Below are 44,137 nucleotides of genomic sequence, written 5' to 3'. Positions count from 1 at the left end.
ACGCCGGACCAGCTGGCCGTCGCCCTGGAGCGCCCGGTCGATGCCTTCGTCCGCGAGGCGGCGCGCTCCCCCTGGCAGGCGCAGGAGGGCTCGCGCTTCAGCGCCGAGCTGCTGCTCGAGCCCGACAGCCGCCCCTGGCGCCCCTCGCTGGGCACGCCGCTGGCAAGCGAGAGCCGCCAGCGCTTCCTGGCCGACGGCACCCTGGAAGGGCTGACCCCGCTGAGCTCGCGCAGCCTGCTGAGGCTCTCCAGCAGCGGGGCGCCGCCGTCCCACCCGGACCCTGTCGGGTCTCGCTGGCACCGCCTGCTGCCCGACGGCGCCAACCCCCGTACCCGGGCCCTGGCGGAGCGGTTGTGGCGGGAGGGCGACGGCGACCCGGACGCCTATCTGGCGGCGATGATGGCGCGCTTCGGCGAGGCCCCCTATCGCTATACGCTCTCGCCGCCCCGGCTGGTCGGCGAGCACCGCGTCGATGACTTCCTGTTCGACAGCCAGGCCGGCTACTGCACCCACTACGCCTCGGCGGCCGCCGTGATGGCGCGCATGGCAGGCATCCCTGCGCGGGTGGTGGCGGGCTTCCTGGGCGGCGAGCGGCACCCGGATGGCCACTTCACGGTCAGAGACTACGATGCCCACGCCTGGGTGGAGGTGTGGCGCGACGGTGCCTGGCGGCGCCTGGACCCCACCGCGGTTATCGCCCCGGAGCGCATCGAGCAGGGCGCCCAGGCGGTCGATGACGGCGCCGAGGCCTTCCTGGCGGATGCCCGCTTCTCGCCGCTGCGCATGCGCCAGGTGGGCTGGGTGAACAGCCTGCGCCTGGAGTGGGAGCGCCTGGAGTACCGCTGGCAGCGTGGGGTGGTCGGCTACCAGCGCGAGTCGCGCCGCTCGCTGATGGCACGGCTGGCGGGCTGGTGGCATGACGCCTGGGCCCGGCTGGATGCGCTGCTGCCCGGCCGCGGTACCGTGACCACCGCGCTGGGCCTGGTGGTGGTGCTGGTCGTGGCGGCGGGTCTTGTCCTGCTGGCGCGTCGGGGCTGGCACCATCACCGGCGCCAGCGTGACGAGCGATGGCTGGTGGGCAGCCTGCAGGCCTGGCTGGCCCGGCACGGCCTGGGGGCCCTCTCCGGGGAATCTCCCGCCGCCCACCTGCGGCGCATTGCGCCCCGGGCCGGGCCGGCGGGGCGGGCGCTCGAGGAGTGTGCCCAGGACCTCGAGCGGCTGGCCTATGCGCCCCTCGAGGAGGCCGAGCGGCACCAGCGTCGGCGGCGTCTGGCTCAGCGGGTGGCGGAGGTGCGCCGCCGGCTGCCGAGGCGGCGCCGTGGCCCTGGCGGGGCTGGCGCGTGAAGGGCCGGCGTGTCATCGTAGTGGGTCAGAGAGCGAGCCCGAGCCATGTCCATCCATGACCACGAATGCCGCACCCAGAGCGGCGAGCCCTTCAACCTCCGTGCCCTGCGCGGCCAGGTGCTGCTGATCGTCAACGTGGCCAGCCAGTGCGGCTTCACCTCCCAACTGCGTGACCTCGAGCACCTCTACTGCCGCTATCGAGACCGGGGCTTCACCGTGCTGGGTTTTCCCTGCAACCAGTTCGCCCGCCAGTCGCCGGAATCGGCGCTGGACTTCTGTCACTTCGCCGAGCACGAGTACGGGGTCTCCTTCCCGCTGCTGGAGAAGGTCCGGGTCAACGGCCGCGGCGCCCATCCGCTGTTCGTCGAGCTCAAGCGCCAGGCACCGGGTGTGCTGGGGACCGGCATGATCAAGTGGAACTTCACCAAGTTCCTGGTTGGCCGGGATGGCCGGGTCATCCGCCGCTTCTCCCCCCGGGACGGCGAGGTGGCGTTGCGCGAGGCGCTGGAGAAGGCCCTGGACGAGCCCTGAGGGTCAGGGCATCTCGCCGCGTTCGACCAGCACCCGCCCCATCAGCTCGTTCCAGCGGTGCCGGGTCATCATGGTGGTCAGCCCCGAGAACAGCGCCCAGCTCTTGCGCCGCCAGCCGTTGAGCCGCAGGTTGTGGGCCACCAGCTGCTTCATCAGCTTGTAGTCGTCGAACGAGCGCCACTCGCCGGCCACCGACATCTGGTGGCGCGCCATGACCGGGGCAAGCTCCAGGCGGAAGACCCACTCCAGCTCGCGTACGGTCAGGTCGTGGCGCTGGATGACCGCGACCATGCGCGCATAGTCGGTCTCGCGGGGCTCGCGCTCCAGCCACAACGGGGCCAGCGCCAGCCACAGCTCGCCGCGCTCGTCGACCAGCGTCTGTGCATCCATCGCTACCCTCCTGCCACACGCGTTGCTCGGGACAAGCATCCTGCACCAGCTGCGCGGTCGCCTCAAGGGCGGACAGCCGCCGCCGGGGCCGCTAGAATGTCGCCCACTGTCCCTTCGATCCAGCCATCCGGCGCCTTCATTCCCCCATGCGGACGGGAGCGGTTGTCCCGTCCGCCGGACAACAACGAGGTCTGACGTGATCATCAAGCCCAAGGTTCGCGGTTTCATCTGCACCACCACCCACCCCGTCGGCTGCGAGAGGAACGTGCTCGAGCAGATCGAGGCGACCCGTGCCCGCGGTCTCGACAAGTCGAACGGGCCGAAGAAGGTGCTGGTGATCGGCGCCTCCAGCGGCTACGGCCTGGCGGCGCGCATTACCGCCGCCTTCGGCTACGGCGCCGACACCCTGGGCGTGTTCTTCGAGAAACCGGGTACCGAGAAGAAGCCGGGCACCGCGGGCTGGTACAACAGCGCCGCCTTCGACCGGTTCGCCAAGGCCGAGGGGCTCTACAGCAAGTCGATCAACGGCGATGCCTTTTCCCATGAGGCCCGCGAGAAGGCCATCGAGCTGATCCAGCAGGACCTCGGCCAGGTCGATCTGGTGGTCTACTCGCTGGCCTCGCCGGTGCGCAAGCTGCCGGACTCCGGCGAGCTCAAGCGCTCCAGCCTCAAGCCGATCGGCGAGACTTATCGCGCCACCGCCATCGACACCAACAAGGACGCCATCATCGAGGCCGAGGTGGAGCCCGCCACCGAGCAGGAGATCGAGGACACCAGGGCGGTGATGGGTGGCGAGGACTGGGAGCTGTGGATCGAGGCCCTGGACCGCGCCGGCGTGCTGGCGCCGGGCGCCCGCAGCGTGGCCTTCAGCTACATCGGCACCGAGATCACCTGGCCGATCTACTGGCACGGCGCCCTGGGCAAGGCCAAGGAGGACCTGGACCGCGCCGCCGGCGAGATCGACAAGCGCCTCTCGGCCTCCGGTGGCGGCGCCAACGTGGCGGTGCTCAAGTCGGTGGTGACCCAGGCCAGCGCGGCCATCCCCGTGATGCCGCTCTATATCGCCATGGTCTACAGGGTGATGAAGGAGAAGGGCCTGCACGAGGGCACCATCGACCAGCTCAACCGCCTGTTCGGCGAGCAGCTCTACGGTGGCAGCGCCGAGACCGACGAGGCCGGCCGCCTGCGCCTGGACGACTGGGAGCTGCGCGATGACGTCCAGCAGGCCTGCAAGGAGCTCTGGCCGAAGGTGACCACCGAGAACCTCTTCGAGATCACCGACTACGCCGGGTACAAGCACGACTTCCTGAAGCTGTTCGGCTTCGAGCGCGACGACGTGGACTACGACGCCGATGTGAACCCGGTGGCGGACTTCGATGTCGTGAACCTGTAGGAGCCCGCGTTTCCGGCAGCGGCCAGGGGCGCGGGACGCCGGTTCCAGCCAATGGAGGTGTGCCATGGATACCCGGGAGAGCAAGACGCCGGAAGAGGAACTGCAGCATCTCAAGGAGGTCAGCCAGCCCGAGGACTTCGAGCATCCCGAGCCGGATGAGGAGCAGCCCGAGGCGAAAGAGTCTTCCCACGGGCTGCACCGGGTGTTGCCCATCGTCATCGTGGTGCTCGGGATCCTCGCGGCGGCCATGCTGCTGCTGAGCGGCAACGCCCAATAGGCGGGCGGTCGCCGCTGGCCTCTCCTCGCGGCGGGGCTGTGGATCTTCCCGGCCTTGGGTAAGATGGGGGCTTTGCCCAGCCCCGGCACCCACCCAAGGCCAGATCCGCATGCCCGAGCCCCTCGCTTCCCTTCGTCCGACGTCACCGACGCGGCATGTCGGTGTCGTGGTGCTGCCCGGCTTCTCCCTGCTGGCCCAGGCCTGTGCCACGGAGCCCCTGGCGGTGGCCAACCGCCTCGAGGGGCGCACCCTCTATCGGCTCACCACCTTCGCCTGCGCCGCCGGCCCGGTGGCCAGCGCCTCCCTGCAGGCGCTGATGCCCCAGGCGGGCATCAATGAGGTGGATGAGCCCCTGGACCTGCTGCTGGTGTGCGCGCCGGGCCCGCTCTCCGGCAGCGTCCCCGGGTCCCTCATCGAGTGGCTGCAGCGGCTGGCCGGGGCGGGCGTGCTGCTCGGCGGCATCGGCGGTGGCACCGAGGTGCTGGCCCGGGCCGGGGTGCTGGATGGCTACCGGGCGACGCTCCCCTGGCAGCGCTTCGATGCCTTCTCCGAGGCCTTCCCCCGCGTGCGCCTCTCCCGCCAGCTCTTCGAGATCGACCGCGACCGCCTGACCTGCGGCGGTGGCACCGCCGCCATGGACATGATGATGACCCTGGTGGGCAGCCAGCACGGCCCCCGGCTGGCCGAACGCATCTCCGAGCACTTCGTGCTGGAGCGCATCCGCATGGGCGACGAGCCCCAGCAGGTCCCGCTGCGCTCACGGCTCGGCCATGCCCCCGAGAGCCTGGCCGAGGCGGTGGCGCTGATGGAGGCCAATATCGAGGAGCCCCTGACCACCCACGAGCTGGCCGAGCACCTGGGCATCTCCCGTCGCCAGCTCGAGCGACTGTTCAAGAAGTACCTGCAGGCGGTGCCCAGCCGCTACTACCTGGACCTGCGCCTGCAGCAGGCGCGTCGCCTGCTGCGCGAGAGCGACCGCCCCGCCGGCGAGATCGCCCTTCATACCGGCTTCTCCTCGGCGGCGCACTTCTCCACCGCCTACCGCAACCACTTCGGCATCACGCCCCGCGAGGAGCGGCTGGCCTGACCCTCTCATGCCATGGAGGCTCGATGAGCGCGCTGCGGCCCCACCTCTTCCTGCTGCTGGTGGTGACGATCTTTTCCGGCAACATCCTGGTCGGCAAAGCCCTGGCGGGCCTGCCGCCCTTCACCATCTCGCTGGGTCGGGTGGCCATCGCGCTGGTGGTCATGCTGCCGCTCGGCTGGCACCAGGCCCGGCACGGCTGGCCGGTCTTCCGGCGCCATTGGCGGCCGCTGCTGGGGCTGGCGCTCTCCGGGGTGGCCTTCTTCAATGCGCTGATCTACGCGGCGCTGAAGTTCACCTCGGCGACCAACGTCGCCATCCTCGAGAGCCTGATCCCGGTGGCGACCCTGCTGCTCAGCGTGCTGCTGCTCGGCGAGCGCTTCCGCCCCCTGCAGTGGTTCGGCGTGGTGGTCTCCCTGGGCGGGGCAGTGGTGGTCATCACCGCCGGGGAGGGCGCCGAGCTGGTGCCCGGCGGGGTCAACCCGGGGGACCTGATCATGCTGCTGGCGGTGCTGGTCTGGGTGGGCTACTCGCTGCTGGTGAAGGAGCACATGGCGCGCTTCCCGCGCTACGGCGGGCTGCTGGTCATGCTGGTGATCGCCAACCTGGCGCTGGCGCCCATCGCCCTGCTGGAGGGGGCCTGGCAGGTGGTGCCGAACCTCTCCACTGCCGAGCTGGCGGGGCTTGGCTATCTCGGCATCTTCCCCTCGGTGGTGGCGCTGCTGCTCTACAACAGCGCCCTGGCCGACATCGGCCCGACACGGGCCGCGGTCTACCTCAACCTGCTGCCGGTCGTCACCATGCTGGGGGCCTGGTGGTGGCTGGGAGACCAGATCCTCCCGGTGCAGGTGGTCGGCAGCCTGGTGGTGATCGCCGGCGTCTGGTGCACCATCTCGCCGCCCCGGGAGCGGGTCGCGCGTCCCGACTGATCAGGCGGGGCGGGCCACCAGGGCGCGGAACAGCGAGCCCATCATCACCGGCGTGTCCTGGTCGATGACGAAATCGGCCGCCTCCAGCAGCGGCCGGGCCTGGCGGGTGATGTCGGTGGCGATGGCCGAGGTGAAGGCGTTGAGGCCGCGTCGGGCCAGGCCGGCCGGTCGGTCGTCGGCCTGGAACTTGTCCATCACGCAGAGCTGGCCCTCCGGCTTCAGCACCCGCCGGGCCTCGGCGAGCCCCTTCGCGGGGTCGGGCATCACCGCCAGGATCAGGTGCATCACCACCACGTCGAAGTGGTCGTCGGGGTAGTCGAGGCGTTCGGCGTCCATGACCTCGGCCTGGACGTCCCGGCCCAGCCCCTCGGCGCGACGCCCGAGGCGCCTGACCATGGCCGGGGAGAGGTCGGTGGCGTGCAGCTCGACGTCCCGCGGCAGCCAGGGCAGGTCGAGCCCGGTACCGGCGCCGACCAGCAAGACCCGCATGCCGGGTTGCCAGGTCACCTGGCCCAGTGCCGTGCGGCGGGCCCCGCGGAAGGCGCGCCCGGCCACCAGGTCGTAGACCGGGGCATAGAGCCCGTAGCGGATCCGGTTCCAGGCCGTGGTGTTGAACATCTTGGACTCCTCGTCGGGGGGCCGCGGCGTGCGTAGGGTGGCGCGGCGGCTCCCTATTACACAACTCGCCGTCCCATTGCTGAAAGCCCCCCGCGCCGACGCTCCCTATACTCGAGGGATACTTGACCCGAATGATAGTTGATCCGTCATGCCTGGAATGGAGAGCGACATGAGCCAGACCCCGACCCGCGCCGACTTCGACCACTACATGGTGCCCAACTACGCCCCCCAGAAGGCGGTCCCGGTGCGCGGCGAGGGGAGTCGCCTGTGGGACCAGGAGGGCCGCGAGTACATCGACTTCGCCGGCGGCATCGCCGTGAACGGCCTCGGGCACTGCCACCCGGTGCTGGTCGAGGCCCTCACGGCCCAGGCGAACAGGCTCTGGCACCTCTCCAACGTCTACACCAACGAGCCGGCCCTCAAGCTGGCGCGCAGCCTGGTCGAGCGCACCTTCGCCGACAAGGTCTATCTCTGCTCCTCGGGTGGCGAGGCCAACGAAGCGGCCCTCAAGCTGGCGCGGCGCTGGGCCCATGACCACCATGGCGAGCACAAGCACCGCATCGTCTCCTTCTCGCAGTCCTTCCACGGCCGCACCTTCTTCACCGTCAGCGTCGGCGGGCAGCCCAAGTACTCCCAGGGCTTCGGCCCGGTGCCGGGGGGCATCGTCCATGGCCAGTACAATGACCTCGACAGCGTGCGCAACCTGATCGACGACGACACCTGCGCGGTGATGGTCGAGCCGATGCAGGGGGAGGGCGGCATCATCCCCGCCGATCCCGCCTTCCTGCAGGGGCTGCGCGACCTGTGCGACGCCTTCGATGCGCTGCTGATCTTCGACGAGGTGCAGACCGGGGCGGGGCGCACCGGCTCACTCTATGCCTACCAGCAGTACGGCGTGACCCCGGACATCCTGACCAGCGCCAAGTCGCTGGGCGGCGGCTTCCCGGTAGGCGCCATGCTGACCACCGACCGGGTGGCCCCGGCCATGGCCATCGGCACCCACGGCTCCACCTACGGCGGTAACCCGCTGGCCTCGGCCGTGGCCCTGGCCGCCGTGGAATATATCGACACCCCGGAGGTGCTCGAGGGCGTCAAGCGGCGCCATGACCTCTTCCGCGAGCACCTCGAGGCGATCAACCGCCAGCATGGCGTGTTCCGCGAGATCCGCGGCATGGGCCTGCTGATCGGGGCCGAGATGGCGCCGGAGTACGAGGGGCGCGCCAAGGACATCCTGCCGCTGGCCCTCGAGGAGGGACTGATGGCGCTGATCGCCGGCCCCAACGTGTTGCGCATGGCGCCCTCGCTGGTGATCCCCGAGGCCGATATCGCCGAGGGCATGGCGCGTCTCGAGCGGGCGGTGGCGCGCCTGGTGGCGGGGCAGTGAGCCCCGGTTTCGCGATGCGTGATGACTCATCCCCTTCCGGAGACCCTGCCATGCTGGTCATACGCCCCGTCCGCCCGGCGGACCTGCCGGCCCTGGAGCGCCTGGCCGGCAGCGCGACGCCGCGGCTGACCAACTTGCCGGCCCACCGCGACCGCCTGGAGGAGCGCATCGCCCGCTCCCAGCGCGCCTTCGCCGCCGAGGTCGAGGTACCCGGCGACGAGCACTACACCTTCGTGCTCGAGGACCTGGAGCGCGGCGAGGTGGCGGGGACCGCCACCATCCGTGCCCAGGCCGGTGCCCGTGAGGCCTACTACACCTATCGCCAGGAGACGCTGATCCACGCCTCCCAGCAGCTCGACGTGCGTCGCGAGGTGCCGACCCTGGCGCTCTCCCACGAGGTCTCCGAGGCGACCCTGCTCTGCGCCCTGTCGCTGGATGCCCGCTACAAGGGCACCAGCGCCGAGAGCCTGCTGCGCCGGGCGCGGCTGATGTTCATCGCCCAGTACCCGGAGCGCTTCGCCGGGATCCTGGCGATGGCCTTTCCCGGCTACCTGGACGAGCAGGGCGAGTCGCCATTCTGGAACAGCGTGGGTCGCCACTTCTTCGTGCGCGACTACCAGGAGATCAACTACCTGGCCGGGGTGCGCTCGAAGAGCTTCATCGCCGAGGTCATGCCGCAGTTCCCGCTCTACCTGGCGTTGCTCACGCCCCAGGCCCGAGCCGCCATCGGTCGCGAGCACCCCGACCACGAGCCGGCCCTCGCCGAGATGCTGGCCGAGGGCTTCCTGCGCTCGCGCCACGTGGATATCTTCGATGCTGGCCCGGTGATCAAGGGCGAGCGGGAGCGCCTGGCCAGCTTCCGGCGGGCCGCCTGGCACCCGGTGCGCATCCGCCCCGCCCACGCGCTGCCCGATGCCGAGCCGGCCATGGTCGCCAACCAGCGCCTCGGCGACTTCCGCTGCGTGGTGGCGCGCTACGCCCTGTCGCCCACCGGCCAGCTGATGCTGTCGCCGGAGCATGCCGAGCGGCTGGGCGTGGAGGAGGGGCGCGCCGTGCTGGCCGCCCCCCTGGCACTGCCGGGGATGGGCGACGGGAGTCTCGACGCGCACGATCCGGGCTATGACGAGGGAGAGCTGTGATGCGTATGCGACCGATCGCCGAGGGCGACCTGGACGAGCTCCAGGCCCTGGCCCGGGAGACCGGGGTGGGCTTCACCTCGCTACCCGACAACCGCGACTTCCTGGCGTCCCGGATCGCCTCGACGGTGGCCGCCTTCGAGGAGCGCACGCCGCCGGACCAGCGGCTCTACTTCTTCGTGCTCGAAGACGAGGCGAACGGGCGGCTGGCCGGCTGCTGCGCCATCGAGGGCCAGGTGGGGCGCGAGATTCCCTTCTACCACTACCGGCTGGGGACCCTGGCCCACTCCTCGGTGCAGCTCGACCTGCACCGCACCATCGACACCCTCTTTTTGAGCTCCGACCACACCGGCGACGCCGAGGTGGCCTCGCTGTTCCTGCGCCCCGAGTACCGCGGCGCCGACCGACGCCACGAGCGCAACGGCGCGCTGCTGTCGATGATGCGCTGGCTGTTCATGGCCGAGTTCCGCGACCGCTTCCCCGAGAAGGTGCTCGCCGAGATGCGCGGCGTCTTCGATGAGCAGGGCAGGAGCCCCTTCTGGGAGTGCCTGGGCAGCCACTTCTTCCCCCTCGACTTCGACGAGGCGGACAAGCTCACGGGGCTCGGCCAGAAGAGCTTCATCGGCGAGCTGATGCCCAAGTTCCCGATCTACACCCCCTTCCTCAGCGAGGCGGCGCGGGCCTGCATCGGCCAGGTCCACGAGCACACCCGCCCGGCGCTGGCCATGCTCAAGAAGGAGGGCCTGCGCTGGGAGGGCTATATCGACATCTTCGACGGCGGCCCCACCGTGGAGGCCTACATCGACGACGTGCGCGGCGTGCGGCTGTCGCGGCGCTGCCGGGTGGAGGTCAAGGCCGGCACGCTCGAGCACTCGCCGCGGCCGCGCTGGCTGGCCGCCACCACCGGGATGGCCGGCTTCCGCGCCGCCTGGCTGGGACGCGGGCCCGACGCCGAGGGCGTGGTGACGCTCGACGAGGCCGAGGCGCGTCGTCTGGAAGTCGCCTCCGGCGACACCCTGCGCATACTGGACACCGAGGAGGAGGCGTGATGAAGGCAAGACGAGAGCTGCTGGTCGGCGGCACCTGGCAGGCGGGCGAGGGCGAGGCCTTCACCAAGCACGACCCGGTATCCGACGAACGCCTCTGGGAGGGCGGTGCCGCCACCGAGGCCCAGGTGGATGCCGCGGTGACGGCCGCCCGGCATGCCTTCCCGGCCTGGGCGCGGCAGGGCTTCGAGGCGCGCCAGGCGCTGGTGGAGCGCTTCCGGGAGGTACTGGAGCGTCACCGCGAGGAGCTGGCCAAGGCCATCGCCCAGGAGACCGGCAAGCCGCTCTGGGAGGCCCGCACCGAGGTCGGCGCCATGATCGGCAAGGTGGCGATCTCGATCCGCGCCTACCAGGAGCGCACCGGCGAGCGCAGCCGTGACCTGGGGGATGCCACCGCCGTGCTGCGCCATCGCCCGCACGGGGTGATGGCGGTCTATGGCCCCTACAACTTCCCCGGCCACCTGCCCAACGGGCATATCGTGCCGGCGCTGCTGGCCGGCAATACCGTGGTCTTCAAGCCCAGCGAGCAGACCCCGCTGACCGCCGACCTCACCCTGCAGTGCTGGCAGGAGGCGGGGCTGCCCGATGGCGTGATCAACCTGGTGCAGGGCGCGGCCGCCACCGGCCAGGCGCTCTCGGCAAACCCCGGCATCGATGGCCTGCTGTTCACCGGCAGCGCCCGGGTGGGGGGCCTCCTGCATCGCCAGTTAGCCGACCAGCTGGACAAGATCCTGGCCCTGGAGCTCGGCGGCAACAACCCGCTGGTGGTGAAGGACGTCCCCGACCAGGAGGCAGCCGTGCTGACCATCCTTCAGTCGGCCTTCCTCTCCGGTGGCCAGCGCTGCACCTGCGCCCGGCGGCTGATCGTGCCCGAGGGCCAGGTGGGGGACCACCTGCTGGATGCCCTCAGTGATGCCATCTCGCGGCTGCGGGTGGCCGGCCAGTTCAGCGACCCCGCGCCCTTCTATGCCGGCCTGGTGAGCGTGGCGGCCGCCGACGGCCTGCTCAAGGCCCAGGACGACCTGGAGGCGCAGGGGGGCACGGTGCTCGCCCGCATGGCGCGCGTCGAGACCGGCACCAGCCTGCTCAGCCCGGCGCTGATCGACGTCACCGGGCTGGCGGTGCCCGACGAGGAGCACTTCGGCCCGCTGCTCAAGGTGCATCGCTACCGCGACTGGGACGAGGCGCTGCGCCTGGCCAATGACACCCGCTACGGCCTCTCCGCCGGACTGATCGGCGGCGAGCGCCCCGACTGGGACGATTTCCTGCTGCGCATCCGCGCCGGCATCGTCAACTGGAACCGCCAGACCACCGGCGCCTCCGGCGACGCGCCCTTCGGCGGCGTCGGCGAGAGCGGCAACCACCGCCCCAGCGCCTACTATGCGGCCGACTACTGCGCCTACCCGGTCGCCTCCATGGAGAGCGAGGCACTGGTCTTGCCAGAGAACCTGCCGCCGGGAGTGACGCTATGAGCCAGCCGACCCCGGACGTGCGCGAGGTCAACTTTCTTGAGGTCAACTTCGACGGCCTGGTCGGCCCGACCCACAACTATGCCGGCCTCGCCCTGGGCAACGTCGCCTCCATGACCCACGGTGGCCTGGAGGCCAATCCCCGAGAGGCCGCCCTGCAGGGCCTGGGCAAGATGAAGGCGCTGATGGAGGCCGGCTACGCCCAGGGCGTGCTGCCGCCCCAGCAGCGCCCCGACCTGGGGGCGCTTCGCCAGCTCGGCTTCTCCGGCAGCGATGAACGGGTGCTGGCCCGGGCGGCGGGCGAGGCCCCGCAGATCCTGCGCGCGGTCTGCTCGGCCTCGAGCATGTGGACCGCCAATGCCGCCACGGTGACGCCCTCCCCGGATGCGCCGGACGGCCGGGTGCACTTCACCCCGGCCAACCTGCAGTCGAGCTTCCACCGCTATCTGGAGCCCGCCACCACCGCCCGGGTACTGGCGGCGATCTTCCGCGACGAGGAGCGCTTCTCCCACCACCCGGTGCTGCCGGCGACCCCCGCCTTCTCCGACGAGGGCGCAGCCAACCATACCCGACTCGCCGCCGACCACGGCGAGCCCGGGGTGCACCTCTTCGTCTATGGCCGCGCGGCCTTTGGCTGGGGAGCGGAGGAGGGCGTGGCCCCCCGTCGCTACCCGGCGCGCCAGACCCTGGAGGCGAGCCAGGCGATTGCCCGCCAGCATGGGCTCACGGAGAACCGGGTGGTGTTCGCCCAGCAGCACCCCGAGGCCATCGACGCCGGCGTCTTCCACAACGACGTCATCAGCGTGGGCAACGGGCCGGTGCTGCTCTACCACGAGCGGGCCTTCCTCGACGAGCAGGCCACCCTGGACGAGCTGAGGGCCAGGATGGCCACGCCGCTGGTGCCGATACGGGTCCCCGAGGAGGCGGTCAGCCTAGAGGACGCCGTGGCCTCCTACCTCTTCAACTCCCAGCTGCTCTCCAACCCGGACGGCACCATGACGCTGGTGGTGCCCGGGGAGTGCCAGGAGCGCGAGAGCGTCTGGCGCACCATCCAGGATCTCCTGCTGGCCGGCCACAACCCCATCGGCGAGGTCGTGGTCAAGGACGTCAAGCAGAGCATGCGCAACGGCGGAGGCCCCGCCTGCCTGCGCCTGCGGGTGGTGCTCTCGGCGGCCGAGCGCGCGGCCCTCTCCGGGCGGGTGCTGCTGGACGATGCCCTGCACGGCGAGCTCACCGCCTGGGTCGAGCGCCACTACCGCGACCGCCTCGCCCCCAGGGACCTGGCCGACCCGCAGCTGGCCAAGGAGACCCTGGCGGCGCTGGATGAGCTGACGGGGATCCTGGCCATCGGCGCGGTCTATCCCTTCCAGCGAGGATGAGCCCCGCGGCAGGTGACGGCGGCGCAGGCCAGGAGGAGGCCGACATGGACGGGGAGCCGCAGGCGATCAGGGCGTCATCGTCGCCGAGGGCCGCCTATCGCCAGGCGGTCGAGCAGGCGGGCTTCGCCTCGGACGAGGCCCAGTGGCAGGCGGTCGGCCATCTCGAGGCGTGCTTTCACGCCCTGCAGCAGGCGGAGCGCGCCAACACGGCTGCGGCCATCCCGGGGGTCTACCTCTGGGGCCCGGTCGGGCGTGGCAAGACCTGGCTGATGGATGACTTCCATCGACACCTCCGGGTGCCCGCGCGTCGCCTGCATTTCCACCACTTCATGCACTGGGTGCACCGGCGCCAGTTCCAGTTGAGCGGCACCGCCGATCCCTTGACGGCCCTGGCCAGGGAGCTGGGCGACGAGATTCGGGTGCTGTGCCTGGACGAGCTGTTCGTCGGCGACATCGCCGATGCGATGCTCCTCGGGCGCCTGTTGAGCGCCCTGTTCGATCATGGGGTGACGCTGGTCTGCACCTCGAACCAGGCCCCCGACGAGCTCTATGCCGATGGCTTCAACCGCGAGCGCTTCCTGCCCGCCATCGCGGCCATCGAGCGTCACATGCAGGTGGTCGAGCTCGACGGCGGCGAGGACCACCGGCTGCATACCGGCCAGGCCCATCCCCGTTACCGGGTCGCCCGCTCGGGGGAGCCGAGCGGGCTGGGCGAGGTGTTCGAACGACTGCGCCAGGCGGAGCCTGTCTCCGACGCCCCCGTGGAACTCGGGCACCGTGCGATTCCGGTGGTGCGTCGCAGCGAGAGCGTGCTGTGGTGCCGCTATGCCGACCTCTGCGAGCAGCCCCTCGCCGCGCTGGACTTCATCGCCCTGGGGGATCGCTTCACGCATGTCCTGCTGAGCGACGTGCCTCGCCTGGGCGGCGGACAGCAGGCAGGCCGCATCGCCCGGGGCACCGAGGACGGGGTGGCACGCGTCGAGGCGGGCGAGCGGGACTTTCCCGAGCTGACCCGGCATGACGACGGCGTGCGTCGCTTCATCGCCCTGGTCGACGAGTGCTATGACCGGCGCATTCCCCTCTACCTGGAGGCTGAGGTGGCGCTGGGTGAGCTCTATACCCACGGCTACCTCGCCTTCCCGTTCCGGCGGGTCGTGAGTCGCCTGCAGGAGATGCAGCTGGAACGCTTCGGTCGCGAGCGTCAGGAGGAGGGAAGGCATGGCGGAGCGCGTTGAGATCGTGCGACTGAGCGCCGACTCGCCGCACCTGGAACGGGTCGCGGCCTGGCAGCATGCCGAGTGGTCGCACCTGAGCCCCGGCGAGACGCAGGCCTCGCGCCTTGCTGCCCTGCGCGGGGAGTGCGGCCGGGCCGGCGTGCCCTCGGTGTTCGTGGCGATCGCGGCGGGCCGGCCGGTGGGGACCGCCAGCCTGGTGGCCCATGACCTGGACCCGCGCCCCGACCTCGCGCCCTGGCTGGCCTCGGTCTATGTGCGGCCCGAATGGCGCGGGCGGGGCATCGCCTCGTCGCTGGTCCGTCGCGTGGAGGCGGAAGCCTCGGCGAACGACATCGAGCGGCTCTATCTCTTCACCCCGGACCGGCAGGCGCTCTATCGCCGCCTCGGCTGGGCGGACCACGAGACCCTTCGCCACCACGGCGAGACCGTGACCCTCATGACCCGACGGCTGATCCCGCCGCCCGCCTGAACCGCGGCATCATTGCAGCGGGAAGGGGGCCGGATGCGCTATGCTGCCGGCCAGCAGACAAGGGAGAGGCGAAGTGACGGGCGTGGTCTACTGGCTGGACATGGCGGGGGTGATCGTCTTTGCCCTCTCGGGCGTGATACTGGCCTGCCGCTCGCGGATGGACCCCTTCGGCATGCTGGTGCTGGCGGCGGTGACCGGGATCGGTGGTGGCACCCTGCGAGACCTGGTGCTGGGCGTGCGCCCAGTGTTCTGGGTGACGGACCCGACCTACCTCTGGGTGATACTCGCTACCGTGGGCCTATCGATCCTCGGCTTCCATTACATCCATCGTCTCTCGCGGGGCTTCCTGCCGGTGGCGGACGCCTTCGGCCTGGCACTCTTCACGGTGATCGGGGCCCACAAGGCCCTGATGCTGGAGGCACCCGGCGTGGTGGCGGTACTGATGGGGCTGCTGACCGGGGTGGCCGGCGGCATGGTCCGTGACGTGCTGGCGCGTCGGGTTCCCATGGTGCTCAGGCAGGAGGTCTACGCTACCGCCTCGATTGCCGGTGGCGTGGTCTTCGTGGCCCTGGAGGCCATCGCCGTGCCGCTGGCCGTCTCCATCGCCACGGGGCTGGTAGTCACCCTGGGGCTGAGGCTCTCGGCGATCCATTGGCACCTCTCCCTGCCGGTGTTCGCCTGGGTGGTGGTGCAGCCGCCACCGATGCCACAAGCCCCTGAGGGTGACGTGAAGGAGGCGCAGATGCCCCCCGGGCGGCCCAAGGCCAGGGTCAAGCTGATCCCGCCGGGGCGTGCCAGACGAGGGAGGAAGCCGAAATGAGCATGACCCTGATGGGAAGGGGCCGCACGCCTGCCGTGCTTGCGACCTGGCTGATGGTGGTGCTCCTGTCGCTGACCGGCTGTGCCGTCCCGCAGCGGGGCCTCGAGCAACAGGCGCAGGGGCTGGACCAGGCGGCAGTGGCCGCGGCGATACGCGAGCGCTACGAGGCGGCACTGCCCGACCTGCCCCAGAGCAAGCAGCGCCACTATGCCCAGCGGCTCTACCGGATCACCGGAGACGCCCGTTACCTGCCCCTCAACCGCGACTACGGCCGGCGCCTGGTGGGCCGGATTCGCGAGGAGATCGAGGCGCTGGACACGCCGGGCCATGCGGAGCGACGGGCCCGGGAGAAGGTGGCGGCCTATCCGGTGGACAGCGAGAAGCAGCGTCGTCGCAAGCGGATGCTCGCCGAGTGGGGGGAGATCGCCTATGCCAAGAGCCTGGCCTTCGACCTGACCCAGGCGAAGTACCATGGCCTGCTGAACGAGGTCGACCTTCCCGGCTATCACCGGGCGCTGGACTACCTGGCAAGCGTCGACTTCCGTACCTTCCTGCTCGACCCCGACGTGAGAGCGATCTATGCCGCCCAGGTGGCCAACCTGGCGTATTACCTGGAGGACCTGGGCGTCACCGACCTTCGCGAGGAGGTCATCACGGCCTTCCGCCACCAGTATCCGCCGCGCCGCGACCCGAGGCTCTCCTCGGCCGAGTACCGCAACAAGATCTACGGCATGACCCACTTCGTGATTGCCGCCAGCGACTACTACCAGCAGCCGGTGTCGGCCGAGGAGTTCCGCTGGGTGCTGGACGAGTTCGCCGCCAGTGTGGAGCGCATTCTCGCGGATACCAAGGAGGACATCTATACGGAGGTGGGCATCAGCTTTCTGCTGGCCGGGGAGGAGGATCATCCGGCCGTAGCGCGCCTTCAGGATGCACTGCTCGAGGCCTATGACCCCGAGGCGAGGATGGTGCCGTCAGAGCAGGGAGGCACCGACCTGGCCTATGGGGAGCACCGCAACGTGCTGGCCATCATGCTGCTGGACTGGCCGGATAGGCTCTATCCGGGGCCGATCCTTTCCCCGCCTCAGGAGCAGGAGACCCTGGCTTCATGCACCGGCAGCTCTTCCAGTTGCGGGGCTAGCTCCCGCTGGATATGCAGATAGAGTGGCATCAGTGCTTTCTGCATTCCCTGTTCCGCCTTCTGCCGGTCGATATAGTAGGCACTACGTCGGCCGTGAAAATCGATGGTTTCTCCCACCTTGGTGAAGTGGAATCCCGACATGGCAAGCAGCCGGGGAAGCCTGGGTTCCATCATGGCAAAAACCTGAATTTTTCCCGATAGCCTTCCCAGGGCATAGCCGGCGAGGAATAACCCGCTTACCAGCAAGGGGAAGATCCGCCTTTCCTCATTCGTGAAGACGGTGGGGTTTCCCGATACTCCGGGGACGTCACTGTCCCTGATTTTCGACCGGAATAACCGGTTGACGGCCAGTCGAGAAATTTCGTAGTAGCTGTCCGGCGGAAGCTTGTCCGGATGGAGCGTTGGATGTGTCAGGCTCTGATAGCCATATGACTGAAGGGGCAGCTGGTTTAATGGAGGTGGGCTCGAGGGGGCAGGGATAACGAGCCTGACACACCCGGCCACGAGGCCGGTCCTGCGGTGCTCTACCATACAGTGGATGGAGTTCTGATCATGGATGTCATACTCGAGCTTCTTGAATGGGTCGCTGGGCTTTTCATATCCGAGCTCTTCGCAGTAGATGTCATATCTCAGTCGATAGACCCTTTCCTTGTCCTGCGCGCTTCTGGCCAGCTTGAATCTGAATTCGTCCATGAATTGGTCGAGAAGCTGCGAGGACTCGTCGCTGTCCTTGGTAGAGCTGGAGAAAGGCTTCATTTGATATTCCTTTCGTGAAAATTGCAGTAGGGCCTATTCATAAGGTGCTCGCGGCTAGGTATGCCCGGCTATCCCGAATGCCCCTGCCAGTGTGATCGGTTTGCCGAGGAAAAACCCTTGGCCATAGGTGATGCCATATGACTTGAGCATCGGCAGCAGCGCTTCCTGATCGACAAACTCGGCGATGGCCTGCTTGCCGAAGCCGGCAGCAATATCGGCAATGGCCTGGACGATGACGCGACTCTCGGGGCTGATCGGAAGGCTGCGGATGAAAGAGCCGTCGATCTTGATGTAATCCACCGGCAGTTGGCCCAGGTAATGGAAGCTGCTGAAGCCTACGCCGAAGTCGTCCAGGGCGGTGCGGCATCCGAGGTCGCGGACCGCCTGCAGCACGCCACGTGCAGTGGAGAAGTCGGTGACGGCGGCGGTCTCGGTCACCTCCAGGATGAGATGGTGGGGGTCGGCACCGCTGGCGGCCAGTTCGTCGGCCAGGTACTGCTTCAGGCCTTCATCGTGCAGGGACTGGCCGGACAGGTTGACCGCCAGGCTGATGCCTTGCTCCTGCAGGCGACTGAGCAGTCGCAGGCTGTGGCGCAGCACCCAGCGGTCGACCTGCACGATCTGACCGCTGCGCTCGGCTACCGGGATGAAGTAGGAGGGAGAGACCAGGCTGCCATCGGCATCACGCATGCGCAGCAACACTTCGTAGTGCTTCACGTCGCGATCCTCCAGCCGCATGATCGGCTGCACCATCAGCTCGAAGCTGTCCTCCTCCAGGGCGCTGCGCACGCGCTCGACCCAGTAGACCCGCTCCTGCAGCTCATCCTTGGCGTTCTCGGTCCTGGAGAGCAGGTGCCAGTGCTGGATGCCACTCTCCTTGGCCTTGTACATCGCCACGTCGGCACTGGCCATCAGATCGGCCGGCGTCGCGCCGTGGACCGGGAACAGTGCTATGCCGATGCTTGCGGTGACCCGGTGGCGCCGCCCTGCCGCCGTGAACCCCAGGCTGTCGAGCAACTGGTCGATATACTGGGCAACCTGGACCGCCTGGTCCTCGTCGGCATGTTCCAGCAGCAACGAGAACTCATCGCCTCCCAGGCGGGCGATGACGCCACGATGTCCCAGGTTCAGCAGGAGGGTCTCGGCCACCTCGCGCAGCAGTCGGTCACCGACATGGTGGCCGCTGAGCTCGTTGACCTCCTTGAACTGGTCCAGGTCCAGCAGCAGCACGGCGCCGCGCGACTCACGCCACAATGCCTTCTGCAGGGCATCCTGGAAGAAGCGCCGGTTGTAGAGTTCGGTCAGGGGATCACGCTCGGCCAGCCAGGTCAGACGGGCCTCCGCGGCCTTGCGCTCGGTGATGTCGAGCCCCACCGAGATTCGCGACATGCTGCCGTCCGTGCCGGACGGCAGCGGTGCATGGTACCAGGCGATGGTATGAATGCGCTGGTCCGGGGTTTGCAGGGTCCGCTCCTCCTGCTGGGGCGTGTCGAAGGCGCCGACCAGGGAAGGGCTGCCCGCCTCGAACACATCCACGAAGTGACGGCCCAGCAGGGAGGGCTCGTCCAGGTCCAGCATCGAGCGAGTGTAGTCGTTGATGAGGCTGATCCGCCCCCTGCTGTCCTGGGCGATGATGAAGACCCGAGCGGTATCGAGCAGGCTGTTCACGAAGTCCCTTTCCTGGGCCAGCTCCTCGACCCGCTCCGCCAGCTGGTCACCGCGTTCCTGAACCTCCTGTTCCAGCATCTCGAGTTGTTGCGAGAGCTCCAGCGTGGTGCCTTCCAGCACGTCGATCTCGTCCGGCAGGCGGTGGCGGACGGCGGGGATCTGTGCCCGCACATCGTCGAACCCCCCGCTGGCCAAGGTCGGCAGCAGGCCGGCGATCCGGCGCAGGCGCGCCATGGGGCGCAGCAGGATCAGCAGCAGCACCAGTTCCGCGGCGATCCAGCCCGCCAGGCCAACCCCCAGCAGGATGCGAGTGTCCTCGTTGATGGCCCTGATCTGGGTCGAGATGTCGGAGACCAGCAGGAAGTAGCCGGTGCTGCGTCGGTCCGCATCCTCGTCCATGCGGACCGCGCTGAGCTCCAGGTACTGCCCCTGGTGCTGAAGCTGCAGGGGGGCCTGTAGCAGGGCGCGGATCTGCCCGAGTGCGGCTGCCCGTTGCAGGACGGGCAGGCTCTCTTCCTGGCGCGTAAGGGCCAGCAGGTAGCCGTTCCAGGGGGCGAGATGGCGTTCCGAGGAAAGGTCGCGGTTCTCCAGCGGGCCGGTCACCAGCAGAGCCACCTCGGCGTTGGAGACCTCCCTGGCCTGTCGGGTCACATCGGCCAGCGACCGGGATAGCACGACCAGGCCGACGCTCTCGCCATCCACCAGCACCGGGACGGCGGCATACTGCTGGCAGTCTGCCGCACAGCGCAGCGCCGTGATGGGCATCTCGGTCTCCATGATCCGTTGCACCCAGACCTTTATCGGCAAGCTGCCCTCCGATTGGCCGGCGCCCCAGCGGCCCAGGGTCTGTCCTCGGGTGTCCACCACCAGGATCTCGTCGATGCCGGCCTCGAGTTGCAGGGTCGGCCACTGAGACGCCAGTGCTTCCTCTACCTCGACCGCGTTGCCCGCCTCGAGGGGCGGGCCCAGGCGTGGCGAGGCCGCGGCCAGGCCCGCCAACTGGCGAAGGTTCTCCGCAGAGCGCTGCAGGGCCAGGCGGATCTCCCGTTGCTGCCGCTCATGGTGCTGGTGGCGGCTCTCCTGGAACTGGCGGGTCAGGTTGTCGTGGCCAAGCCAGGTGAACAGTGCCACCAGCCCGACCAGCAGCAGGCTGCTCAGGGCGATGACACGCCATGTCAGGCTGAGGCGGCGACGGGTCCGGTAAGACGCGGGGAGGCTCATCTCGGTGGGTTCCTGGCCAGGAGCAGTGAGACGTCAGAAGCGCAACGAAAGCTGGAACAGCAGCATGTTCCAGCGACGACTGGTCTCCGATGGGTCCGGGTTGTCCTGGACAGGCAGCCAGCCGGTGCCATCGACGTGGTGATACTCGCCGGCCAGCAGCAGTCTGGGGTGTGGGGTCCACTGAAGGCCCAGGGTGATATCATCAGCAAACTGTGAGTGAGCTGGTAGCGCGCCGCCTGTGCTGGCCTCAAATTCCTTACCGGAACGGTCACTTCGGTCATTTACCAGGCTGTCGTAACGAACCAGCCATTGCCAGTCATCAAGGAAGCGTCGAGTATACTGCAGATACCAGCTTTCACCGGTGGTATCGAAATTCAGGCGTGGATTGTTGAAGTTTTCGAGCCCCGATCTTCGCAGAGCATATTCTGCCGTCAAGCTCCAGAGTTCCTGATTGTATTGCAGCGAGAATACCCAAGGCTTGAAGTAGAAATCCCCATCATTCAAACCGGGTGCCTTCGAATCGAAGTGGACCTTGGCACTGGCAGCACTCAATGCAGCAACAATTCTCCCACCATCATGCTCGTAGCGGACCTGCCCGATTGCAGACTGTTCCGGGTCCAGTGAGCCTGGAATACTGTCTAGTCGTAGTGTCTGCCTCAAATCATCCTCAGCCTGAGGAATCCCCATACCCACCTGTCCCCTGATGACCCCTTGGGGCAGGCGTTCCTCCAGATAAAATGTCACTCCGTCGCCCGTAAGAGCCAGTGAGCGCGTTCGGTCGAAGTAGATGGACTGTGGCAGCAAGATGCTGGGGCGGGTGAAAGCCACGTCACGTGTCTGGTTGTAGAAGCCGAAGGGGTTCTTGATCCTGCCAAGCTGGATGCCGAAGGTGCGCTGCTGGTCGGACAGCATCTGGTAATCGATAAGACCATAGTCCAGCTTCGGGGTGGCATCGCTGCCATCTCCCCCGGCCCGGCGGCTCAGTACCTGGGCGGCCAGCAGCACGTCCTCGTGGGGCCGAAGCGAGGCATTGGCGCCAATCTCGGTGAACTTGAAGCTGCCCTCGTCCTCGCTGCTGGGGCCGAAGAAGTTGTTGTCGTCGGTGATGATCAGCGCCTGGCTCAGGAAGCCATGCACCTGGAGGGTATCCAGCACGCCCTCGTCGCTGTGTACCTGGCCGGACAGGCCCAGGCCCAGGGCCAGGGCGGCGGCCATGGCGGTCATGGAGCGGGAATCACTCCATCGAAATGACTTGGACACGATCATCCAGGTACTCCCTTTCAAGGTATCCCAGGGCGCCGGGCGTGGTGGCGATGCGCTCGCGCATCTCCGCCTGGTCGCGAACGCGGTCGGGCGCCTGGCCGGTACCCGAGAACACCATGCGATCCCAGGCCAGCTGCAGCTGGTGCGGATAGACGGCCAGCTGTTCCTTGGCAAAGCGCGCATGCACGGGGTGGTTGTTGTCGAGCACGAAGACCCGCACGGCCTGCCCATCGGGCCAGGTGCGCTGCCTCATGGCGAAGATGGCGCGGGTGGTGTCGCGCTTGAGCTGGCGGGTATTCACATCGGGGTGGGCCACCAGCAGGATCGGTGCTTCTTGAGCAACGGCCGTCGTGCCGGCCAGCGGCGGGCCGGCCAGCAGCATCACGGTGGCCAGGGCCAGCAGGCTCAGGCACCGCATGAAGTGCGCCTCCCCGGCTGGCTGGCAACGGCAACGCCGCCCGCTGCCAGGGAGCGGATCAGGACGAGTGATGGCATCGGGGGTCGGGTTCCCGTTGTCTGATGAGCGCCAGGTTCATGCACCATGCAGGCGCGGCTTGCACGTTACGTGTGTATGAATCCATGACGCCTTCTCCCTGCTGCCCCTTGGGGCATTATCTTTTTTATGCCCGATGCGCATCAGCTGTTTGCCATGACAGGCATCAGGAAGACCATCATGTCGTTCAGACACGGGTCATCCTTATACGCTACATCACTTTAAGGAAATTTACAGGCCGGCGTATCAACGCGGTGAGAAATTCCCGGCGGCGTATGGCCGCCGGGAGGAAGGGGTCAGTTGAAGACGTGGAAGCTCTCGGCATTGAGCCACAGGTGGGCCATCACGCTGGCGATGTAGCCCAGGGCGATCACCGGGGTCCAGCGCAGGTGGCCCATGAAGGTGTAGTTGCCGCGGGCCTGGCCCATCAGGGCAACGCCTGCCGCCGAGCCGATCGACAGCAGGCTGCCGCCCACGCCGGCGGTGAGGGTGATCAGCAGCCAGTGGCCATGGGACATGTCCGGCTCCATGGTCAGCACCGCGAACATCACCGGGATGTTGTCGACCACCGCCGAGATCACGCCCAGGGCAATGTTGGCGCCGGTGGCGTTCCAGCCAGTGTAGAGGGCCTCGGAGAGCAGGCCCAGATAGCCCATGAAGCCGAGGCCCCCCACGCACATCACCACGCCGTAGAAGAACAGCAGGGTGTCCCACTCGGCCCGTGCCACGCGGTTGAAGACATCGAAGGGCACCACGCTGCCCAGGCTCTCGAGTTTCTTCCAGTCACCGCGCTGGCTGTAGCGGGTGCGCTTGCGCTCCAGGGAGCGCGGCAGGGTGCGACGCAGGTAGTAACCGAAGAACTGCAGGTAGCCCAGGCCCGTCATCATGCCCAGCACCGGCGGCAGGTGCAGCAGGGTGTGGCAGGCCACGGCGGTGGCCACGGTGAGCAGGAAGAGGGCGATGATGCGCCGCGCGCCGCGCTTCAGCCAGACGTCCTCCTCCATGCTGGCCGGCTTGCGGTTCTTGATGAAGAAGCTCATCACCACGGCCGGGATCACGAAGTTGATCAGCGACGGGATCAGCAGCTCGAAGAACTCGTAGAACTGGACAATGCCGGCCTGCCAGACCATCAGGGTAGTGATGTCGCCGAAGGGGCTGAAGGCGCCGCCGGCATTGGCCGCCACCACGATGTTCACGCAGCAGAGGTTGATGAAGCGCTTGTCGCCCTCGGCGACCTTGGTCACCACCGCACACATCAGCAGGGCGGTGGTCAGGTTGTCGGCGATCGGCGAGATCACGAAGGCCAGCACGCCGGTGATCCAGAACAGCGAGCGGTAGCTGAAGCCCTTGCGGACCATCCAGGAGCGCAGCGCATCGAACACCCGGCGCTCGTCCATGGCGTTGATGTAGGTCATCGCCACCAGCAGGAACAGCATCAGCTCGGTGAACTCGAGCAGGGTCACGCGGAAGGCGTGCTCCGACTCGGTGGGCATGCCCGCCTTGACATAGACCCAGCCGATCAGCGCCCAGATGATGCCGGCCGCGACCAGCACCGGCTTCGACTTGCGCATGTGGATCTTCTCTTCGGCCATGACCAGGGCGTAGGCCAGCACGAAGACGGCGACGGCGAGAAAGCCCACGAAGGAGCTGGTCAGGTCGAGCTCGCCGGTGGCGGCGAGCACTGGGCCGCTGGCCAGCAGCGAGAACAAGGCGAGCACGAGCATGCCCGGCCAACGGGCGGGTTGCCGTGGCTGGGGGGGGATACGACAGGTTGTCAGCATGGCTGCGATCATCCTGAGGCAGGAGGTGGGGGGAAGGTTGGAAAACGGCAGAATCTTATCACAGCGTGTTGCGATGCAGTATGCCCCTTATTTATTACCCACGATTCTTTGGTCGAGGAGCACTCACTCCGGGTTTGCCAAAGGGGCGGGGAGGGCATCCAGGGCTTCCTGCCACTGGTTTGCCGTGACCTCCTCCAGATCCTCTTCCGACGAGGGACGGTGTCGTTCATACCAGCGGCGCGGGCGCAGCAGCCGAACCTCGGGATGTCCCTTGTCGAGGGAGACGCCGGCGGCGAGGATGCCCAGGCGCGCATAGAGCGAGCCATCCGGTGCCTCGTCACGAAAGACCAGGTCGGCAAGCATCTCCAGGGACTCGCCCGTCAGGCGTGCCTCGCGCAGCTGCAGGGTATCGTCGTCGAGGTGGAGCAGGGCGTTGCCGCGGATGTCGTTGACCGTCAGGCGCCGACCCAGCCACTCCCATTCCCGGGCACGGGACAGGAACAGGCGCGCCAGCAGGCCACTGTCACGCAGTGCCATGTCGAGCCGCGCATCCAGTCGCAGGGGGCGGGTCCAGTCGAGACGGCCCTCGGTGATGTCGAGTTGCGCCCACCAGCCGGCCTCGCCACGGGTCCGCTCATCCCGGCGCTGGATGTTGTCCAGCCGCAACCGGGAGCCGGAGGCATCGAAGCGGCGAGTGACCAGGTTGCCATCACGCAGGCGGGCCTCGAGCCGCAGGTCGCCTTCCAGGTGCTGGTCGCCGAGCCGGATGGCCGTGTCGAAGGCCTGGAGGGTCAGGTCCCCGCGGGCCTGGAGCCCCTCCAGGTGGAGGTCCACCTCCAGGCCGGCGCGGCCCCCCAGCAGCGCCAGGCCCGACTCCTCGGGGAGGTAGGCGTTGTAGCGTGAGAGATCATCCACCTCGGCGATGGGCAGGCGGATGCGGGTGGTGAAGTTCTGCAGCGAGCGTTCGTCCTGGTCGAGGCCAAAGTGTGGCGTCTCGGTCTCGAGACTGAAGTGGCGGCCCTCGACGTGGGCCTCTGCCTCCCCGATGCGGTGCAGGCTGAAACGGGGCAGCGTCAGGGCCAGCCGGGCTCCCGGCGTCTCGTGATCGCCGTCGATCTCGGCATCCAGCCGGCCCTGGCCACTGGCCGAGAAGTCGAGGAAGCCGACCGCCAGGTCGTCCGCCTCGACCTGGAGCTGGCTGCCCGGGCGAAGGTGGTCATTCTCGAGGCGCAGCTCGGCCCGAAAGCGGCCACTGCCCGCGAGGGTCAGGCCGTGGGCAGGCGGGAGGAAGTCATCGAGGAAGCCAAGGTTGGCGACCAGCCCATCGAGCACCAGTTGCCCGTCCACTCCCGGCGTAGGTTCATTTCGTCCCGGCATCGGCAGCGGCCCGATGCGGGCCTCGCGGGCCACGATCCGGGTACGCAGGTGGGGGCCCGATGTCGTCGCTGCCGCCTGCATCGACAGCCGTGACCCGGAGAGGTCCAGGCGACGCTTGCTCAGGTCGGCCTCCTGTAACTGGAGGTCCAGCGCCAGTTCTCCCTCCACCTCCCGGCCGAGGAGGCGGCCAGTGATACGCTCTCCGGACAGGTCGGCCTGGCCACGGGCCCGGCCCCCCTCGACCGTGACCCGGCCCCGGGTGGTGCCCCGTCCGGACTGCAGCGTCACCGGTGCGGTTGCGGGCAGATAGGCCTGCAGGACCGTGACATCGGGCATCGTGGCGTCTTCCCAGGCGAGCGAGAGGCGTGGTCCGGCTAGTGCAGGGGCGTCGCTCTCGGCGGTCAGGACCAGCCGTCCATCGCGCATCAGCAGCGCTCGGTCGGAGGATCTCGCCACGCGGGTCTCCTCCAGGCTGGCGTCCAGCCGGGCCCTGGGGCGCCCCAGGGCTTCCTGCCAGCTGGCGGTGACGCTGCCTCGCCCCCAGGCCTCCAGGTCGAACAGGCGGGCCCGCAACGATTCGGTGGTCACGGCCAGGCGGCTGCCCGAGGCCACCCGACCCCGTTCCAGCTGCAGGCTGGCGGCCAGCTCACCGCCGCCCTCCAGGGTGAGGCCGCCGTCGACGGCGTGGACCAGGAAGTCATCGAGTACATCGAGCCGGGCTACGCGCCCCCTGATCGCCACCCGGCCATCCAGCGGCGGCGGACCCTGTCCCCCGATCAGCCTGTCCAGGGGCGCCATCGAGGTCAGACTGGCCTGCTCCAGGGTGACCTCGGTGGTCAACGGCAGTTCGTCCTCCTCGCCACGCGCCGAGACCTCGAGGTGGGTGCCCGACAGGTCGAGCCGTCGCTGGCGTGGATCGACCTCGGGCAGGGCCAGGTCCAGGGCCATGCTGCCCTCCAGCGGCCGTCCGGCCAGGGTCAGGGCCACGCGGTCGCCGGCGAGGTGGAAGTTGCCCTCGAGCAGGCCATCCCGGTACGCCAGGTACCCCTCCAGTCGTGCACTGCCGCTCTGCAGCGTCAGTGGGCCGCCCTCGGGGAGGTAGACCGCCAGGGCGCCCACGTTGGGCAGCCGGGCATCCTCCCACTCGAGCCGGGCGGAGGCCAGTCGTCGCGGGGCGTCGGCGAGGTCGGCACCGGGCAGCCGTGCGGAGAGCCGGAAGCGCCGGCTGGTCATGAACGGGTCGGCCAGCTCCGCACGCTGCATCAGCATCTCGTCCAGGGTCACACCGAGCTCCATGATCGGCCCCTCGTCGCCTTTCACGACCCGGCCGGCGACACGGCCCCCGCCGCTCAGCCGGTGGCGGTCGGGCCTGCCCTCGGCGCGCACCTGGCCTGGCCTGTCGCCCTCCTCGAGTTCCGAGGGGGGCGACAGCAGCACCCGCTCGTCCAGTTCCACCAGCAGCGACGGGGAGTCCAGCGTGAGGTCGCTTCCCGGGGCGAGCTCGCCGCGCTCGAGCCACAGCTCGCCGCTCAGTCGGCCGTGGCCGGCCAGGTCGAGCCAGCCCAGCTGGCGCAGGTAGGGATTGAAGACGTCCCAGGCGTCGGCCGTGGCATCCAGGGAGAGCGTGCCCGAGACGAAACGGGCCGCCGCGAGGTCGGGGTACTCACGCAGGCGGAAGGGGGCCACCTGCAGGTCGGTTGCCAGGCGAATGTCGTTGGCCAGCACGGTGCTGCCACGCCTGACCCGGGCCTTCTCCAGGGAGAGCTCGAGGTCATGGATCGATACCCGGCCTTCGTCAAGGCGCAGGCCGGAGAGCGCGACACCGCCATCTCCCTCCAGGCGGTGGTGGCCCATGCGAAAGCGGCGAAGCCCCTGTGCCGTGAAGGTGGAGACCTCCAGTCGGCGCTCGAGCAGCGCCGCCAGCGAGACCCGAAGACGTGCCCGGTCCACCGCCAGCTCGAGGGCCGGGTCCTCGCTCTCGACGTACAGTGCCTCGAGGGTGAGGTGGCCGGGAAAGGCGCTCCATCCCGACGCCCAGCGGATCGACATGCCGGACCTCTCGGCCAGCCACGCCTGGGTGTATCGGGTGTTGATCAGCCCGTTGGCCACGACCAGGTAGAGGGCCAGGGCCAGCAGGGGCAGGGCCAGCAGCCAGGTCAGGCGTCGGCGTCTTGAGCTATCAGCATCCTGGCGCTGCATGTGACTTCCTCGACCCGCGGTGTCCCGGATCATGGTACACGGCCTCGCCGGCCTGCGTTGTCGCGGGGTTTTGTGGCATCATCTGCCCTCCCGGCAATCGCCGGCAGGGTACAGACCGCCAACGACTCAGGCATACAGTGCATGTTTCTCGACGATTTCCATACGCTTACGGACGGGCGTATCCGCATTTCCGCACAGCAGGCCAGCCAGTTCGCCAAGCGCATTGCCGGCGACTACAACCCCATCCATAACCCGGATGCACGCCGCTTCTGTGTGCCCGGTGACCTGCTCTTTGCCCTGGTGCTGGCGCGCTTCGGCCTCTCCCAGCGCATGACCTTCCGCTTCCTGAGCATGGTCGGCGACGGCACGCCGCTCTGTTTCAGCGAGCAGGACGATGGCCGGATCCGCGTCTGCGACGAGAACGGCAAGTGCTACCTGGAAGTCGAGCGCAGTGGCGAGGCGACCCGTGACGAGTCGGTGGTGGAGGCCTTCACCCGCAGCTATGTGGCCTTCTCGGGCAAGAACTTTCCCCATTACCTCAAGCCGCTGATGGAGGACAAGGGGGTGATGTTCAACCCGCGGCGTCCGCTGGTGATCTACGACAGCATGGGCTTCAGCCTGGACCGCCTGGATGCGCCCGCACCGGGCCTGGAGTTCGTGGACTCCTCGCTTGAGGTGACCGGCAAGCGCGGCGATGCACTGCTCGAGTTCCGCATCCTGGCCGGCGGCGAGGCGATCGGCACCGGCTCCAAGAAGCTGGTGGTCAGCGGGCTCTGCGACTACGACGCCGCGGCCATGGACGAGGTGGTCGCCGAGTTCTACCGCCTCAAGGCCGCCCACGAGGCCGAGGCCTGAGACGCCACCGCCGATGTCCGCCAGCCCGGGGCTCAGGCCACCACGGTGACCGGGCAGGGCGCCAGGTCGATGACCCGGTGACTGACGCTGCCCAGCAGGGATGACTGCCACTTGCCCAGGCCACGGCGGCCCATGATGACCATCGGCGCCGCCTCGGCGTGGTGCCGGGCCCGGGCGACGATGGCCTCGGGAACGCGTTTCCCCTCGCTCACCACCGCCTCGATGCCGCGCGGCACCTCGCCCAGGGCCTCCCTCGCCCGCCGGAAGGCCTCCTCGGACGGGCCGTCGTCCCTGCTCCCGTCGGTCGCCGAGCGGCCATCCGGCCGGCAGAAGACCAGTTCCACCGGCACATCGGCCCGGCGGGCCAGCTCGCCCGCCAGGGCGGTCGCCTTCAGGCAGTGGGCGGAGCCATCCACCGGCACCAGCACCTGCCCCAGGCGCGCCGCGTCGGAGATGCCGGCCGCGGCATGCACGATGGTGACCGGGCAGCGGGCCCGGTGAACCACCTCGTTGCTGATGCTGCCCTGCATGAACTTGCCGACATCACTCAGCTGGCGGGCCCCCAGCACCAGCAGGCATCCGTCATGCCGGGCCGCATGCTCGAGGATGGCGCGGTCGGGGTGGCGGATGAAGCTCGCATCCTCGAGCAGCACCTCGGTGGGCGCCTGCTCCAGGCCCGGGTCGAGCGCCTGCCGCGCCTGGGCAAAGGCCTCGGCGGCGATGTCCTGGCGTCGCGCCCTGTCGTGGTCGGCCTCTGCCTGGCGGTTGGCGGGAATATCGCTGAGCTCGGCCGGGTTGAGCGGCATCACGTGCAGCAGCTGCAGCGGTGTCTCCAGCAGCCTGGCCAGCAGGCTGGCGTGGCGCACCGCTGCCTGCGCCGACGGTGACACATCCACGGGCACGATCACCAGCGAGATCTGCTCGTCCATCGACATCCCCTCCCCGTTTCCAGAACCGCGGACATGCTGGCACTGTAATCGACTGCCGGTGTCGAGGGGTAGGCCAATGGCGCCATCCCGTGGCGTGTCGCTGCCTGGCGGCTCAGGCCACCCGCAGCCGCTTGCCCAGCAGCAGGCCGCTCCAGTCGGCGCGATTGGCGAGCCGATTGAGCAGGATCGAACCGCTCATGCCCACCACGGCGAGGGCGATCACGTAGAGCCACAGCGGGATGGGGACCTGCCAGCTGACGAAGTCCACCACCGAGAAGAAGAGGGGATGGGCCAGGTAGATGCCGAAGGAGTACTCGTTGACCTTCTTCACCAGGGGGGTAGCCTTCAGGCCGACCAGCCAGCGCATGGCCCACAGCAGCGAGAAGATGAACAGCGGCACCACCCAGGTCTCCTTGGAGGAGTACGCCAGTTCGCCGCGCAGCGTGAAGGCAACGATGCCGGCCAGCAGGGCGACCAGCCAGAAGGGGTGCGAGAAGCGTCGGAACCAGGCCTGCTGCTGGAAGTTCGGGTAGTGCTTGACGGTCAGCAGGGCCAGGAAGAACAGGTAGATCCAGCCCAGTGGCGCGATCCAGTGCAGGTAGCCGGGTGGCTCGATTGCCTGCCAGCGGAAGACCCCCCACCAGCCGATGCTGATGAGGGATCCGACCACCAGCCAGGGGCCGGAGGGCAGCCAGCGCTGCAGGCCGAACCGGTTGTAGAGCCAGAACAGCACGTAGAACTGCATGGCGACGATCAGGAAGTAGCCATGCCAGCCGGCGAACACCAGGTATTCGGTCATGTGGTAGCCGAAGCTGACTCGCTCTTCACTGGCCAGCATGCGCAGGTACTCCGCCAGCGAGTAGATCAGGCCATAGACGAAGTAGGGCACCATCACGTACTTGAAGCGATTGGCGAGGAAGTCGTGTGGCACCTTGTTGCCGTAGCGGGCCGAGAACAGGAAGATCGAGATGAAGATGAAGATCGGGGTGCCCAGCACGGTGGGGATCAGCGCCAGGTCGAGGAAGACATGTTCGAGGTAGTTCCTCTCGATGCGCTCGATCAGGTGAAAGACGAAGACCGCCAGGCAGCCGTAGAAGCGTAGCCAGTAGATTTCCTCGATGCGTTTCATGGTCTTTCCTTGACCCGTCATGGACCGTGCTGGAACGTGTCGCGTCGACCTGATGTCCGACCGGCCCAAGCGTCCCGAATTCCCTGTATGAAGGAATTCCCTCTCATTCTTTCGCACCTGGAGGCTCGCGCATGATCCGCACGATCGGAGTGACGACCCTGTTGCTGCTGGGCCTGCTGTCGGCTTCCGCGGCCTCGGCCGCCGGCCAGGTCAGTGAGCAGCGCTTCCACTCCGAGCAACTCGGGCGCGACTATCCCTATACCCTCTACCTGCCCGAGGGCTACGCGGTCAGCAACCAGGCCTATCCGGTGGTCTATCTGCTGCACGGCTCCTTTGGCAGCGAGAGCGACTGGGCGCAGAAGGGGCGTCTGCGCCGCACGGCCGACCGGCTGATAAGGCTCGGGGTCATCCCGCCGGCCATCATCGTGATGCCCGGCAGCCAGAGCTGGTGGATCGACGGCCACAACGAACCGGCTCGCTCGGCCTTCATCCAGGAGCTGGTGCCCCATATCGAGGAGAACTGGCATGTGGTGCCCGAGCGCGAGTGGCGCGGTGTGGCAGGCCTCTCGGCGGGGGGCTTCGGTGCGGTGAACCTTGCCCTCTCCTACCCCGGCCTCTTCGGTGCCGCCGCCGCCTTCAGCCCCGCCAGCTACCATCCGCTCCCCCCGGACAACTCCTCCGCCTGGCGCCATCCCGCCTTCGTCAGGGACGGCGAGTTTGACACCGCCCTCTGGGAGCGCACCAACTACACGGCCCACCTTGATGGCTACCTCTCCCAGGAGCTCGTCGTGCCCCTCTACCTGACCGCCGGCGATCGCGACCGGCTGAATGCCGTTCACCATGCCCGGCTGCTCAAGAGCGCGCTGGAGCCGCACCAGCTCGGGCAGGTGCACATGGACGTGCTGCCCGGTGGCCACACCTGGCGGGTATGGCGCGCCAGTCTGCCTCGGGGGCTCGACTTCATGTTCCGCCACCTCCAGGGGCCGGTGCCGATCGAGACGGAGGATGCCCGGGTCGAGGACCCCGAACCGACCTCGCCGGCGGTGTCTGGCTGAAGCGCAACAGGCAGGCACCGGCAAGCGCCATCGCCATGACCGCTGCTGGGCAAGGGGCGAGGCCGTACCGTAAGGTTCAGGAACTGTCTCGCCGAAGGATGACGACCCGATGATGCGTACGCTGCTGCTGGAGGCCGATGGCCGTGTGACGAGGGGCGGGGAGGAGCTGATCGCGCGCTGGCGCGAAGAGGCCGCAAGCCGCATCTGGATCGACCTGCAGGGCGAGGGGCAGGCGCGCGAGCGGGAACTGCTCGAGGCCTTCGGCTGCCACCCCATGGCCATCGACGACGCCCACCGCGAGCGCCACCCGCCCAAGATCGAGGAGTTCGAGACCCACACCCTGGTCCTCTACCGCGGCATCTCCTCCTTCGACGCCGAGCTGAACTTCGAGCCCCAGCAGATCGCCTTCTTCATCGGCGAGCGCTCGCTGATCAGCCTGCACCCCGGCAAGGCGCTGAGCATCGACCGCCTGCTGGCCCACGAGGGCGAGGCGCTGCTGCGCCGCTCCCCCGAGCACGTGGCACTCAGGGTCATGTACGTCTCCGCCGGCTTCTACCTGGACAGCCTGCTCGAGTTCGAGAATGCCCTCAGTGACCTGGAGGACGAGCTGATGGAGGATGGCAGCGATGCCCTGATGCGCCGGGTCATCGCCTATCGCTCGCGGCTGGTGAAGATGCGCCGGGTTTACCGCTACCACGTCGGCATCACCCAGGAGCTCACCGCCTACGACTATGAGCATCTGCCCCGCGACAACGAGGATACCCTGCATGCCATCAATGACGTCCACGAGCGCTTCGAGCGTCTGCACAGCCTGACCCAGATGTACTACGACATCTGCGGTGACCTGATCGACGGCTACATCTCGCTCTCCTCGCACCAGCTCAACATCACCATGCGGGTGCTCACGGTGATCACCGCCATCTTCGTGCCGCTCACCTTCATTGCCGGCGTCTACGGGATGAACTTCGCGCACATGCCGGAGCTCGCCTATCGCTGGGGCTACTTCGTGGTGCTGGGGGTGATGCTCGCCATCGGCCTGGGCCTGCTGTGGCTGTTTCGGCGCAGGAAGTGGCTGTAGGCCCGGCCGCCGTCGCGGCACGTTGACGCGGCGCACTTGGCCCGAGGGAATCCAGCCTCTAGTCTCGAGGGTCTTCCCCTCTTGCCTGGCCCCGACATGCACCCACAGCGCGCCCGACTGCACAACGAGCTCCACGCCCGGCCCTCGATCTACTTCGAGGAGCCGGCGCACCTCCACCACTACGCCTTCCTCGACGGCGACGGCATCGCCGCGGACATCCTCGGCCGGGTCGCCGAGGTGGTCGGCAGGACCCCCGACATCGAGGCGGCCCAGGAGATCCTCGATCTCGGCGACCAGACCCTGAAGTGGGAGCTCCACACCGAGTTCTTCACCCTGACCCTGCTGGTGCCGAAGCTCCCGCAGGGCGAGCCCTGGCCGTCGCCCCCGCCGCTGCTGGCGGAGATCGCTGCCGAACACAGCCGGGCGCTGATCAATGCCAGCCTGATCCTGGTGGAGGCGGAGGCCGCCTGGGGCGGCGACGCCGAGGCCTACGGCTTTCGCGACCCCGCCGGTTCCAGCGTGGGCGATGGCGATGCCACCGTGTGGAGCGACTTCCGGCTCACGGCGGCCGGCGTCAACCGCCTGCTGCTGGTCAACCGCGGCCTCAACGCCTTTCGCCTGGGCCGCATGACCCGGCGGCTGCTGGAGATCGAGACCTACCGCATGATGGCCTCGCTGGCGCTGCCGGTGGCCAAGGAGATGAGCCTCGAACTGCGCGACCACGAGCTGGAGCTCGGCGAGCTCTCGGAGCGTAATACCGAGGACGAGGAGGCGAGCTCCCGGCCCCTGCTGGCGGCCATCTCCGCGCTCTCGGCGCGGCTCGAGCGCTCGGGAGCCCGCTCGCGCCAGCGCTTCAGCGCCACCGAGGCCTATGCGCGGATCGTCTTCAACCGCATCGAGGAACTGCGCGAGGAGCGCCTCGGCGACCGTCCCCGGCTGGGGACCTTCATCCTGCGCCGCTTCCGGCCGACGGTGCACTACTGCGCCGCGATCAACCAGCGCCAGGAGAGCCTGGCGGAGAGCGTGGCGCGGCTCAACGACCTGCTGAGGACCCGCGCCCAGGTGGAGATCGAGGAGCAGAACTCCGAGATCCTGCAGAGCCTCAACGAGCGCACCAGCAGCCAGCTGAAGATCCAGAAGGCCGTCGAGGGGCTGTCGATCATCGTCATCAGCTACTACCTCTTCAGCCTGTTCAAGCTGGGGCTGCAGAGCCTCGGGGCCCTGGGCGTGGCGATCGAGCCCAGCGTCGCCGCCGCCGTGCTGGGGCCACTGGGGCTGGGGATCATCGGCCTGCTGGCCTGGCGGATTCAGCGCGTCAAGAATCACTGACAAGAGGGGGCTCGATCCCGGCAGGGGCAGGAGGTTGGCGCTATGCTGAGGATAGGCCCCTCCGGGCCTGACCCTCACCTGCACCCCTTCGGGAGGTGACCATGCGGCTACGTGATGCGGTCCGGGCCGATGCTCGGGAGCTGGCCTACCTGATCAACCTGGCGGGGGAGGGGCTGCCCGAGTACCTCTGGGGGCTGATGGCCGAGGGCGGCGAACCCCCGCTGGAGGTCGGCATGCAACGCGCTGCCAGGCAGGAGGGCGGCTTCAGCTACCGCCACGCCAGGGTCTGCATCGACCGGGGACGGCTGGTGGGGATGATCCTCGCCTATCGGTTGCCGGATGTCGGCGATCCCGAGGAACTGAAGGAGTGTCCCGCCGTGGTCGAGCCGCTCCTGCGTCTCGAGGCCAGGGTCCCGGGCAGCTGGTACATCAACGCCATCGCCACCCTGCCGGCGGCACGCCGCAAGGGCATCGGCCGCCTGCTGATGGCCCAGGCAGAGGCCTCGGCGATTGCCGCCGGCTGCGACGAGATCAGCCTGATCGTGGCCTCGGAGAATAACGTTGCCCGCGCGTTCTATCGTCGGCTGGGCTACCGCGAGGTGGCGTCCCTGCCGGTGGTGCCCTGGCCCGGTGGCCCGCATGGCGGCGACTGGTTGCTGATGGCCCGGTGTCTGGAGGGTGGCTAGGAACCCTCGGAAGCCGAGACCGACCTGCCGCCCGCGGTGCGAGCCACCCTGGCCCGCAGGGCGAACAGCGCCACGGCCAGCAGGCCTACCAGCGCCATCAGCAGCAGCGGGAAGCTGCGCGTCCCGAGCCCCTCCAGCAGCGGGCCGGTCAGCGAGGGCACCGCCATGGCGCCGCTGCCGGCGGCCAGGAAGATCATGCCGGTGGTGCGCCCGCTCATCGCCATCAGCTGGTTGCTCAGTCCGAACAGGGTGGGAAAGATCGCCGAGGCGGCCAGCCCGAAGAGCAGCGAGACGGCCCCCAGCGGCAGCCAGTCCAGCTGCAGCGCCAGGGCGCTGGCCAGCCCCAGGGCCAGGCAGCCGCCCAGCACCCACCAGGGCGAGAAGCGCCGCAGCAGCGGGATCGCCAGCAGGCGGCCCACCGAGAGCGCCAGCCAGAACAGGGTGGCCAGCATGGCGGCCTCCTCGCCGGGCATGCCGCGCAGGGTGGCATAGGCGGTGACCCAGCCGGCGAAGGTGATCTCCATGCCCACGTAGAGGCCGAACATGAACAGGAACAGCCCCAGCCGCCAGGCATCGGCGGGCGGCCTGGGGGCATCGTCCTCGCGGGCGGCGGGGGCTCGGGGGCTCTCCAGGTGGGCCAGCGGCCAGAGCAGCAGCAGCGCATAGAGCGCCACCGCCCAGAAGGCCCAGGCGAAGTGGCCGGTCAGCGCCAGCACCGCCACCAGCACCAGCGGCACCAGGGTGTTGCCCAGCCCGAAGCAGAAGTGCAGGGCGCTGATCCAGGGCGGCGAATCCTTGCCGTGGGCCCACAGCAGCAGGGTATTGGAACCGGCGTTGGCCGAGACCTCGGCCAGGCCCAGCAGGAAGACGACCCCGGTCAGCATCGCGAGCCCCTGGCTGAAGGGCACCAGCACCAGCCCCGTCGCCATCAGCAGCAGCATGGCGGCGACCACGCGGTGGCCCGGGAAGCGATCCACCAGCCGCCCCGAGAGCAGCGAGCCGAGCATGTTGCCCAGTGCCCGGGCGGTGAACAGCACCGAGATCTGGCCCATGGTCGAGCCGGTCATCGCCGCCAGGTGCGGCAGCGCGGGACCGAGCAGGCCGCCGCTCATGCCCACGGCCAGCATGACCAGGAAGTAGTGGTGGGTGACCCGGCGGGCGTGGGGCGTCGAGGCCGGCATGTCCCCTCCTTGGCAGGCGGCAAAGGGCGCGATTGTGCCATCTTTCCCGCCCCGATGACGCCTCCCTGCCTGTCCTCCGGCATCGGTCGTAAGCCCGGGTAATCTGCAGCCGGCCACGCCTCGCCGCCGATCAGGCCCGGGTCGGCTCGGCCTTGCCCTCGCGCGCCAGTCGCTGCCAGACCGCCTTCCGCTCGGCCTCATCCATGCGCGTCCAGCGGCCGATCTCGTCCAGGCTGCGCCCGCACCCCTGGCAGTGCGTGCCTTCCGGCGTGAGGCGGCAACGCTTCACGCAGGGGGAAGGGCGAGCTCCGGGGGGATCACTCATAGCGTTCCCGCCACTGCTGGACGGCGATCTGCTCCTTGAGCATCTCGAGCATGTCGATCAGCACCTGTTCGGTCACCCGGTCGGTGTGCTTGTCGACCTGCAGCCAGGCATCGAAGCCGCTCTCCGTCATGTGCTCCACCAGGTGGCCGAACTCCGGTGAGCGCATGCCCCTCACGGCCTCGTCCAGCAGCCGGCAGGCCAGGTCGCGGAGCGTCTCGTCCAGCCCCCTGGCCACCTGGCTGCCCATGGGCAGGCGCTTCAGGCGGCGGATCTCCGGGCTCTCGGCCAAGGTGCGGCCCACCAGGGCCCCGACGTAGCGCATCAGCTCGTCGCGATTCGCCACATAGGCGGTGTCGGCCATCTCCTCCAGGCGCCGGGACACCTCGGCGATCAGCTGGTGCTTGCGCGGCAGGATCACGTCCCCGACGACGCGGCGGGAGAGCGAGTCGCTGGCACGCACCTGCTGCTGCACATTGTCGAGCAGGCGGATGGCGATGCGGTCGGAGAGCTCCTCCAGCAGGATGTCGTAGTACTTGGCATAGACCCCGTACAGCCGCCAGCGGCGGATATCGATCATGCCCACCCGCTGCAGGCGATGCAGCAGCGAGATGACGCGCAGCACCCGCAGCAGGCGGAAGCCGCCCAGGGGAATGCAGCCGAGCACGTCGTACCAGTGCACGAAGGGATAGAAGAACCAGCGATGGTAGCGCCGCTCGGCGATGGCCACGGCCCAGCCCAGCAGCACATCGAGCAGGAAGAGGCTGACGAAGGCCAGGTCGATGGCGATGAAGTTGGCATGGACGTGCCGGTCGTAGGCGGCATGCCACCCCGGGGCCACGGCCTCGAAGGCCGCGTTGAGCGGCGGCAGCAGGTAGAGGGAGTCGAACAGCAGCAGCGCCAGGTTGGCCACCACCAGGACCAGGATCAGCAGGTCCCAGGCGATGTGCAGGCGCTCCAGGGCCAGCCCGACGGGCCGTTTCACCCTCGGCTCCCGGCGTTGGTGCGCAGCGGGTCGAGCAGTTCGCTCAGTCCGTTGTGGTCGATCTCGTGCATCAGGTGCAGCAGCCGGCCGATCTGGCCCTCGGGAAAGCCCTCGCGGGCGAACCAGTTGAGGTAGGGGCCGGGCAGGTCGGCGATCAGGCAGCCCGCGTGCTTGCCGAAGGGCATGCGCAGGGTGACCAGTTTCTCAAGGTCTTCGGGATTCACTATGCTGGCTCCATGACGAACAGAGGCGACCTTACCATGCCGGATGTGACGCTCGAAGGGCCCATCGGGGTGATCGCCGATACCCACGGGCTGCTGCGCCCCGAGGCGCTGGCGATGCTCGAGGGCTGCGGGCTGATCCTGCATCTCGGCGACGTAGGCAGCAAGGACGAGGACGCCGCCCTCCTCGAGCGCCTCGCCGCACTGGCGCCGCTGCATGCCGTGCGCGGCAACATTGACACCGCGGCCTGGGCCGAGGGGCTGCCCCTCACCTGCGACCTGCGGGTCAACGGCTGGCGGCTGCACCTGGTGCACGATATCGCCGACCTCGACGCGGCCATCGCCTGCGACGCCGTGCTCCACGGCCACTCCCACAAGCCGCGCAACGAGTGGCGGGGCGAGCGGCTGCTGTTCAACCCGGGCGCCGCCGGCAAGCGTCGCTTCCGGCTGCCCATCACCCTGGGCAAGCTGTGGGCGGACGCGCGCGGCCTGCGCGGGGCGATCCTGCACCTGCCGTTGTGACGCGCCACGCCTTGATCCGGCGACACCCCGCCCGCATGCACAGGGGTGAACCTTCCGACCCAACCCGAGGAGAGCCCATGACGACCCTGGTGATCGGTGCCAACGGCCAGATCGGCCGCCAGTTCTGCGCGCTGGCGCAGGCCGCCGGCGAGCCCATCAAGGCCATGATCCGCGACGCGGCCCAGCAGCCCTGGTTCGAGGAGCGCGGCATCGAGACGGTGATCGCCGACCTGGAGGGCGACTTCCGCGCCGCATTCGACGGCTGCGACCAGGTGGTCTTCACCGCCGGCTCGGGCCCGCACACCGGCCCCGACAAGACCCTGCTGATCGACCTCTACGGGGCCATCCGCGCCGTGGATATCGCCCGCGAGCGGGGCATCGGGCGCTTCCTGATGGTCAGCGCCATGCGCGCCGAGAATCCCCAGGAGGCGCCGGAGAAGCTGCGCCCCTACATGGCCGCCAAGTTCGCCGCCGATGCCCACCTGCGCCTGGCCGGGGTGCCCCACCTGATCCTCAAGCCGGGCCGGCTGACCGACGAGCCCGCCACCGAGCGCGTGGCGACCTCGCTTGCCGAGACCGGCGGCGAGAACCAGGTCTCGCGGGCCAACGTTGCCCATGCCCTGCTGCACCTGCTCAAGGCCCGGGAACTGGTCGATCGCGAGTTCGTGCTGCTCGACGGCGAGCGGGAGATCGGCGAGGCGCTGGCATAGCGCGGGCAGCGGCCGGCTGACCCGACCATTGTCCTTACTCCAGGCGTTGCTCCAGGCGTTGCTCCAGGTCTGCCAGGAAGGCCCGGATGCGTGCCGCATTGGTACCCACGTCGCTGGCGCCGAGCCGCGAGGCGGAGCGCATGTCGACCCGCACGCCCTCCGGCGTCTCGGTCAGCCGGATCACCACGTCGTCCTTGAAGTCGAACCAGGTGGTGGTGGCGGTGGCCTCCAGCCGGGCGTCGCCCACCGCGGCGATCTCCCACCCGGCGTCGCGCGCCTCGGCCTCGGCGGCGGCCAGCACCGCGTCGAGGGGGGCGTCGAGCACCAGCGGCTGGATGTCCGGGTAAGCCTCGCGCTGCTGGCGGGCGGTCGCCTCGCCGGGATAGTCCACGGCATTGGGCGCGGCCTCCCGGGCCGCGACCAGGGCCTCGAAGGCGGGCGGGTCCTGCGTGTCGGTGGTGATGTCGTGGATGGGCGGCACCGACCTGGCCTGCTGCAGCTGCATCCAGGGCACCGCGACCAGCACCAGGCCGGCCAGGATCACCAGCCCGCCCAGCAGCGCCGGCAGGGCGCGGCGAGTGAAGGCGGCGATGAGCAGCCCCACCAGGCCCAGCCCGGCGGCGCCGAGGGCGACGAAGGCGCCGTAGCGCAGCATGCTGAAGGCATCCCCCAGCGCGAGCAGCCCGGTTCGATAGGCCGGCCCCGCGAGGGCCATGGAGAGGGCTGCCAGGATGGCCAGGATGCCCCCCGCCAGTGCCACCTTGAAGGCCAGTCCCGTGCCTCGATGTTCCGATGTCTTGGGGTCAGGTGTCATGCCGCTTCCTCGCGTCGGTCGGCCCATCTCGAAGGGTAGCCCTTCGGCCGGGAAGGGGCGCTCGCCATGCCCCGGGGCATGGCAGAGGCGTGTCAATCCAGCACGATCAGGTGATTGGGCAGCTCGTTGCGCTCGTGGGTGGCCGGTACCTGCTCCTTGAGGTGCTCGCCGCAGGCCTCGATGCACTCCAGGAACCCCTGCAGGGTCTCGCCGGCCTTCACCTGGCGGGTGAAGGCCGCCACGATGGATTGCCAGGTCTCGTCGCTGATGCGTGCCGAGATGCCACGGTCGACCAGGATCTCTACATAGCGCTCGGCTTCGGAGACGAAGATCAGCATCCCCGTGCCCCCCTCGGTGTGGTGCAGCTCCTGTTCCAGGAACTGCCGCCGGGCGAGGTTGGCCGCCCGCCACTGGCGAACCGAGCGCGGGATCAGCCGGGTGGTGACGGCGGGAAGGCGGAACACCAGTCCCAGCACGATGAAGGTCGCCCACTGCACCAGGGTCAGCTCCCAGGCCGTCAACCAGCCGGGAAAGTAGTTGACCGCACCGGGCACCACCAGCGCCAGCAGGCCGGCCCAGAGCAGCGGGATATAGGCATAGTTGTCCGCTCGCGGCGCCAGTACGGTGACCAGCTCGGCGTCGGTATCGCGCTCGACCCGATGAATCGCCTCGGCTACCTGTCGCTGCTCGTCTTCACTCAATAAGGCCATGGGGGTCGTGATCTCCGAATCCTGATTGTCATGTCGGTGTCGCCACCGGCCGAAGGGTCGGCTTACCAGCCGCCGGACGCGCCGCCGCCACCGAAGCCGCCGCCGCCACCGCCGAAACCACCCCCGCCGCCGAAGCCGCCGCCCCCGCGAGACCGGCCGCCAAGCGCACCGCCCAGCAGCATGCCGGCCAGCAGGCCGCCGCGCCCACCGCGTACCAGGGTCATGACGATCACGAACATCACGAAGAAGAGAATCGATGCCGGTCCCCTGGGGCCCGGCTCCCCGGCCGGGGCGCCGGAGGTGGCGCTGGTGTCCATGGGCTCGCCGCCCAGCACCCGGATCATCGCCTCCACGCCCTCGGTGATGCCGCGGGCATAGTCGCCCTCGCGGAACGCCGGGGTCAGGGTCTGGTTGATGATCACCGAGGACTGGGCGTCGGTCAGTCGGCCCTCGAGGCCGTAGCCGACCTCGATGCGCACCTTGCGCTCATTCGGCGCGACGATCAGCAGGGCGCCGTTGTCCTCCTCTGCCTGGCCGATGCCCCAGTGGCGCCCCAGCTGATAGCCATACTCCTCGATGGGGACGCCCTGCAGGTCCGGCAGGGTCGCCACCACCAGTTGCTCGGTGGTGGCCTCCTCGTGGGCCGCGAGCCGCTCGCTCAGGCGTGATTCGGTGGCCGGGTCCAGCAGCTCGGCCTGGTCCACCACGCGGCCGGTCAGCTCGGGAAAGTCGAGTTCCTGGCCTTCACTTTCCCGGGCCTGGAGGCCGAGGGCCGTCGACAGCAGCAATGCCAGTAGCGGAATGCGCAGGAGATCGCTCATTCAAACTCCACCTGGGGGGCCTGGTCCGCGTTCTCGGTCGTGGCCTCGAAGGTCTCGCGAAGCGGCATGTCGCTGTAGAGGATGGTGTGCCACAGGCGACCGGGGAAGGTGCGGATCTCGGTGTTGTAGCGCTCGACCGCGGTAATGAAGTCGCGCCGGGCCACGGCGATGCGGTTCTCGGTGCCCTCCAGCTGCGACTGCAGGGCCAGGAAGTTCTGGTTTGACTTCAGCTCGGGGTAGCGCTCGGAGACCGCCATCAGGCGGCTCAGTGCCCCGGTGAGCTGCTGCTGGGCCTGCTCGAACTGGCGCATCTTTTCCGGGTCGTCCAGCGACGCGGCGTCGATCTGGATGGAGGTGGCCTTGGCCCGCGCCTCCACCACGGCGATCAGGGTCTCCTGCTCCTGTCGGGCAAACCCCTTGACCGTCTCGACCAGGTTGGGCACCAGGTCCGCGCGCCGCTGGTACTGGTTCTCCACCTGCGCCCAGGCCGACTTCACCTGTTCGTCATAGGTGGGGATGTTGTTGACGCCGCAACCCGTCAACAGCATCGCCATGATCAGCACAAGGGTAAATCGCCAGACACGAGGGTCGGGAAGCGCGGTGTGTCTCGTCAGCATGGGGTCGGTCCATCCCTGTGATTGCGATTCGATGCCCTCCAAGGTACAGCTCAGGGTGATATGAAGGAAGCGATGCCAGGCCGACACGCCGCCCGTCAGTGGAAGGGATGGCCCTCGTCGATGCAAAGCCTCACCGAGTGATGGAGAATGTGGCGTTACCTGATGGTCGCCGCGCGCCCTGGCGACGCTGTCCGACACCATGCAACGAGGTCCCATGAATCCCACCATCGAACTGCTCAAGTCCCACCGCTCGATCCGCAAGTTCACCGACCAGCCGGTCTCCCGCGAGCTGCTGGAGACGCTGATCGAGGCCGGCCAGGCCGCGGCCACCTCCAGCCACGTCCAGGCCTACTCGGTGATCCACGTGACGAACCCGGCGAACCGCGAGGCGATCGCCGAGCTGGCCGGCGGCCAGTCCTACGTGGCCACCGGCGGCGCCTTCCTGCTGTTCTGCGCCGACATGAAGCGTCCCACCGAGGCCGCCGAGCGCACCGGCGCCCGGGTGGTGCGCGGCATGACCGAGCAGCTGCTGGTGGCCAGCGTGGATACCGCCCTGATGGCCCAGAACGTGGCCATCGCCGCGGAATCGGAAGGGCTGGGCATCTGCTACATCGGCGGCATCCGCAACAACCCCCAGCAGATCAGCGACCTGGTGGGCATCCCGGACCACGTCTTCCCGGTGTTCGGCATGTGCCTCGGCTACCCGGCCCACGACCCGGACGTGAAGCCGCGCCTGCCGGTGGCGGCGATCCTCAAGGAGGACACCTACACCGACGACCGCGAGCTGGTGGACGCCTACGACGACGCCATGCACGCCTACTACCAGTCGCGGAAGGGCGGCCCCAAGGACACCACCTGGTCGCGGAACCTCACCCCGCTGTTCGACACCAAGCTGCGCCCCCACATGCGCGAGTTCCTGGTCAAGCGCGGCTTCGAGATGAAGTGAGCCGCGGCCTCAGCCGTGGATGTAGCGCAGGCGGGCATCGCGGCGCAGGCGCAGCATGGTGATCACGTAGGTCAGGAAGATCAGGCTCTCGGCGATGGTGCCGCCGATCGAACCGGCCAGCAGGTTGCTGATCACCCAGCACAGCGCCGGCCCGGGCACATCTGCGCGACCCGATGGCATCACGCCGGGCCGCTCAGGCGAGTTCCAGCGCCTGCAGCACGGCGGCCAGTGCCTGCCGTTCCTGGCCCTCCAGCGTCTTCAGGGGCAGCGGCAGGCTGGGTGGTTCGGTGAGCCCCAGGAGCTCCGCCGCGGTGGCCACCACACGCAGGCTTCCCCCGTGCCGGCGGAACAGGGCCCATAGCGGCTCGAGATGCTGGCTCATCCACAGGGCCTTGTCCCCCTTGCCGGCCCGGGCCGCACGGGTAATGGCCAGGGCGGTCTCGGGAAACAGGCCGCCGATCACCGAATACCAGGCCTCGCAGCCGGCATTCAGCCCGGTGGCGGCCATGGCATCGCCGCTGACGCCGATCGTCACCTCCGGCGGGATCAGGCCGCGCAGCCGCGCGACACGCTCCCGGGCGGCCGCTGGCTCGGCGGGCACGCCGGGGATCTTGATGGAGGCCACCCTGGGCAGCGCCGCGATGCGCCCATGCAGCGCGTCGCTGAAGGTGAAGTGCGTCGTGCCGGGATTGTCGTAGACGCAGAGCGGCACCGAGAGTCGAGCGGTCACGGCCTCATAGAGCCCGAAGGCCTCCTCCTCGGACAGCGGCTGGTACGACATCGGCGCCAGCAGCACCGCGCTGGCGCCCGCGGCCTCGGCGTCCTCGGCCAGGGCCAGGACGTCGCGGGTGCGCAGGGCGCTGATGCCCACGATCACCGGCACGTCGCCGGCGTGCTCCACGGCCAGCCGGGCCATGCGGGCGCGTTCGGCGCGGGTGAGATAGGCATAGTTCCCCGTCGAGCCGAGCGCCCCGATGGAATCGACGCCCGCAGCGGCCAGCCTCTCGACCAGTCGGACGAATCCCGCCTCGTCGATGGCGGCCTCGTTCATGGGCGTCAACGGAAAGGCACTCAGGCCGATGAACATGGCGGTCTCCTCGTTCCATGGGCTGGCGGCGGACTTGCTCGAGAGTATGTCACGGCGGAGACTCGGCACCACGCCTCCGGGCTGCGCACCGGAGTCTTGCCGCCAACCCCTGGAGGGCTGATTGCATGGGAAGCCAAGCCGACCCCGACCTGGCCCCGCGCCTGCGCGAGCTGCTGAGGGGCCTGCCCGACGAACGGCTGCCGATCACCTACCAGCAGGCCGCCGAGGCGCTGGGCCTCGCGCCGCCGCGCACCATCCAGCGCGTCGCTCAGGCGCTGGAGGCGCTGATGCGCGAGGACGTCGCCGCCGGCCGGCCGATGATCGCCGCCCTGGTGGTCAGCCGCCGCGACGACCTGCCCCGGCAGGGCTTCTTCGAGCTGGCCGTGGCGCTCGGCCGCTTTCCCGCGGACCCGGCAGGCCACGCGGCGGCCTATCGGCAGGAGCTCCGGCAGGTGCTGGCGGAGCGATCGGCATGAGGCGAAGGGATGGAGCTATGGAGGGGAACGGCAGACGCCCCCGGATGGGGGCGTCGGTAGAGTGGGGAGAGCCGTGTGTCAGGTCACGCCGGCAAGCACCAGGTCGCGATGTTCCTGGCGCAGGCTCTTTACGAGGCCCACGCACATCACCACCAGCACCAGGGAGAAAGGCAGGCCGGTGGCCACCGCGCCGGCCTGCAGGGCGCCCAGTGCGGCATCGCCGCCGCCGTAGAGCAGGATGCCGGCAATCACCCCTTCCAG

Annotated in this window: 45 protein-coding genes; 24 read left to right on the top strand and 21 right to left on the bottom strand. The window is 68.8% G+C overall.

What is annotated here, in order from left to right:
* Window positions 1–1,344: transglutaminase-like domain-containing protein (locus SCI24_RS08525; protein WP_318724994.1), on the top strand; the 1,344-nt coding region annotated here is incomplete at its 5' end.
* Between the two features lie 45 nt (window positions 1,345–1,389).
* On the top strand, window positions 1,390–1,875 hold the full coding sequence (locus SCI24_RS08520) for a glutathione peroxidase (RefSeq protein WP_318724993.1): 486 nt from the start codon (window positions 1,390–1,392) through the stop codon (window positions 1,873–1,875).
* Between the two features lie 3 nt (window positions 1,876–1,878).
* On the opposite strand, the gene SCI24_RS08515 is transcribed toward SCI24_RS08520, so the two are convergent.
* Entirely contained in the window at window positions 1,879–2,265 is a 387-nt protein-coding gene (locus SCI24_RS08515) for a hypothetical protein (RefSeq protein WP_318724992.1), read from the bottom strand.
* Between the two features lie 196 nt (window positions 2,266–2,461).
* Between SCI24_RS08515 and fabV the strand changes: the two genes are divergently transcribed.
* The 4 genes from fabV (at window position 2,462) to SCI24_RS08495 (ending at window position 5,948) form a co-directional block, all read left to right on the top strand.
* A complete protein-coding gene (gene fabV / locus SCI24_RS08510) occupies window positions 2,462–3,658 on the top strand; it encodes an enoyl-ACP reductase FabV (protein WP_318724991.1) in 1,197 nt (398 codons plus the stop codon).
* A 64-nt stretch (window positions 3,659–3,722) separates the two neighbouring features.
* A complete protein-coding gene (locus SCI24_RS08505) occupies window positions 3,723–3,935 on the top strand; it encodes a hypothetical protein (RefSeq protein WP_318724990.1) in 213 nt (70 codons plus the stop codon).
* A gap of 109 nt (window positions 3,936–4,044) precedes the next feature.
* On the top strand, window positions 4,045–5,022 hold the full coding sequence (locus SCI24_RS08500; RefSeq protein WP_318724989.1) for a GlxA family transcriptional regulator: 978 nt from the start codon (window positions 4,045–4,047) through the stop codon (window positions 5,020–5,022).
* A 23-nt stretch (window positions 5,023–5,045) separates the two neighbouring features.
* On the top strand, window positions 5,046–5,948 hold the full coding sequence (locus SCI24_RS08495; protein ID WP_318724988.1) for a DMT family transporter: 903 nt from the start codon (window positions 5,046–5,048) through the stop codon (window positions 5,946–5,948).
* Here the strand turns inward: SCI24_RS08495 and SCI24_RS08490 are convergent, their stop codons facing one another.
* On the bottom strand, window positions 5,949–6,566 hold the full coding sequence (locus SCI24_RS08490; RefSeq protein ID WP_318724987.1) for a class I SAM-dependent methyltransferase: 618 nt from the start codon (window positions 6,564–6,566) through the stop codon (window positions 5,949–5,951).
* A 169-nt stretch (window positions 6,567–6,735) separates the two neighbouring features.
* Here SCI24_RS08490 and SCI24_RS08485 point away from each other — a divergent pair, with 169 nt between their 5' ends.
* From SCI24_RS08485 to SCI24_RS08445, 9 genes are all read left to right on the top strand, one after another.
* Window positions 6,736–7,950, top strand: coding sequence for an aspartate aminotransferase family protein (locus SCI24_RS08485; RefSeq protein ID WP_318724986.1), 1,215 nt, complete (start codon window positions 6,736–6,738; stop codon window positions 7,948–7,950).
* Between the two features lie 50 nt (window positions 7,951–8,000).
* Window positions 8,001–9,089 (top strand): arginine N-succinyltransferase, encoded by a 1,089-nt coding sequence (locus tag SCI24_RS08480; RefSeq protein ID WP_318724985.1) that lies wholly within the window; start codon window positions 8,001–8,003, stop codon window positions 9,087–9,089.
* On the top strand, window positions 9,089–10,135 hold the full coding sequence (gene astA, locus SCI24_RS08475; protein WP_318724984.1) for an arginine N-succinyltransferase: 1,047 nt from the start codon (window positions 9,089–9,091) through the stop codon (window positions 10,133–10,135). Before SCI24_RS08480 ends, astA begins: the two co-directional genes overlap by 1 nt.
* A complete protein-coding gene (gene astD / locus SCI24_RS08470) occupies window positions 10,135–11,604 on the top strand; it encodes a succinylglutamate-semialdehyde dehydrogenase (protein WP_318724983.1) in 1,470 nt (489 codons plus the stop codon). Before astA ends, astD begins: the two co-directional genes overlap by 1 nt.
* A complete protein-coding gene (gene astB, locus SCI24_RS08465) occupies window positions 11,601–12,980 on the top strand; it encodes an N-succinylarginine dihydrolase (RefSeq protein WP_318724982.1) in 1,380 nt (459 codons plus the stop codon). The genes astD and astB overlap by 4 nt, the downstream gene beginning before the upstream one ends.
* A gap of 44 nt (window positions 12,981–13,024) precedes the next feature.
* A complete protein-coding gene (zapE, locus tag SCI24_RS08460; RefSeq protein ID WP_318724981.1) occupies window positions 13,025–14,215 on the top strand; it encodes a cell division protein ZapE in 1,191 nt (396 codons plus the stop codon).
* Window positions 14,199–14,684, top strand: coding sequence for a GNAT family N-acetyltransferase (locus SCI24_RS08455; RefSeq protein ID WP_318724980.1), 486 nt, complete (start codon window positions 14,199–14,201; stop codon window positions 14,682–14,684). The genes zapE and SCI24_RS08455 overlap by 17 nt, the downstream gene beginning before the upstream one ends.
* A 73-nt stretch (window positions 14,685–14,757) precedes the next feature.
* On the top strand, window positions 14,758–15,504 hold the full coding sequence (locus SCI24_RS08450) for a trimeric intracellular cation channel family protein (protein ID WP_318724979.1): 747 nt from the start codon (window positions 14,758–14,760) through the stop codon (window positions 15,502–15,504).
* Window positions 15,501–16,667: a DUF3541 domain-containing protein gene (locus SCI24_RS08445; RefSeq protein ID WP_318724978.1), complete on the top strand. Its 1,167-nt coding sequence runs from the start codon at window positions 15,501–15,503 to the stop codon at window positions 16,665–16,667. Before SCI24_RS08450 ends, SCI24_RS08445 begins: the two co-directional genes overlap by 4 nt.
* On the opposite strand, the gene SCI24_RS08440 is transcribed toward SCI24_RS08445, so the two are convergent.
* From SCI24_RS08440 to SCI24_RS08415, 6 genes are all read right to left on the bottom strand, one after another.
* Window positions 16,589–17,401, bottom strand: a complete 813-nt coding sequence (locus SCI24_RS08440) for a PEP-CTERM/exosortase system-associated acyltransferase (RefSeq protein ID WP_318724977.1) — start codon at window positions 17,399–17,401, stop codon at window positions 16,589–16,591. The two genes, SCI24_RS08445 and SCI24_RS08440, sit on opposite strands and share 79 nt — an antisense overlap.
* 54 nt (window positions 17,402–17,455) lie before the next feature.
* Window positions 17,456–20,290: an EAL domain-containing protein gene (locus SCI24_RS08435; RefSeq protein ID WP_318724976.1), complete on the bottom strand. Its 2,835-nt coding sequence runs from the start codon at window positions 20,288–20,290 to the stop codon at window positions 17,456–17,458.
* A gap of 33 nt (window positions 20,291–20,323) precedes the next feature.
* The gene (locus SCI24_RS08430) at window positions 20,324–21,556 is read right to left on the bottom strand and encodes a hypothetical protein (RefSeq protein ID WP_318724975.1); all 1,233 of its coding nucleotides are present in this window, start codon (window positions 21,554–21,556) and stop codon (window positions 20,324–20,326) included.
* Window positions 21,525–21,971 carry a hypothetical protein gene (locus SCI24_RS08425; protein ID WP_412929373.1) on the bottom strand — a complete coding sequence of 149 codons (447 nt, stop codon included), beginning with the start codon at window positions 21,969–21,971 and terminating at the stop codon, window positions 21,525–21,527. Before SCI24_RS08425 ends, SCI24_RS08430 begins: the two co-directional genes overlap by 32 nt.
* 371 nt (window positions 21,972–22,342) lie before the next feature.
* Window positions 22,343–23,827 (bottom strand): sodium:proton antiporter NhaD, encoded by a 1,485-nt coding sequence (gene nhaD, locus SCI24_RS08420; RefSeq protein ID WP_318724974.1) that lies wholly within the window; start codon window positions 23,825–23,827, stop codon window positions 22,343–22,345.
* Window positions 23,828–23,950: 123 nt separating this feature from the next.
* Window positions 23,951–27,403: a hypothetical protein gene (locus SCI24_RS08415; RefSeq protein ID WP_318724973.1), complete on the bottom strand. Its 3,453-nt coding sequence runs from the start codon at window positions 27,401–27,403 to the stop codon at window positions 23,951–23,953.
* A gap of 141 nt (window positions 27,404–27,544) precedes the next feature.
* Here SCI24_RS08415 and SCI24_RS08410 point away from each other — a divergent pair, with 141 nt between their 5' ends.
* Window positions 27,545–28,258 (top strand): DUF3581 domain-containing protein, encoded by a 714-nt coding sequence (locus tag SCI24_RS08410; RefSeq protein WP_318724972.1) that lies wholly within the window; start codon window positions 27,545–27,547, stop codon window positions 28,256–28,258.
* Window positions 28,259–28,290: 32 nt separating this feature from the next.
* Here the strand turns inward: SCI24_RS08410 and SCI24_RS08405 are convergent, their stop codons facing one another.
* Both SCI24_RS08405 and SCI24_RS08400 read right to left on the bottom strand, forming a co-directional pair.
* A complete protein-coding gene (locus SCI24_RS08405; RefSeq protein ID WP_318724971.1) occupies window positions 28,291–29,187 on the bottom strand; it encodes a universal stress protein in 897 nt (298 codons plus the stop codon).
* 112 nt (window positions 29,188–29,299) lie between these two features.
* Window positions 29,300–30,316 (bottom strand): acyltransferase family protein, encoded by a 1,017-nt coding sequence (locus tag SCI24_RS08400; RefSeq protein ID WP_318724970.1) that lies wholly within the window; start codon window positions 30,314–30,316, stop codon window positions 29,300–29,302.
* Window positions 30,317–30,447: 131 nt separating this feature from the next.
* Here SCI24_RS08400 and SCI24_RS08395 point away from each other — a divergent pair, with 131 nt between their 5' ends.
* The 4 genes from SCI24_RS08395 (at window position 30,448) to SCI24_RS08380 (ending at window position 34,464) form a co-directional block, all read left to right on the top strand.
* Complete coding sequence (locus SCI24_RS08395) at window positions 30,448–31,371, top strand: alpha/beta hydrolase (protein ID WP_318724969.1); 924 nt, start codon at window positions 30,448–30,450, stop codon at window positions 31,369–31,371.
* Between the two features lie 109 nt (window positions 31,372–31,480).
* Window positions 31,481–32,449: a magnesium transporter CorA family protein gene (locus tag SCI24_RS08390; RefSeq protein ID WP_318724968.1), complete on the top strand. Its 969-nt coding sequence runs from the start codon at window positions 31,481–31,483 to the stop codon at window positions 32,447–32,449.
* Between the two features lie 96 nt (window positions 32,450–32,545).
* Window positions 32,546–33,778 (top strand): DUF3422 domain-containing protein, encoded by a 1,233-nt coding sequence (locus SCI24_RS08385; protein WP_318724967.1) that lies wholly within the window; start codon window positions 32,546–32,548, stop codon window positions 33,776–33,778.
* Window positions 33,779–33,879: 101 nt separating this feature from the next.
* A complete protein-coding gene (locus SCI24_RS08380) occupies window positions 33,880–34,464 on the top strand; it encodes a GNAT family N-acetyltransferase (RefSeq protein WP_318724966.1) in 585 nt (194 codons plus the stop codon).
* On the opposite strand, the gene SCI24_RS08375 is transcribed toward SCI24_RS08380, so the two are convergent.
* The 4 genes from SCI24_RS08375 to SCI24_RS08360 form a co-directional block, all read right to left on the bottom strand.
* Window positions 34,461–35,645: an MFS transporter gene (locus SCI24_RS08375; RefSeq protein WP_318724965.1), complete on the bottom strand. Its 1,185-nt coding sequence runs from the start codon at window positions 35,643–35,645 to the stop codon at window positions 34,461–34,463. The genes SCI24_RS08380 and SCI24_RS08375 overlap by 4 nt on opposite strands.
* Before the next feature lie 130 nt (window positions 35,646–35,775).
* Window positions 35,776–35,970, bottom strand: coding sequence for a DUF1289 domain-containing protein (locus tag SCI24_RS08370; protein WP_318724964.1), 195 nt, complete (start codon window positions 35,968–35,970; stop codon window positions 35,776–35,778).
* Window positions 35,963–36,952, bottom strand: a complete 990-nt coding sequence (locus tag SCI24_RS08365; protein ID WP_318724963.1) for an ion transporter — start codon at window positions 36,950–36,952, stop codon at window positions 35,963–35,965. The genes SCI24_RS08370 and SCI24_RS08365 overlap by 8 nt, the downstream gene beginning before the upstream one ends.
* Window positions 36,949–37,176 carry a DUF3820 family protein gene (locus SCI24_RS08360; protein WP_278032756.1) on the bottom strand — a complete coding sequence of 76 codons (228 nt, stop codon included), beginning with the start codon at window positions 37,174–37,176 and terminating at the stop codon, window positions 36,949–36,951. Before SCI24_RS08360 ends, SCI24_RS08365 begins: the two co-directional genes overlap by 4 nt.
* 36 nt (window positions 37,177–37,212) lie before the next feature.
* Here SCI24_RS08360 and SCI24_RS08355 point away from each other — a divergent pair, with 36 nt between their 5' ends.
* Both SCI24_RS08355 and SCI24_RS08350 read left to right on the top strand, forming a co-directional pair.
* On the top strand, window positions 37,213–37,695 hold the full coding sequence (locus tag SCI24_RS08355; RefSeq protein ID WP_318724962.1) for a metallophosphoesterase family protein: 483 nt from the start codon (window positions 37,213–37,215) through the stop codon (window positions 37,693–37,695).
* 77 nt (window positions 37,696–37,772) lie between these two features.
* Window positions 37,773–38,405: an SDR family oxidoreductase gene (locus tag SCI24_RS08350; protein ID WP_318724961.1), complete on the top strand. Its 633-nt coding sequence runs from the start codon at window positions 37,773–37,775 to the stop codon at window positions 38,403–38,405.
* 34 nt (window positions 38,406–38,439) lie between these two features.
* Here SCI24_RS08350 and SCI24_RS08345 read toward each other — a convergent pair whose 3' ends face one another.
* The 4 genes from SCI24_RS08345 to SCI24_RS08330 all read right to left on the bottom strand — a co-directional run bounded on the left by SCI24_RS08345 (window position 38,440) and on the right by SCI24_RS08330 (window position 41,367).
* The gene (locus SCI24_RS08345) at window positions 38,440–39,219 is read right to left on the bottom strand and encodes a DUF1499 domain-containing protein (RefSeq protein WP_318724960.1); all 780 of its coding nucleotides are present in this window, start codon (window positions 39,217–39,219) and stop codon (window positions 38,440–38,442) included.
* Window positions 39,220–39,311: 92 nt separating this feature from the next.
* On the bottom strand, window positions 39,312–39,929 hold the full coding sequence (locus SCI24_RS08340) for a TPM domain-containing protein (RefSeq protein ID WP_318724959.1): 618 nt from the start codon (window positions 39,927–39,929) through the stop codon (window positions 39,312–39,314).
* A 62-nt stretch (window positions 39,930–39,991) separates the two neighbouring features.
* Window positions 39,992–40,750, bottom strand: a complete 759-nt coding sequence (locus SCI24_RS08335; RefSeq protein ID WP_318724958.1) for a TPM domain-containing protein — start codon at window positions 40,748–40,750, stop codon at window positions 39,992–39,994.
* Window positions 40,747–41,367, bottom strand: coding sequence for a LemA family protein (locus SCI24_RS08330; protein ID WP_318724957.1), 621 nt, complete (start codon window positions 41,365–41,367; stop codon window positions 40,747–40,749). The genes SCI24_RS08335 and SCI24_RS08330 overlap by 4 nt, the downstream gene beginning before the upstream one ends.
* 214 nt (window positions 41,368–41,581) lie before the next feature.
* Between SCI24_RS08330 and nfsA the strand changes: the two genes are divergently transcribed.
* A complete protein-coding gene (nfsA, locus tag SCI24_RS08325; RefSeq protein WP_318724956.1) occupies window positions 41,582–42,313 on the top strand; it encodes an oxygen-insensitive NADPH nitroreductase in 732 nt (243 codons plus the stop codon).
* A 9-nt stretch (window positions 42,314–42,322) separates the two neighbouring features.
* On the opposite strand, the gene SCI24_RS08320 is transcribed toward nfsA, so the two are convergent.
* Both SCI24_RS08320 and SCI24_RS08315 read right to left on the bottom strand, forming a co-directional pair.
* The gene (locus SCI24_RS08320) at window positions 42,323–42,493 is read right to left on the bottom strand and encodes a YgjV family protein (RefSeq protein ID WP_318724955.1); all 171 of its coding nucleotides are present in this window, start codon (window positions 42,491–42,493) and stop codon (window positions 42,323–42,325) included.
* A gap of 13 nt (window positions 42,494–42,506) precedes the next feature.
* Window positions 42,507–43,400 (bottom strand): dihydrodipicolinate synthase family protein, encoded by an 894-nt coding sequence (locus SCI24_RS08315; protein ID WP_318724954.1) that lies wholly within the window; start codon window positions 43,398–43,400, stop codon window positions 42,507–42,509.
* 125 nt (window positions 43,401–43,525) lie between these two features.
* Between SCI24_RS08315 and SCI24_RS08310 the strand changes: the two genes are divergently transcribed.
* On the top strand, window positions 43,526–43,876 hold the full coding sequence (locus SCI24_RS08310; protein ID WP_318724953.1) for a hypothetical protein: 351 nt from the start codon (window positions 43,526–43,528) through the stop codon (window positions 43,874–43,876).
* 78 nt (window positions 43,877–43,954) lie between these two features.
* Here SCI24_RS08310 and SCI24_RS08305 read toward each other — a convergent pair.
* A partial coding sequence (locus tag SCI24_RS08305) for a BCCT family transporter (protein ID WP_318724952.1) occupies window positions 43,955–44,137 on the bottom strand: 183 nt, incomplete at its 5' end.

Origin of the sequence: Halomonas sp. (assembly GCF_033549285.1) — a bacterium.
GTDB lineage: Bacteria > Pseudomonadota > Gammaproteobacteria > Pseudomonadales > Halomonadaceae > Halomonas.
This window is presented reverse-complemented; position numbering and strand designations above follow the sequence as displayed.

What these genes read in the sequence shown, in the direction of transcription:
- SCI24_RS08455 (WP_318724980.1), top strand. Translation starts at nt 14,199, where the DNA reads ATGGCGGAGCGCGTTGAGATCGTGCGACTGAGCGCCGACTCGCCGCAC.
- SCI24_RS08435 (WP_318724976.1), bottom strand. Translation starts at nt 20,290, where the DNA reads ATGAGCCTCCCCGCGTCTTACCGGACCCGTCGCCGCCTCAGCCTGACA.
- SCI24_RS08335 (WP_318724958.1), bottom strand. Translation starts at nt 40,750, where the DNA reads ATGAGCGATCTCCTGCGCATTCCGCTACTGGCATTGCTGCTGTCGACG.
- SCI24_RS08345 (WP_318724960.1), bottom strand. Translation starts at nt 39,219, where the DNA reads ATGACACCTGACCCCAAGACATCGGAACATCGAGGCACGGGACTGGCC.
- SCI24_RS08380 (WP_318724966.1), top strand. Translation starts at nt 33,880, where the DNA reads ATGCGGCTACGTGATGCGGTCCGGGCCGATGCTCGGGAGCTGGCCTAC.
- SCI24_RS08390 (WP_318724968.1), top strand. Translation starts at nt 31,481, where the DNA reads ATGATGCGTACGCTGCTGCTGGAGGCCGATGGCCGTGTGACGAGGGGC.
- SCI24_RS08315 (WP_318724954.1), bottom strand. Translation starts at nt 43,400, where the DNA reads ATGTTCATCGGCCTGAGTGCCTTTCCGTTGACGCCCATGAACGAGGCC.
- SCI24_RS08520 (WP_318724993.1), top strand. Translation starts at nt 1,390, where the DNA reads ATGTCCATCCATGACCACGAATGCCGCACCCAGAGCGGCGAGCCCTTC.
- SCI24_RS08490 (WP_318724987.1), bottom strand. Translation starts at nt 6,566, where the DNA reads ATGTTCAACACCACGGCCTGGAACCGGATCCGCTACGGGCTCTATGCC.
- SCI24_RS08410 (WP_318724972.1), top strand. Translation starts at nt 27,545, where the DNA reads ATGTTTCTCGACGATTTCCATACGCTTACGGACGGGCGTATCCGCATT.
- SCI24_RS08310 (WP_318724953.1), top strand. Translation starts at nt 43,526, where the DNA reads ATGGGAAGCCAAGCCGACCCCGACCTGGCCCCGCGCCTGCGCGAGCTG.
- astB (WP_318724982.1), top strand. Translation starts at nt 11,601, where the DNA reads ATGAGCCAGCCGACCCCGGACGTGCGCGAGGTCAACTTTCTTGAGGTC.
- SCI24_RS08505 (WP_318724990.1), top strand. Translation starts at nt 3,723, where the DNA reads ATGGATACCCGGGAGAGCAAGACGCCGGAAGAGGAACTGCAGCATCTC.
- SCI24_RS08480 (WP_318724985.1), top strand. Translation starts at nt 8,001, where the DNA reads ATGCTGGTCATACGCCCCGTCCGCCCGGCGGACCTGCCGGCCCTGGAG.
- SCI24_RS08350 (WP_318724961.1), top strand. Translation starts at nt 37,773, where the DNA reads ATGACGACCCTGGTGATCGGTGCCAACGGCCAGATCGGCCGCCAGTTC.
- SCI24_RS08500 (WP_318724989.1), top strand. Translation starts at nt 4,045, where the DNA reads ATGCCCGAGCCCCTCGCTTCCCTTCGTCCGACGTCACCGACGCGGCAT.
- SCI24_RS08370 (WP_318724964.1), bottom strand. Translation starts at nt 35,970, where the DNA reads ATGAGTGATCCCCCCGGAGCTCGCCCTTCCCCCTGCGTGAAGCGTTGC.
- SCI24_RS08340 (WP_318724959.1), bottom strand. Translation starts at nt 39,929, where the DNA reads ATGGCCTTATTGAGTGAAGACGAGCAGCGACAGGTAGCCGAGGCGATT.
- nfsA (WP_318724956.1), top strand. Translation starts at nt 41,582, where the DNA reads ATGAATCCCACCATCGAACTGCTCAAGTCCCACCGCTCGATCCGCAAG.
- zapE (WP_318724981.1), top strand. Translation starts at nt 13,025, where the DNA reads ATGGACGGGGAGCCGCAGGCGATCAGGGCGTCATCGTCGCCGAGGGCC.
- SCI24_RS08330 (WP_318724957.1), bottom strand. Translation starts at nt 41,367, where the DNA reads ATGCTGACGAGACACACCGCGCTTCCCGACCCTCGTGTCTGGCGATTT.
- nhaD (WP_318724974.1), bottom strand. Translation starts at nt 23,827, where the DNA reads ATGCTGACAACCTGTCGTATCCCCCCCCAGCCACGGCAACCCGCCCGT.
- SCI24_RS08385 (WP_318724967.1), top strand. Translation starts at nt 32,546, where the DNA reads ATGCACCCACAGCGCGCCCGACTGCACAACGAGCTCCACGCCCGGCCC.
- SCI24_RS08405 (WP_318724971.1), bottom strand. Translation starts at nt 29,187, where the DNA reads ATGGACGAGCAGATCTCGCTGGTGATCGTGCCCGTGGATGTGTCACCG.
- SCI24_RS08415 (WP_318724973.1), bottom strand. Translation starts at nt 27,403, where the DNA reads ATGCAGCGCCAGGATGCTGATAGCTCAAGACGCCGACGCCTGACCTGG.
- SCI24_RS08320 (WP_318724955.1), bottom strand. Translation starts at nt 42,493, where the DNA reads ATGCCATCGGGTCGCGCAGATGTGCCCGGGCCGGCGCTGTGCTGGGTG.
- SCI24_RS08395 (WP_318724969.1), top strand. Translation starts at nt 30,448, where the DNA reads ATGATCCGCACGATCGGAGTGACGACCCTGTTGCTGCTGGGCCTGCTG.
- SCI24_RS08425 (WP_412929373.1), bottom strand. Translation starts at nt 21,971, where the DNA reads ATGCGGTGCCTGAGCCTGCTGGCCCTGGCCACCGTGATGCTGCTGGCC.
- SCI24_RS08440 (WP_318724977.1), bottom strand. Translation starts at nt 17,401, where the DNA reads ATGAAGCCTTTCTCCAGCTCTACCAAGGACAGCGACGAGTCCTCGCAG.
- SCI24_RS08430 (WP_318724975.1), bottom strand. Translation starts at nt 21,556, where the DNA reads ATGATCGTGTCCAAGTCATTTCGATGGAGTGATTCCCGCTCCATGACC.
- SCI24_RS08485 (WP_318724986.1), top strand. Translation starts at nt 6,736, where the DNA reads ATGAGCCAGACCCCGACCCGCGCCGACTTCGACCACTACATGGTGCCC.
- SCI24_RS08375 (WP_318724965.1), bottom strand. Translation starts at nt 35,645, where the DNA reads ATGCCGGCCTCGACGCCCCACGCCCGCCGGGTCACCCACCACTACTTC.
- SCI24_RS08515 (WP_318724992.1), bottom strand. Translation starts at nt 2,265, where the DNA reads ATGGATGCACAGACGCTGGTCGACGAGCGCGGCGAGCTGTGGCTGGCG.
- astA (WP_318724984.1), top strand. Translation starts at nt 9,089, where the DNA reads ATGCGTATGCGACCGATCGCCGAGGGCGACCTGGACGAGCTCCAGGCC.
- SCI24_RS08355 (WP_318724962.1), top strand. Translation starts at nt 37,213, where the DNA reads ATGCCGGATGTGACGCTCGAAGGGCCCATCGGGGTGATCGCCGATACC.
- SCI24_RS08400 (WP_318724970.1), bottom strand. Translation starts at nt 30,316, where the DNA reads ATGAAACGCATCGAGGAAATCTACTGGCTACGCTTCTACGGCTGCCTG.
- SCI24_RS08445 (WP_318724978.1), top strand. Translation starts at nt 15,501, where the DNA reads ATGAGCATGACCCTGATGGGAAGGGGCCGCACGCCTGCCGTGCTTGCG.
- SCI24_RS08495 (WP_318724988.1), top strand. Translation starts at nt 5,046, where the DNA reads ATGAGCGCGCTGCGGCCCCACCTCTTCCTGCTGCTGGTGGTGACGATC.
- astD (WP_318724983.1), top strand. Translation starts at nt 10,135, where the DNA reads ATGAAGGCAAGACGAGAGCTGCTGGTCGGCGGCACCTGGCAGGCGGGC.